The sequence below is a fragment of the Glutamicibacter sp. BW77 genome (genome assembly GCF_002332285.1).
GTDB classification, from domain to species: domain Bacteria; phylum Actinomycetota; class Actinomycetes; order Actinomycetales; family Micrococcaceae; genus Glutamicibacter; species Glutamicibacter bergerei.
This window is the reverse complement of record NZ_NRGT01000088.1, coordinates 57,672-115,342: the sequence shown is the minus strand read 5'-3', so window position 1 is coordinate 115,342 and position 57,671 is coordinate 57,672. Positions and strand designations below refer to the sequence as shown.

The 57,671-nt window shown below is 59.3% G+C and carries 55 protein-coding genes (2 of these 55 cut by a window edge); 45 read left to right on the top strand and 10 right to left on the bottom strand.

From position 1 onward, the window contains the following. Positions 1-2,057: the 3' portion of a DNA polymerase III subunit alpha gene (dnaE, locus tag CIK74_RS18060; protein ID WP_096257810.1), read on the top strand. 1,399 nt of this gene lie to the left of the window's left edge; 2,057 of the gene's 3,456 nt are visible here — the last part of the coding sequence; its start codon lies off the left edge, out of view; the stop codon is at positions 2,055-2,057. Here dnaE and CIK74_RS18055 read toward each other — a convergent pair whose 3' ends face one another. Together CIK74_RS18055 and CIK74_RS18050 are read right to left on the bottom strand one after the other, a co-directional pair. Further along, the gene (locus CIK74_RS18055) at positions 2,058-2,498 is read right to left on the bottom strand and encodes a VOC family protein (protein ID WP_096257809.1); all 441 of its coding nucleotides are present in this window, start codon (positions 2,496-2,498) and stop codon (positions 2,058-2,060) included. It abuts the gene before it with no gap. 237 nt (positions 2,499-2,735) lie between these two features. Continuing rightward, positions 2,736-4,097: an MFS transporter gene (locus CIK74_RS18050; protein ID WP_096257808.1), complete on the bottom strand. Its 1,362-nt coding sequence runs from the start codon at positions 4,095-4,097 to the stop codon at positions 2,736-2,738. An 80-nt stretch (positions 4,098-4,177) separates the two neighbouring features. Between CIK74_RS18050 and CIK74_RS18045 the strand changes: the two genes are divergently transcribed. The 8 genes from CIK74_RS18045 (at position 4,178) to CIK74_RS18005 (ending at position 11,973) form a co-directional block, all read left to right on the top strand. Next, on the top strand, positions 4,178-4,813 hold the full coding sequence (locus CIK74_RS18045; RefSeq protein ID WP_096257807.1) for a helix-turn-helix domain-containing protein: 636 nt from the start codon (positions 4,178-4,180) through the stop codon (positions 4,811-4,813). A 120-nt stretch (positions 4,814-4,933) separates the two neighbouring features. Then, a complete protein-coding gene (gene thrS, locus CIK74_RS18040) occupies positions 4,934-6,946 on the top strand; it encodes a threonine--tRNA ligase (protein ID WP_096257806.1) in 2,013 nt (670 codons plus the stop codon). 28 nt (positions 6,947-6,974) lie between these two features. Continuing rightward, complete coding sequence (locus tag CIK74_RS18035) at positions 6,975-7,541, top strand: HIT domain-containing protein (RefSeq protein WP_096257805.1); 567 nt, start codon at positions 6,975-6,977, stop codon at positions 7,539-7,541. A gap of 444 nt (positions 7,542-7,985) precedes the next feature. Beyond that, a complete protein-coding gene (locus CIK74_RS18030; RefSeq protein WP_205738306.1) occupies positions 7,986-8,387 on the top strand; it encodes an LppP/LprE family lipoprotein in 402 nt (133 codons plus the stop codon). Next, positions 8,384-8,980 (top strand): hypothetical protein, encoded by a 597-nt coding sequence (locus CIK74_RS18025; RefSeq protein ID WP_096257803.1) that lies wholly within the window; start codon positions 8,384-8,386, stop codon positions 8,978-8,980. The genes CIK74_RS18030 and CIK74_RS18025 overlap by 4 nt, the downstream gene beginning before the upstream one ends. Positions 8,981-9,146: 166 nt before the next feature. Next, positions 9,147-10,055 (top strand): pyridoxal 5'-phosphate synthase lyase subunit PdxS, encoded by a 909-nt coding sequence (gene pdxS, locus CIK74_RS18020; RefSeq protein ID WP_096257802.1) that lies wholly within the window; start codon positions 9,147-9,149, stop codon positions 10,053-10,055. A gap of 173 nt (positions 10,056-10,228) precedes the next feature. Continuing rightward, positions 10,229-11,110 carry a class II glutamine amidotransferase gene (locus tag CIK74_RS18015; protein WP_096257801.1) on the top strand — a complete coding sequence of 294 codons (882 nt, stop codon included), beginning with the start codon at positions 10,229-10,231 and terminating at the stop codon, positions 11,108-11,110. A 302-nt stretch (positions 11,111-11,412) separates the two neighbouring features. Continuing rightward, positions 11,413-11,973, top strand: a complete 561-nt coding sequence (locus CIK74_RS18005; protein ID WP_096257799.1) for a dihydrofolate reductase family protein — start codon at positions 11,413-11,415, stop codon at positions 11,971-11,973. 76 nt (positions 11,974-12,049) lie between these two features. Here the strand turns inward: CIK74_RS18005 and CIK74_RS18000 are convergent, their stop codons facing one another. Then, a complete protein-coding gene (locus CIK74_RS18000; RefSeq protein WP_096257798.1) occupies positions 12,050-12,814 on the bottom strand; it encodes a GNAT family N-acetyltransferase in 765 nt (254 codons plus the stop codon). Further along, on the bottom strand, positions 12,814-14,826 hold the full coding sequence (locus CIK74_RS17995) for a M3 family metallopeptidase (protein ID WP_096257797.1): 2,013 nt from the start codon (positions 14,824-14,826) through the stop codon (positions 12,814-12,816). The genes CIK74_RS18000 and CIK74_RS17995 overlap by 1 nt, the downstream gene beginning before the upstream one ends. 72 nt (positions 14,827-14,898) lie before the next feature. Between CIK74_RS17995 and CIK74_RS17990 the strand changes: the two genes are divergently transcribed. Beyond that, a complete protein-coding gene (locus CIK74_RS17990; RefSeq protein ID WP_096257796.1) occupies positions 14,899-16,047 on the top strand; it encodes a CapA family protein in 1,149 nt (382 codons plus the stop codon). On the opposite strand, the gene CIK74_RS17985 is transcribed toward CIK74_RS17990, so the two are convergent. Both CIK74_RS17985 and CIK74_RS17980 read right to left on the bottom strand, forming a co-directional pair. Beyond that, positions 16,044-16,691: a DUF6226 family protein gene (locus CIK74_RS17985; protein ID WP_096257795.1), complete on the bottom strand. Its 648-nt coding sequence runs from the start codon at positions 16,689-16,691 to the stop codon at positions 16,044-16,046. The genes CIK74_RS17990 and CIK74_RS17985 overlap by 4 nt on opposite strands. 35 nt (positions 16,692-16,726) lie before the next feature. Continuing rightward, positions 16,727-17,560 carry an aldo/keto reductase gene (locus CIK74_RS17980; RefSeq protein WP_096257794.1) on the bottom strand — a complete coding sequence of 278 codons (834 nt, stop codon included), beginning with the start codon at positions 17,558-17,560 and terminating at the stop codon, positions 16,727-16,729. A gap of 133 nt (positions 17,561-17,693) precedes the next feature. Between CIK74_RS17980 and pdxT the strand changes: the two genes are divergently transcribed. From pdxT to CIK74_RS17935, 9 genes are all read left to right on the top strand, one after another. Continuing rightward, entirely contained in the window at positions 17,694-18,305 is a 612-nt protein-coding gene (pdxT, locus tag CIK74_RS17975; protein WP_096257793.1) for a pyridoxal 5'-phosphate synthase glutaminase subunit PdxT, read from the top strand. Between the two features lie 3 nt (positions 18,306-18,308). Further along, the gene (locus CIK74_RS17970) at positions 18,309-19,067 is read left to right on the top strand and encodes a YebC/PmpR family DNA-binding transcriptional regulator (RefSeq protein ID WP_096257792.1); all 759 of its coding nucleotides are present in this window, start codon (positions 18,309-18,311) and stop codon (positions 19,065-19,067) included. 3 nt (positions 19,068-19,070) lie between these two features. After that, on the top strand, positions 19,071-19,673 hold the full coding sequence (gene ruvC / locus CIK74_RS17965) for a crossover junction endodeoxyribonuclease RuvC (protein WP_096257791.1): 603 nt from the start codon (positions 19,071-19,073) through the stop codon (positions 19,671-19,673). 61 nt (positions 19,674-19,734) lie between these two features. Further along, positions 19,735-20,352 (top strand): Holliday junction branch migration protein RuvA, encoded by a 618-nt coding sequence (ruvA, locus tag CIK74_RS17960; protein ID WP_096257790.1) that lies wholly within the window; start codon positions 19,735-19,737, stop codon positions 20,350-20,352. A gap of 9 nt (positions 20,353-20,361) precedes the next feature. Further along, positions 20,362-21,411, top strand: coding sequence for a Holliday junction branch migration DNA helicase RuvB (ruvB, locus tag CIK74_RS17955; RefSeq protein WP_096257789.1), 1,050 nt, complete (start codon positions 20,362-20,364; stop codon positions 21,409-21,411). Positions 21,412-21,551: 140 nt separating this feature from the next. Next, complete coding sequence (yajC, locus tag CIK74_RS17950) at positions 21,552-21,959, top strand: preprotein translocase subunit YajC (RefSeq protein ID WP_096257788.1); 408 nt, start codon at positions 21,552-21,554, stop codon at positions 21,957-21,959. Between the two features lie 57 nt (positions 21,960-22,016). Then, on the top strand, positions 22,017-23,714 hold the full coding sequence (gene secD, locus CIK74_RS17945) for a protein translocase subunit SecD (protein WP_096257787.1): 1,698 nt from the start codon (positions 22,017-22,019) through the stop codon (positions 23,712-23,714). Beyond that, the gene (gene secF, locus CIK74_RS17940; RefSeq protein ID WP_096257786.1) at positions 23,707-24,681 is read left to right on the top strand and encodes a protein translocase subunit SecF; all 975 of its coding nucleotides are present in this window, start codon (positions 23,707-23,709) and stop codon (positions 24,679-24,681) included. The genes secD and secF overlap by 8 nt, the downstream gene beginning before the upstream one ends. Positions 24,682-24,890: 209 nt before the next feature. Beyond that, positions 24,891-27,158 (top strand): bifunctional (p)ppGpp synthetase/guanosine-3',5'-bis(diphosphate) 3'-pyrophosphohydrolase, encoded by a 2,268-nt coding sequence (locus tag CIK74_RS17935; RefSeq protein WP_096257785.1) that lies wholly within the window; start codon positions 24,891-24,893, stop codon positions 27,156-27,158. A gap of 18 nt (positions 27,159-27,176) precedes the next feature. Here CIK74_RS17935 and CIK74_RS17930 read toward each other — a convergent pair whose 3' ends face one another. Beyond that, positions 27,177-27,782, bottom strand: a complete 606-nt coding sequence (locus CIK74_RS17930) for a hypothetical protein (protein WP_096257783.1) — start codon at positions 27,780-27,782, stop codon at positions 27,177-27,179. 58 nt (positions 27,783-27,840) lie between these two features. After that, positions 27,841-29,199, bottom strand: a complete 1,359-nt coding sequence (locus tag CIK74_RS17925; protein ID WP_096257779.1) for a DUF349 domain-containing protein — start codon at positions 29,197-29,199, stop codon at positions 27,841-27,843. A gap of 143 nt (positions 29,200-29,342) precedes the next feature. Between CIK74_RS17925 and hisS the strand changes: the two genes are divergently transcribed. From hisS to CIK74_RS17905, 4 genes are all read left to right on the top strand, one after another. Continuing rightward, a complete protein-coding gene (gene hisS / locus CIK74_RS17920; RefSeq protein ID WP_096257777.1) occupies positions 29,343-30,668 on the top strand; it encodes a histidine--tRNA ligase in 1,326 nt (441 codons plus the stop codon). 72 nt (positions 30,669-30,740) lie between these two features. Continuing rightward, on the top strand, positions 30,741-32,534 hold the full coding sequence (aspS, locus tag CIK74_RS17915; RefSeq protein ID WP_096257776.1) for an aspartate--tRNA ligase: 1,794 nt from the start codon (positions 30,741-30,743) through the stop codon (positions 32,532-32,534). A 149-nt stretch (positions 32,535-32,683) separates the two neighbouring features. Further along, positions 32,684-33,802 carry a hypothetical protein gene (locus CIK74_RS17910; RefSeq protein WP_096257775.1) on the top strand — a complete coding sequence of 373 codons (1,119 nt, stop codon included), beginning with the start codon at positions 32,684-32,686 and terminating at the stop codon, positions 33,800-33,802. Next, entirely contained in the window at positions 33,795-34,124 is a 330-nt protein-coding gene (locus CIK74_RS17905; protein WP_096257774.1) for a PadR family transcriptional regulator, read from the top strand. The genes CIK74_RS17910 and CIK74_RS17905 overlap by 8 nt, the downstream gene beginning before the upstream one ends. On the opposite strand, the gene dtd is transcribed toward CIK74_RS17905, so the two are convergent. Then, complete coding sequence (gene dtd, locus CIK74_RS17900; RefSeq protein ID WP_096257773.1) at positions 34,121-34,558, bottom strand: D-aminoacyl-tRNA deacylase; 438 nt, start codon at positions 34,556-34,558, stop codon at positions 34,121-34,123. The two genes, CIK74_RS17905 and dtd, sit on opposite strands and share 4 nt — an antisense overlap. Before the next feature lie 90 nt (positions 34,559-34,648). Between dtd and CIK74_RS17895 the strand changes: the two genes are divergently transcribed. The 14 genes from CIK74_RS17895 to nusB all read left to right on the top strand — a co-directional run bounded on the left by CIK74_RS17895 (position 34,649) and on the right by nusB (position 47,404). Beyond that, the gene (locus tag CIK74_RS17895; RefSeq protein WP_240520585.1) at positions 34,649-36,022 is read left to right on the top strand and encodes a replication-associated recombination protein A; all 1,374 of its coding nucleotides are present in this window, start codon (positions 34,649-34,651) and stop codon (positions 36,020-36,022) included. A 190-nt stretch (positions 36,023-36,212) separates the two neighbouring features. Next, entirely contained in the window at positions 36,213-36,836 is a 624-nt protein-coding gene (rpsD, locus tag CIK74_RS17890; protein WP_096257772.1) for a 30S ribosomal protein S4, read from the top strand. Between the two features lie 124 nt (positions 36,837-36,960). Next, on the top strand, positions 36,961-37,332 hold the full coding sequence (locus CIK74_RS17885; protein ID WP_096257771.1) for a DUF948 domain-containing protein: 372 nt from the start codon (positions 36,961-36,963) through the stop codon (positions 37,330-37,332). 11 nt (positions 37,333-37,343) lie between these two features. After that, positions 37,344-37,553: a hypothetical protein gene (locus CIK74_RS17880; RefSeq protein WP_096257770.1), complete on the top strand. Its 210-nt coding sequence runs from the start codon at positions 37,344-37,346 to the stop codon at positions 37,551-37,553. A gap of 19 nt (positions 37,554-37,572) precedes the next feature. After that, positions 37,573-40,263 carry an alanine--tRNA ligase gene (alaS, locus tag CIK74_RS17875; RefSeq protein WP_096257769.1) on the top strand — a complete coding sequence of 897 codons (2,691 nt, stop codon included), beginning with the start codon at positions 37,573-37,575 and terminating at the stop codon, positions 40,261-40,263. Then, the gene (ruvX, locus tag CIK74_RS17870) at positions 40,256-40,729 is read left to right on the top strand and encodes a Holliday junction resolvase RuvX (protein ID WP_096257768.1); all 474 of its coding nucleotides are present in this window, start codon (positions 40,256-40,258) and stop codon (positions 40,727-40,729) included. Before alaS ends, ruvX begins: the two co-directional genes overlap by 8 nt. A gap of 33 nt (positions 40,730-40,762) precedes the next feature. Then, positions 40,763-42,112, top strand: coding sequence for an endolytic transglycosylase MltG (gene mltG, locus CIK74_RS17865; protein ID WP_096257767.1), 1,350 nt, complete (start codon positions 40,763-40,765; stop codon positions 42,110-42,112). Then, positions 42,109-42,939, top strand: coding sequence for a shikimate dehydrogenase (locus CIK74_RS17860; RefSeq protein ID WP_240520584.1), 831 nt, complete (start codon positions 42,109-42,111; stop codon positions 42,937-42,939). Before mltG ends, CIK74_RS17860 begins: the two co-directional genes overlap by 4 nt. Positions 42,940-42,968: 29 nt before the next feature. Further along, entirely contained in the window at positions 42,969-44,168 is a 1,200-nt protein-coding gene (aroC, locus tag CIK74_RS17855) for a chorismate synthase (RefSeq protein ID WP_096257765.1), read from the top strand. Then, positions 44,169-44,663 (top strand): shikimate kinase, encoded by a 495-nt coding sequence (locus tag CIK74_RS17850; protein WP_096257764.1) that lies wholly within the window; start codon positions 44,169-44,171, stop codon positions 44,661-44,663. It abuts the gene before it with no gap. A 62-nt stretch (positions 44,664-44,725) separates the two neighbouring features. Then, complete coding sequence (gene aroB, locus CIK74_RS17845; RefSeq protein ID WP_096257763.1) at positions 44,726-45,817, top strand: 3-dehydroquinate synthase; 1,092 nt, start codon at positions 44,726-44,728, stop codon at positions 45,815-45,817. Positions 45,818-45,819: 2 nt separating this feature from the next. After that, on the top strand, positions 45,820-46,350 hold the full coding sequence (locus CIK74_RS17840) for a tetratricopeptide repeat protein (protein WP_096257762.1): 531 nt from the start codon (positions 45,820-45,822) through the stop codon (positions 46,348-46,350). Positions 46,351-46,433: 83 nt separating this feature from the next. Continuing rightward, positions 46,434-46,994 (top strand): elongation factor P, encoded by a 561-nt coding sequence (gene efp, locus CIK74_RS17835; protein WP_096257761.1) that lies wholly within the window; start codon positions 46,434-46,436, stop codon positions 46,992-46,994. Further along, positions 46,994-47,404, top strand: coding sequence for a transcription antitermination factor NusB (nusB, locus tag CIK74_RS17830; protein ID WP_096257760.1), 411 nt, complete (start codon positions 46,994-46,996; stop codon positions 47,402-47,404). Before efp ends, nusB begins: the two co-directional genes overlap by 1 nt. A 67-nt stretch (positions 47,405-47,471) precedes the next feature. On the opposite strand, the gene CIK74_RS17825 is transcribed toward nusB, so the two are convergent. After that, on the bottom strand, positions 47,472-48,167 hold the full coding sequence (locus CIK74_RS17825) for a class I SAM-dependent methyltransferase (protein WP_096257826.1): 696 nt from the start codon (positions 48,165-48,167) through the stop codon (positions 47,472-47,474). Between the two features lie 433 nt (positions 48,168-48,600). Between CIK74_RS17825 and pyrR the strand changes: the two genes are divergently transcribed. The 8 genes from pyrR to mihF form a co-directional block, all read left to right on the top strand. After that, positions 48,601-49,170, top strand: coding sequence for a bifunctional pyr operon transcriptional regulator/uracil phosphoribosyltransferase PyrR (gene pyrR / locus CIK74_RS17820; protein WP_096257759.1), 570 nt, complete (start codon positions 48,601-48,603; stop codon positions 49,168-49,170). Continuing rightward, the gene (locus tag CIK74_RS17815) at positions 49,167-50,129 is read left to right on the top strand and encodes an aspartate carbamoyltransferase catalytic subunit (protein WP_096257758.1); all 963 of its coding nucleotides are present in this window, start codon (positions 49,167-49,169) and stop codon (positions 50,127-50,129) included. Before pyrR ends, CIK74_RS17815 begins: the two co-directional genes overlap by 4 nt. A 10-nt stretch (positions 50,130-50,139) precedes the next feature. Beyond that, positions 50,140-51,441 carry a dihydroorotase gene (locus CIK74_RS17810; protein ID WP_096257757.1) on the top strand — a complete coding sequence of 434 codons (1,302 nt, stop codon included), beginning with the start codon at positions 50,140-50,142 and terminating at the stop codon, positions 51,439-51,441. Beyond that, positions 51,434-51,943, top strand: a complete 510-nt coding sequence (locus CIK74_RS17805) for a hypothetical protein (protein ID WP_096257756.1) — start codon at positions 51,434-51,436, stop codon at positions 51,941-51,943. Before CIK74_RS17810 ends, CIK74_RS17805 begins: the two co-directional genes overlap by 8 nt. Beyond that, positions 51,944-53,113 carry a glutamine-hydrolyzing carbamoyl-phosphate synthase small subunit gene (carA, locus tag CIK74_RS17800; RefSeq protein WP_096257755.1) on the top strand — a complete coding sequence of 390 codons (1,170 nt, stop codon included), beginning with the start codon at positions 51,944-51,946 and terminating at the stop codon, positions 53,111-53,113. It abuts the gene before it with no gap. Next, a complete protein-coding gene (carB, locus tag CIK74_RS17795; RefSeq protein WP_096257754.1) occupies positions 53,113-56,391 on the top strand; it encodes a carbamoyl-phosphate synthase large subunit in 3,279 nt (1,092 codons plus the stop codon). The genes carA and carB overlap by 1 nt, the downstream gene beginning before the upstream one ends. Next, positions 56,384-57,217, top strand: a complete 834-nt coding sequence (gene pyrF / locus CIK74_RS17790) for an orotidine-5'-phosphate decarboxylase (protein ID WP_096257753.1) — start codon at positions 56,384-56,386, stop codon at positions 57,215-57,217. The genes carB and pyrF overlap by 8 nt, the downstream gene beginning before the upstream one ends. A gap of 134 nt (positions 57,218-57,351) precedes the next feature. Continuing rightward, positions 57,352-57,671 carry the 5' portion of an integration host factor, actinobacterial type gene (gene mihF, locus CIK74_RS17785; RefSeq protein WP_096257752.1) on the top strand. 16 nt of this gene lie beyond the right edge of the window, so 320 of the gene's 336 nt are visible here — the first part of the coding sequence; the start codon lies at positions 57,352-57,354; its stop codon lies off the right edge, out of view.

Genomic DNA, 57,671 nt, shown 5'->3' with positions numbered 1-57,671 from the left:
AACAACTCTGGCGTTTCTCCGCCTCATCCTTCCGCGAAGCTTTAGAGCAGAAACCAGAACTCGCACCCTTAGCCAAACGCATTACCCAAGACGGGCAGTTAGACGTACTCATTGACGCTACCGAGCGCCTAGACCGGTTGCCCCGGCACATTTCTATGCACCCGTGTGGGGTGATCCTCTCCGACGGGAGCCTGCTGGACCGCACTCCGGTTCAGCCTTCCGGCATGGGATTGCAGATGAGCCAGTACGACAAACACGACATGGATGTCATGGGGCTCATCAAGCTCGACGTGCTGGGGGTACGCATGCAATCGGCGATCGCCTACACGCTAGAGGAAATCAAGCGCCTGCACCCTACCGCTCAAGGCGTTGCACGAGCCGGCGGACACCAGAACACGAAATACATCGAAGAAGACGGACATATCGATTTTTCCAAGGTGCCGCTAGACGATGCGATCACCTATGAGCTGATCCGCTCCACCCACACCCTGGGCTGCTTCCAAATCGAATCTCCAGGACAACGCGAACTGGTCGGCAAACTCGCACCACGCGAATTTAACGACCTTATTATTGACATCTCACTCTTCCGCCCAGGACCCATGCAATCCAATATGGTCAAGCCCTACCTAGAGCACCGCCACGGCTTCGCCCCCGAACAATATCTGCACCCAGACCTGAAACCTGCGCTCGCCGAAACCCACGGGGTTACCGTCTTCCACGAGCAGGTACTACGCATGCTCAACGTGATGACAGGCTGCAGCCTTGGCATGGCAGACGTATACCGCCGCCACCTAGGAAACCCAGAGAAAGAAGCAGCCCTTGCCAGCTTCTTCCGTACCAGCGCGACCGCCCGCGGTTATAGCCAAGAAACTATCGACAGGGTTTGGGAAGTGCTCTCCGGCTTCGGCTCCTTCGGCTTCTGCAAAGCCCACGGGGCAGCCTTTGCCGTACCCACCTATCATTCGGCATGGCTCAAAGCCCATCACCCGGAAGCATTCCTTGCAGGCATCTGGGAGCATGACCCGGGAATGTATCCCAAGCGCTTACTGGTCTCCGAAGCCAGGCGCATGAACATTCCTATCCTTGGCTTAGACATCAACCGCTCCACGGGTCACTACCGAGTAGAACGCGTATTCGAATCAGCTGTACGCCCAGCGCCGGTGATTCCACGCGCCGCCGGAACTATTCGCCCCGGCCAATACGGCATCCGCCTCGCTTTCCGCGACATTCACCAGCTGAGCGAACGCGAAGTTAACCGTCTAGTCGCCGGACAGCCCTATGAATCCCTCGCGGATGTCCGCCAACGCGCTGGCCTGTCCAGACGCAGCTACCAAAACCTCGCGGCCCTAGGAGTCTTCGACTCACTGCTGACCGGAACCTCTAGAGCAGACACCATCGCCCATACCCAATCTATGGCGCATACCCACTTGCCAGCCAAATACCGCCCCGGTCCTGGACAACTCGCCCTACCCCTAGGAGAGGTCGAACCGATCAAGGTCACCGGAGCACAGCTAAGCACCGAAGAAGTAGTACGCACAGAACTAGACCTACTGCACCTAGACGTTAGCGAACACCTGATCACCTCATACCGTCAACGGCTGGCACATCTACCCATCACCCAAGCGGCCGAACTGCTCCACCTACGCAACGGCACCGAGGTCCTTGTCGCGGGGGTACGTATTGCTACACAAACCCCGCCCATGCGCGGAGGTAAACGTGTCGTGTTCATTTCACTAGATGACGGCAGCGGCTGCATCGACGCCACCTTCTTTGACGACACCCAGCAACGCACCGGGCCGCTACTGTTCTCCACCCGCATGTTGCTCATTCACGGGGTAACCCGACGCACCGGACCACGCGGTATCTCGTTACAAGCGCTACATGCTTGGGACCTGCACCAACCAGAGACGCTGCCGACCGCCGGATACCTGGACTACACAAACCGACCACAACCCACCTATAGACCCAAACTTGGCCAAGCAGTCCCTGGGGGAGAAAGCGTCGCAGACCTCGCCAAGCGCATGAACGCCGAAGGACTAGATCAGCGTGGAGCCTAGCTACACCGAGGAGACTCGACCATCGGCTTCAATCACAAACGTCGGGTTATGCACAAAATCCCAACGAAACCCGTCAGGATCAGCCACACACGCACTCATCCCGCCCCAGGACTGCCTCGTCGGTTCATTGACCGAACTAGCACCGGCATCCAGCGCTCGCCGGTAGTAGATTTCAACTTCCTCATCGCTTCGCACATTGTGTCCGAGCGAGATCGGGGGATCGAGCCTCGAATGGCCAACTTCGCCATATTCACTGGGCATCTGGGCTACATCCCAGAGTGCGAGCATCAGCCCGTGTCCAGCGCGGACAAAAGCGATCTCGGGATGTGCCGGTTGCACCAGCTCGAATCCGATGCCCTCGGTATAGAACTTGAGCGAAACGCCGACATCACGCACGCCGAGGGTGATTGCGTTCAATGCTGGTGGGGCTGGCTTACTCATGGCTCTAGCATAGAAGTCCCTGAGCGGGAAAGCTACAGGTAAATCCATTGCCCGTTGTTCAGCGTAGAGCGTTGGGTTTCGATGGTTCTGCGACTGCCTTCAGCGCTATTGAAAGTGGAACGGAAATAGCGAGCTTTACTGCTGAAAACTTGGCGTAATAGCAAAGGTTTGTTTAGCGACGGGCGGCTCTGTTCTGGTGTCGATTTCATTTCTGGTTCTCCTTATTAACTTGGTCAACTAACGCGCTGGACTCTGAGTCTCGGGAGGTTTTTGAATCGGAAATTCACTCTTGGCGGGTTCTTCAAGCCAATGATCGGGATGCGGAATGCCGCGAACCTGCGGTGATAGCCAAGCTGACAGCATGGCCAATACGACCAATGATCCAAAGAACATCAGCGTCGGGCCCATGCCGAACCATTCCAGCCCGAAGCCGGTGGCTAATGGTGCCAATGGCATGGCCGCCAACGCCATAAACGTGATCAGTGAGTTGGCCCGGCCAGCCATTTCCTGCGGGACGATAGCCATGAAGTAGCCGCCGATAGCCGCGTTAAGCGCAGGGACGCTAAGGAAACTGATCAAAAGCATGACACCCATCCAGAGCAGGTGCGTGTTCAAACCGATGAGAATCATTGCGCCGCCCAGCACGCTCAGGCAAATGCAGGCCAGTAGGCCGGTGCGGAATTTATCGATCAGTGACGTTGCCACCAGTGAACCGATCAGCATTCCTGCGCCCATGAATGTTGAAACCAATCCAATGACCCAGGCATCTTCTCCGCGCTGCTGCAATCCGTAAATCAAGGTTGTCATCAATCCGCTAACTCCAATGTTGACGGCCATGATCAAGAGCAGCAGTGCGCGTAGTCGTGGTCGCGAAAAACACCAACGCATGCCGGCAAGAATTCCATGGTCCACCGTCTGGCCTGCACTGGAAGGATCCTCGCGGCGTTTCTGGGTGGTTTCTTCGGCCGCACGCAAGGGTTTGCGTAATGCAAAACCGGTAAATGAGGCAACAAGATTCAAGATGCTTACCACCAGCAGGGCAACCCCGCCACCCAAGCCAAGTAATAATCCGCCCAAGGGAGCGGAGCCGAGCATCAGCACGGAATCACGGCCTTGGTTCGCAGCGAGCGCTCGCCCCAACTGCTTCGGATGAACGATGTCTTTCAGGGCAGCATTTGTTGTGGAGCCAAAATATCCTCCGCGCAGTTCCATCAAGATATGTGCGACGCAAAGAACTGTGGCGGAAAGTGAACCCGTATTGCTACCCAGTGCTAAAGCTGCGGTGAAGAGTGCTCCGCAAAGCCCGCCGATGAGCATCATTCGAGCTCTGTCGGATCGATCGGCCATTGCGCCACCTGCCAAGGTGACACCAGCTCGGGCGGCTAATCCTAAGGCTGCCAAGGTCCCGGCCAGGACTGGAGAATTGGTCGTTGCCAGCAAAATGAGGGGGAGGACGAACCCGTAGATACCGCCGGCGAGCAACGCCGAGGAATCTGCCAGCCACCAAATCCGGTAGTTGCGTTGGGCGTGAAGCGCCGGCAACTGCGTGACTGAATTGGTGCCGGAGGCTGGCGAGCCTTTGGGCTGGGTGGTGTTCATGAGAACAACTGTAAACCCGCAACTAAAATTGCGCAATAGAATTTGCGCAATTAAAACTGTGGGATTGTTATGCTGAGCTTATGACCCAAGCGAAGCCACAAGTCACATTCACCTCGCCGATGCTCAAAGCTATAGCTAATCCGTTGCGTAGGCAGATTTTTGATGCACTCGGGGCCATGGGAACGGGTCGTGCAGCTGATCTGGGGGAGTTGCTGGGGATTGCACCTAATAAGGTGAGTTTCCACCTGCGTGAGCTTGCCAAGGCAGAGTTGATTGAAGAAGCTCCCGAATTGGCCCGCGACAAACGTGACCGGGTCTGGAAACCTACGGCCGGCGGATTCACTACTGGAGAACCCAGTGAGCGTGCTGGGGATGAATCGCCCAGTGCCATTAATGCCTATCTGGCTCAGGCCGTCCACGAGGAGCAACTGCGACTCTCGGCGATGCTTGCGCATGCTCAGTACTGGTACGCGAAGGGTGAAGACCCTAATAACTTAGCTTCGCTGAGCACCAGTAATTTACTGCTCACCGATGATGAGCAAGCGGAGTTACTACGCCGTTTCGCGCAGGTCGTCCCGGAATTCAGGGAGGATCAAAAGAACGGAAAAATCGAATCTTCACAACCGGCCTCCGAGCGGAAGCTGTGGCACTACGCCGGATTACTCTCAGCCGAAGAGCTGTTGAATTTGCCACACCCGGGCGATGAATCTTCGTAAAACCAGTAGTAGACAACGACTTGCACGCCTCGCTGAACTAAACTGGACTCTGGCTGGCTGTGGCCAAGGTATGCCACAAGCTATGAAGCCATCACAGATTGAAAGGCAGAACCCGATCTTATGAGCGAGCAGCGCACTCTCACCATCGACGGCGAGCAGGTCCAGGTCGACGCGGGAACCACCGGTTTGCAGTTTTACGCCAAGGATAAAGACGTGGTTGTTATGCACGTCGACGGCGTACTTCGCGACTTGGCCCGTGAACTTGAAGAAGGCACCACCGTCACCCGTGTAACCATCAGCGATCCGGAAGGTCTGGAGGTGCTGCGCCACTCAACAGCCCACGTGATGGCTCAGGCTGTGCAACAGTTACGCCCGGATTCTAAGCTTGGAATCGGCCCATACATCACCGACGGTTTCTACTTCGACTTCGATGTTGAAGAACCGTTCACTCCGGAAGACCTCAAGCAGCTGGAAAAGATGATGCAGAAAATCATCAACCAGAATCAGCTCTTTGCCCGTCGCGAAGTAACCCCAGATGAGGCCAAGGCCGAAATGGCCGACGAGCCATACAAATGTGAGCTACTAGCCAAGGCTGACTCCGATGACACCTCAGGCGAGGGAGTCAATGTTGAGGTCGCCGCCGGCGAAACCACCATCTATGACAACGTTGATCGCAAGAGTGGCGACACCGTCTGGAAGGACCTGTGCCGCGGCCCGCACCTGCCAAACACCAAGCTGATCAAGAACGCCTTCGCGTTGACCCGTTCGGCCGCCGCCTACTGGTTGGGCAGTGAGAAGAACAAGCAGCTGCAGCGTATCTACGGCACCGCATGGCCAACCAAAGAAGACCTCAAGGCCTACCAGGAGCGTTTGGCCGAGGCTGAGCGTCGCGACCACCGCAAGCTCGGTGCCGAACTTGACCTCTTCTCCTTCCCGGACGAGTTGGGCTCCGGTCTGCCTGTGTTCCACCCTAAGGGCGGCATCATCAAGCGTGAGATGGAAGACTACGTGCGCGACCGTCACGTCGAAGAGGGCTTCCAGTATGTAGGTACCCCGCACATCTCCAAGGACGGGCTCTTCCACACTTCAGGTCACCTGCCGTACTACGCGGACACCATGTTCCCGGCGCTACACATCGATGAAGAGCGCGACGAAGACGGCAACATCACCAAGCAGGGCCAGGAATACCGGCTGAAGGCAATGAACTGCCCGATGCACAACCTGATCTTCCGCGGTCGTGGGCGCTCTTACCGCGAACTGCCATTGCGCCTCTTCGAATTCGGTCACGTATACCGCTATGAGAAGTCCGGCGTGGTTCACGGTCTGACTCGTGTACGCGGGTTCGCCCAGGATGACTCGCACTCCTACGTCACCAAGGAACAGGCACCAGCCGAAGTTGAGCACCTGCTGAACTTCATGCTTTCCCTGCTCAAGGACTTCGGTATGGATGACTTCTACTTGGAGCTGTCTACTCGCGATGAGTCTGACAAGTTCATCGGTTCGAACGAACAGTGGGACGGGGCCACCGCGGTACTCGAGCGCGTAGCTACTGAATCCGGTGTTGAGCTTGTCGCCGATCCGGGTGGCGCAGCCTTCTATGGCCCGAAGATCTCCGTTCAGGCCAAGGATGCTATCGGCCGTACCTGGCAGATGGGCACCGTGCAGTACGACTTCAACCAGCCTGCCCGCTTCGGTCTGGAGTACCAGGCAGCCGACGGAACCCGTCAGGAGCCGGTGATGATTCACGCGGCCAAATTCGGTTCCATCGAACGCTTCTTGGGCGTGCTTACTGAGCACTATGCCGGCGCTTTCCCAGCGTGGTTGTCCCCAGTTCAGGTTCGTGCAATTCCAGTGGCCGAGGCCTTCAACGATTACCTCGCCGAGGTCGTCGCGAAGCTCAAGGCACAGGGCGTACGCGTAGAACTAGATGACTCCTCGGACCGTTTCCCGAAGAAGATCCGCAACGCGTCCAAGGATAAGATCCCGTTCACCCTCATCGCCGGTGGTGAAGATGCCGACGCAAATGCGGTCTCCTTCCGCTTCCGCGATGGTAGCCAGGAAAATCAGGTTCCGGTTGACGACGCGGTAGCCCGCATCGTTGAAGCTATCAAGAGCCGCAACAACAACAACTAGGTCCGCCGGAAAATAGGAGTCCACCAACATGCAATATTCGCAGGACGAAAACGTCACCGACGACTTTGAACTCGCCGGTGTGCCCGATTCGTTCCAACGTTTGTGGACCCCTTACCGGATGGCCTACATCAAGGGCGGTCAGACGCAGGTGACGGACGAGGCAAGTTGCCCCTTCTGCGCCGGGCCTAACCGCACCGATGAAGAGGCTCTGCTGGTACATCGCGGTAAAACTTGCTACGTGATCCTGAACTTGTTCCCATACAACCCAGGCCACCTGCTTGTTTGCCCGTACCGGCACGTGCCGAACTACACGGATATTACGGTGGAGGAAACCGCAGAGATGGCTGCGCTCGCGCAGCAATCGATGCGGGTACTGCGCAAGGTATCTAACGCCGCCGGCTTCAACTTGGGCATGAACCAGGGCGAAGCCGGGGGAGCGGGTATTGCCGCGCACCTTCATCAGCACATTGTGCCGCGCTGGAACGGGGATGGAAACTTCTTCCCCATCATCGCGCAGACTAAGGCGATCCCGCAGACCCTCTCAGAGGTGCGTCAATCGATCGCCGAGGCGTGGGATAGCGAGAATCCGAGATAGATTCATCAATGCTTATGTCAGGGTGGTAGGAACATTTAGTTGTTCTACCACCCTGACTGCTTTAACCCGAACTATCTCTAAATCTCATATAGTGATTTTCTGGCTCAAATTCTTATGTGACATGGCTAGACTAAGGCTAAATATCTAATACTTACACGATTCTACGGAGGAACCGTGACAGGAAGCGTTGGTTATGGCTTCAAGGCCCTTTCCTTGTCTGCTGCTTTGACGTTACTGCTTGGTGCGTGCTCAGCACCCGGGACTTCGCAAGCGCAACCCACTCACTCTGAGGTAGCGGCAAGCTCCTCGGTGGCGGTCAGCCCCAGCGCCACGCCAACTCCTGAGGAAACAAAAAGCGTGGCACCCACCAAGCCAACTCCCACCGTGACAAAATCTAGCAAACCTGCCCAGCCATCCTGTGGACCAAAGTTAACGTCTGGTGCATTGACTCAACTTGCGACCAAGCTGCCGGCACCAAAGATTTCCACCGGAGAGATCATGGATTGGAAATGGGACGCTGAATACGCAGATCCGTCTACTTATGATGAATGTGCCGCATTATCGTGGGTTACCTTTCCCATTGAGGGCGCCACCGGCTCATCGCCCTACATCATTGCCCTCTTCCACAAGGGGAAGTACCTCGGCGTCGCCACACGGACCACGTTCGGTTTCTTCCCACAGGTTGTACGCGTTGACGATGCGCAACTGAAGGTGACTTATACCTATGCCAAAGATGGGGATTCCAACGCGGGAGCCTCAGGCCGAGCGGTCTCCACTTACTCTTGGGACTTGAATACTCAGTCCGTCAAGCATCATGGCGCATTCCCACCGGGCTACGCACAGTGAATCCGATCGGAACCCTGGACGAAATCCGCGACTGGATTATCAGCGGAACCGAGCACGAAATCCGTTTCGCTATTGAGGGTGCGGCACGATATTCGATTGGCATGATCAATCAGATGCTCGAAGAGCTGAGCTACGAGCACGATGAGAACTGTGATGTGTTCCTGCGCGGTTGGCTGGGTAGCCTTAGCCCGCTGGAACGTCTTGCCGCGGCCGAAGCCACAGAATCCCACTATCAATTGGGCCTGGTGGGAAGGCCGCAGGCCGAGGACAGGGCGCTGCTACAGGTGATGGAGTCGGTCAAGCCCGCCATCGAGCTGGTGGCGGAAATCTTCGAGTTTACCCATGGTCGCGCCAACGATCCGGATCCTTCCTATACCAAGCGCTTCACCCCACGGCTGTTGGCATATGCCGAGCAGCTGCGTTCGGTGGCCGAAGACATCAGTAATGACGTGCCATTGGTGCAGTTCATGTCCGCTGAGGTGAAGCGCATCGAGGCTGATAACCCCGAAGGTTACGGCCAGCCGGCAAAATATCAAGTGGCGGACGCTTTAACGCAGAACCTTAAGTTCCCAGCTAAAAAGTCGGATGACTAGTGAATTCATTGAGATTGACTATGTTACGCACTAACCCTTGACTGAGGGATAAATCCACTATCGGTCGATTGTGACGCAACACCGGAGGTAATAAAGTAAAGCGCTCCTACGATTACTGGCAGAGCACCACTGTGCTTGCCAGTGTTTGAAAGGAATAATACCCAACATGTCTTCTGCAGATCAGCGTCAGGACAACGTCGTCGGCTCCGAGCGCGTTAAGCGCGGTATGGCCGAAATGCTCAAGGGCGGCGTCATCATGGACGTTGTCACTCCGGAACAAGCCCGCATCGCTGAAGATGCCGGCGCCGTAGCCGTCATGGCTCTCGAGCGCGTACCAGCCGATATTCGTGCCCAGGGCGGCGTCTCGCGCATGAGCGATCCGGACATGATTGATAGCATCATCGCCGAAGTCTCCATCCCAGTGATGGCCAAGGCTCGCATCGGTCACTTCGTCGAGGCGCAGATCCTGCAGTCACTCGGTGTGGACTACATCGACGAGTCCGAGGTACTTTCCCCAGCAGACTACGAGAACCACATCGATAAGTGGCCATTCACCGTGCCATTCGTTTGCGGTGCCACCAACCTAGGTGAGGCGCTACGCCGCATCAACGAAGGTGCAGCGATGATCCGTTCCAAGGGTGAAGCAGGAACCGGTGACGTTTCCAACGCGACCGGACACATGCGTAAGATCCGTGCCGAAATCGCCAAGTTGGCTGCGCTTCCAAAGGACGAGCTGTACGTGGCTGCCAAGGAACTTCAGGCTCCATACGAGCTGGTCAAGGAGATCGCTGCGACCGGTAAGCTTCCGGTCGTGCTGTTCACCGCCGGTGGCATTGCCACCCCGGCAGATGCCGCGATGATGATGCAGCTGGGCGCCGACGGCGTATTCGTCGGCTCGGGCATCTTCAAGTCCGGCAACCCGGTTCAGCGTGCCGAAGCCATCGTGAAGGCCACCACCTTCTTCGACAACCCGGATGAATTGGCTAAGATCTCCCGCGGTTTGGGTGAAGCAATGGTTGGCATCAACGTCAACGAGTTGCCAGAACCGCACCGCCTCTCCGAGCGCGGCTGGTAAATATTTTTGCAATGTCCCCGGTGCCGAAGTCTGGCACTGGGGATGTTTTTATGGGTTACGGCGTGATCCTTTTGCCTTCGCGTCCTTCCCCAGAGGCAAGCTACTTGTTTGCTCATACGCAGCAGGTCTACCGTGGGGATTACCGGTGCCTTTGCCGTGGGGAATGAGGAACCATGTGTCGTTGGCTTGCCTATCTAGGCTCACCGGTAGAGATCGCAGATATTCTGGTGCGACCAAATCATTCGCTGATCGATCAAAGCCTGCACGCCGGAGAACTGTTTCTGCCAAATGACCCGCTTGCCGCGCAATTCGCGCACCACGCATTTCCAACCAATGGAGATGGCTTTGGCATGGCGTGGGCAGGACGAGCCGGCACCTTGGGGCAATACCGGCAACTTGGAACAGCCTGGGATAGCCAAAACCTCAAGCACCTGGCGCAACAACTTGAATCAGGCTGTTTCCTTGCCCATGTGCGTGCCGCGCCGGGCGGCACGATCGCGGAACAGAACTGTCATCCTTTTGTGGATCACGGCTGGATGTTTCAGCACAACGGGTCGATACCCAACTTTCGTGAAATCAAACGCGAGCTGACCTTCGATGTGGACCCACAGCTCTACCCGGGTATTCTCGGCAACTCGGATACCGAGCTCTGCTTCTATCTGGCCTTGACCTACGGGCTTGAACACGATCCGGTGACGGCGCTTTCCCGCATGGTCGCCCGGGTCGAACGTGCCCGGCACGAGCAGCAGATTCAAGCTCCCTTTCGAGCGACCGTGTGCGCCTCGGACGGCAAGCATCTGGTGGTGCTGCGATGGGTCAGCCCTCAAGGATCAAACGAGCTGGCGCCGAGTTTGTATCACGCGGCGGGATCAACAATCTTGCACGGTATTGAGGGTGAAAAACTCTCCCTGCCAACCGATGCCCAGTTAGTCGTCTCCGAGCCGCTTTCCCTGCACTGGAGCAGGCATACATGGGTCGAGATCCCGCCCGGAACCATTAGTGTCTTTGAACAAGGCCGGCCACCACATATTGAACCGGTAAATTTGGGGTTGTGAAAGGGGAATTTGGCTACGAGAAAGCGACTAATGAGAATTCTGGGAGGAAGCATTCCGCGCGCTCAGATGCACCATCGCCGCCTGCGGTTGGTTTGTGGAAGATGATGCGCGCGCTGCCATGGCGAGGTCCTGCGCGCAAGATTCTCGAACATCTGGCCGGAGAGCCAGCATCCAAGTAATACTTGACGATCGCTCCGCGGCTTTGAGGCTCATAAATCACGGGCAATCGGAAGCCCAGCAAATTTGAGACTACGCGCATCAACCGGTGGAACTTGTCGCCGCCTCGATGGCAAACTTGAGCCATGAGTGAAATCATCTTCGACGCGGCAGTGACGCTAAATGGCTTTCTGGCCGATGAGAACCATAGCCTGCAATGGCTTTTTGACGTACCAGGCGCCGAAAAACCGGACCCGGAACTGCTGCCGAAGAACATCGGGGTACACGTTGAAGGAGCAAACACCTACCAGTGGATGCTGGAGCATGAAAACCTCATCGACGAACCGGAAAAGTGGCAACAGTTCTACCCGAACATCACCACCTTTGTCTTCACCCATCGCAACCTGCCGGTACCGGAAGGCGCCGACGTACGCTTCGTTTCCGGTGCGCTGCGCGATCATCTGCCAACGATCCGTGAAGTCGCCGGAGACAAGAATATCTGGGTGCTCGGAGGTGGGGAGCTGCTTGGCCAATTCCTCGACATCAATGCACTAGACAGGCTCGCGTTGACCATCGCCCCGGCCGCCTTGGCCAGCGGAGCGCCACTATTGCCGCGCACCCTAGGCAGCGAGAGACTGGAACTTATCGAAGCACGCCAAGCGGGGCCCTTTGCCCGTCTGGTCTACCAGGTTTTGACCGCGCACTAGCGTTAATAGTGGTTAAACATTGGTGGCGGGAGCCGCCGACATGCATCGGGGTCCCGCCACCATCGTTGGGTGAAGCCTAGCTCCAGGAACGCAGAATCATATGCCGCCCGCGTCCGAGCAACCGCAGCCCATTGGCGCTGAAGAAGTCCGCACTGCTCGGCGGGGACGCCGCGAGCAGTTCCTGGGTTGCATCCTCATCCGGTGGATCCAGTGGATTAATCAGTGACCGGGACAGCCCGTGCAGCAACGCGGTGCCGACACCCTGACGGCGGTGACCTTTACCCACCGCCAGCGAGTGCACCATCGCCTGGCCATTCAGGCCCTGCTGCACAAAACCACGACCGACGATGTCGCCTTCCTCGGTGCGTGCCAGTGCATGCTCTACCCGGCGCAATGCCGGGTGACCGCTGGAAAGCTGCGAAGAAGGATCACGCCACAGATTTGTCACCTTCAGTTCGGCGGCATCCGCTCCGGTGGCTTCTGGAACATTGTTGCCCAGACGGATCTTTCCCTCCCAACGTTCCATCGGGATCGCAAGTCGTCCTGCATGCCAGGCGATCTGCGCATTGTCGGTAAAGCCTGCGTCTTTGAGTCCTGCGGCATCGGATCCCGAATTCACCCAGGCTTCCACACGGCGCGCGCCCAAGCGCATACCCTCGGCAAACGCCGGGCGTAGGCCCGCGGAATCTGCATGCTCCGGAAAGAGCAGGATCAGGCGCTTACGTACCGGCTGCCAAGCCCAGGAGCATCCGTGGGTGGTAAAGATCTTGCCACCTGTAGCTACCGCGAGGGCCTGCTGCCAATGGCTAAGAGCTTCTTGCGCGGAGGCAATTGTCGTCATTATTCTGCGTTCACCAATCCTCGACGGCGCAGCAACGGTTCAACCCGTGCGCTGCGTCCGCGGAACATTTCGTAAGACTCTAGTGGATCGCGCGTATTTCCGCGCGAGAGCAGTTCCTGACGGAACCGCATTCCATTTTCTCGCATTAAGCCGCCATTTTCCTCGAACCACTGCACAGTGTCGGCATCTAGCACCTCACTCCAGATGTAGGAGTAGTAGCCGGCAGAGTAGCCATTGGCGAAAATATGCTGGAAGTACGCGGTTCGGTACCGTGGAGGGATCAGCTCGGGGGTGAAGCCAAAGTTGGTTAAGGTCTCACGTTCAAATGATTCCGGGTCCTCGATGCTGGTTCCCGGCTCGATGGTATGCCAGGCCCAATCCAGCACACTGGCCGCCAAATATTCGGTGGTCGCAAAGCCCTGACCCCACAGCTCCGCCGCACGGATCTTCTCGATGGTTTCCTCGGGGAGCGTCTGCCCGGTTTCATAGTGTTTGGCATAACCGCCAACCACATCCGGGTGCAATACCCACATTTCGTTGACCTGCGAAGGGAACTCGACAAAGTCTCGTGGTACCGACGTTCCCGAGAGGGTCGCATATTTTCCGTTGGACAGTAGCCCGTGCAACGCATGGCCAAACTCGTGGAACAACGTGTTCGTCTCATCTAAGGTCAGTAAGATCGGTTGCCCCTCACCCGGAGCCGCGATATTTAGCGTATTTGTCACGATGGGACGTTCATCTAGATCAGCGGCTGAATCGCGCATGGACGTCATCCAGGCGCCGCCCTTTTTCGTTTCGCGCGCCAAAAAATCGCCACTGTATAGACCCATGGCCGAGCCATCCGCGTCAAAAACTTCCCACACACGCACCGCTGGGTGGTACGTCGGAAGGTCAAAACGTTCGGTGAAGCTGAGGCCATAAAGGGTCTGTGCGGTGGCAAAAACACCGTCGTGCAGCACCGAATCCAGCTCAAAGTAGGGGCGCAGTGCTGCGGAGTCCACAGCAAAACGCTCGCGCAACACCTGGTTGGAGTAGTAAGACCAATCCCAAGCATTTAGCTCACCGCCGGCCAACTCGCGCAGTGTGTCCGCCTCAGCATGTGCGTTACGAACCGCGGCTTCGGTCAGTTCCTTCAACCGGGTGGCTACCGCTTCGGTTGAAGGAGCTGTCGCGTCGGCTAAAACAGTTTCGGCGTGGTTCGCAAATCCAAGCAATGCCGCCCGATCCGCACGCAGTGCCGCCATCTGCGCGGCTAACGGTAGTGTGGAATTCTCGCTGGACCCACGACTCAACGAAGCTTCAAAAACCTTGCGCCGCGACGCGGAACGCGTCAAGGAGGCGAGTACCGGTTGCCCGGTAGGGGAGACCAGCGGAAGCAGGTAGCAGGTGTTGTGCCCGGCGGTTTGGGCGGCCGCCCGTGCCGAAGCAATGCGTGCCTCGTCTAGGCCTTCGAGCTGAGCTTCGTCAGTAAAAAGCACCGCGTGTGCATTCTGATTTTCTAAGGCTTTGGTGGAGAACTGCGTGGACAGCTCGGAAAGCTGTGCGTTCAGCGCCTTCAGCTTCTTTTTAGCGCCTGCATCCAAGCGGGCGCCGGCAAGCTCAAAAGTTTTTAGTGTCTCGCTAGCTAGCCGGGCGTCTTCGCCTGCTAACTTACTCAGATCCACCTCGCGCAGCCGTGCATAAAGCTCCGGATTTAGCCGAATCTCGTCACTCTGCGCGGTCAGGATACCGCTGAGCTCGGACTGGATCTCACGCAATTGATCGGTGCCGTGTGCGGACAGCACGCTGAAATAGGCCATCAGCGTGCGGCGCAACAGTTGACCACTGCGTTCGAGCGCGAGAAAGGTGTTCGCAAAAGTCGCCGGCGTTGCATCGGCCACGATGGTGGCGATCTGCGCAAGATGCTCCTGCGCGCCCGTACGGGCTGCCTGCAGGTAATCATCGGCGGTGATGCGGGCGAAATCTGGCCACTGGTAGGGCAGTTCGCTGGGTTTCAGAAGCGGGTTTGGCATAGTGCCAGATAACCACAGGACACGTGATTTTGCTTGCATTAACACGAGGTATCAGCCGATAGGGTAGAACCCATGAAGTCACGTGCGCTGCCCGCGGTCCTTGCATTGCTACTGCTCACGGGATGTTCTGCGGCCCCGCATCAGGTTACGGAGGACCATGCGCCCAGCCCGGTGCAGACCCGGCAAGCCTCGCCAAGTCCCAGCCCTGCACCGAGCGAGAAGCCGGCGCCAAAAGAATTCTCCTTGATGGCCACCGGCGATGTGCTGCTGCACCCGCAGCTGCTCACGGAAGCGAAAACCTCCAAGGGCTACGATTTCCAGCCGTTGCTCGATGGGCTTGAACCCTATGTGCAGGACGCCGACGTGGCATTGTGCAATTTGGAAACACCGATCGGCACCCCACCGTACTCCGGATACCCAACCTTCAGCGTGCCGGCCCAGATTGTCGCGGACCTGGCCAGCATCGGCTACGACGGCTGCACCACCGCCACCAACCACACCGTGGATATTGGCACTGCCGGGGTCAAGCGCACGCTGGACACGCTGGAAAAATACAATCTCTTCGCCACCGGCTCCTACCGCACCCAGGGCGAATCACAGGCCCCGCCGCTGCTGGAGGCCGCCGGCATCAAACTCGGTGTCATCGCCAGCACCTACTCTCTCAACGGGATGAGCGCCGATACCGACTGGCGGGTAGATACCGGGGTGGACGCGAAAAAACTGATCAACCGTGCCAAGGCCGCACAAAAATCTGGCGCGGAAATAGTGGTCGCTGCCATCCACGACGGCACCGAATACAGCACCCGTCCCAGCGACGCACAGCGCAAGCTCGGCCAAACCCTGGCCGCATCCGGCGCCTTCGATTTCATCTACATGCATCACACCCACTCGGTACTGCCCATTGAAAAGCATGAAGGCACCTGGATCGTCTACGGTCTGGGCAACTCGGTAGCCAAGCACGCCACACCGACGATCCTGAACCGTGAGGGAATCAGTATCAAGGCCACCTTCACCCGCACCGGAAAAGATCAGTGGAAGGTGGGGGAGCTGGTCTGGGTTCCACATCAGTTGAGCTCCTCACCGGTCAGGTGGTGTCAGGTATTCACCGCCGATGCCTGCCTGCCTGCGGCCGATGCCAAAGCCTCGCTGGCACGCACCAGCAAAACCGTCAACGCCTATGGTGCCTTCGACGATGGGCTGAAACCTTGGGAACTGGACTAGGCCCCGCGCAATGGCCACGGCGCCCACGCACCATCGGCCGGAAGCATGGCTCGCGCCCTGACCAAACGCTCCGGTGAAATCTCCTCCACGCCATCGGAGATTTCGCGACCTGCTATTCCGTCCGAATCAAAACGGTGCGTCAGCAGGCCGGCTCCGGATTCATCAAGTATTTCGGTGAAGTGCCCGTTCACGACCGTTGTGATCTGTTCCTCTAAATCGTCCAAAAGTTCGTCGACAGAATCGTCGCAAGCATCACAACCGCAGATCGGAAAGTGCCACTGGTATAGCGCACCAACCGATAAGAGAACCCCGGGAAAATCAGTGAACACTAAACCCAATGGCGCACAGGCACGATCAACCGGAATTAGCCGTACCGACTCAACCACCGGCTGCATTGCATAACCCAGCTCGGCGGCTAAGCCCGAGTCTTGAAGACACCGCACATTGAAGCGTGCAAGCAACCAATCCACTAGCGCCTGCGACACGACATGCAATGGTGCAAAACGCTGCGGGTGGATAGTCACCGAATAGCTTTCCTCCGCAGGCTCCCCGGGCCACCGCTGACCATAGGAGATGAGTGCAGCTTGGTCATCAAAGTAATCTTGCCCGGCGATGACGGGGCGCCGGTAACCTTCTAACTGCATGCGATGTTCCTTCCATCCGCCGGGATAACCGCCGGCTAGTGCCCGAACTCGTCCGAGTCGGTAAATGGTCCGGCGCCGGTATCCAGAGACTCGATTTGCGCCATCTGCGCCGTACTGATCTCGAAGTCGAAGATATCTAGGTTCTCGGCCTGCCGCAGGGGGTTTGCCGATTTCGGCGCGGCCGCCCGCCCGGACTGTACATGCCAACGCAAGGTCACCTGCGCAGGCGTCTTAGCGTGCGCCGCGGCAATCTGCACGAGTGTCGGATGCTGTAAAAATTCAGATTTCCCCCGCCCCAATGGTGAATAGGCTTCGGTGAGCACCCCGTGTTCGGTGTTAAACGCCTGCCACGGTGCACTGCGTCGCTCGGGGTCCAGCTGAATCTGATTAACCGCCGGGGTGAGTCCCGCATCAAGCAAAACCTGTAATTGTGCGGGCTTAAAGTTTGAGACGCCCGCTGCGCGAATCACCCCTTCGTCCACAAGCTTTTGCATCTCGGTGAAGGCTTGAACAAAGGTGCCCTGCTCCGGGTTGGGCCAGTGAATAAGGAATAGGTCCAGGTAGTCCAGGCCTAAACGATTCAGGGAATTTTGCAACGCTTGGCGCACCCCGGTGGCCGAATGCCACTGCTTGTTGAACTTTGTGGTCACAAAAACTTCGTCGCGCGGCACCCCACTATTTCGAAGTCCCAGACCCACCGCTTGCTCGTTTTGATAGTTTTCTGCCGTGTCGATCCGGCGGTAACCAATGTTGAGGGCCGAGGTGACCGCGTCACTGGCTTCGGACTCGCGCATCGGCCAGGTTCCTAAGCCGATCGCGGGCATCAAGAAATCACCGGGCAATTTAAAGGACGAAATATCTGCACTCATAGGCCTGAACCTATCAAGTCCGGCAAACTTCTGGCGACACACCGAGAAATAAAACGGTGCAGTGTGGCCTGCCGGCATTAACGTTATTTCGGCGCTTCCTGCGCCAACTACCCACAAACTGTGAAGGCTCAACATGAGCGAATTTGGTGTGCTCGCATTACAGGGCGACTTCCGTGAGCACCTTGCCGCGCTCGACGGCTTGGGAGTCAAGGCTCGCATGGTGCGCACGCTCGATGAGCTGAAAGCCGTGGATGCGCTGGTCATTCCCGGTGGGGAGTCTTCTGTGATCGACCGGCTCACCCGCAACTACGGTCTGGCGCAACCGATCAAGGAGCGCATCGCGGCTGGCATGCCCACTTATGGGTCCTGTGCCGGAATGATCATGTTGGCGGACCGGCTAGAAAACCCTGCGGTCACCAGTACCGGGGAGCAACAGCAAACGCTGGGCGGAATCGATATGTTGGTACGCCGCAATGCCTTCGGGAGACAGGTCGATTCCTTCGAGCACACGCTCAAATTTGCCGACCACGACCTCACCGCGGTGTTCATTCGAGCTCCCGAAGCAGTTCAAGTAGGCCCCGACGTGGCTGTGCTCAGTACGGTGCCTGCGCCCGATAGCCGTGCACAAGGTAGAATCGTTGCAGTACGTCAGGGAAATTTGTTGGCCACTAGCTTTCATCCGGAAGTTACCGGAAGCAGGGCCATCCACGAATTTTTTGTTAATCTCACGCGAGGAGACGCTTAAAGCATGTCAGGCCACTCCAAATGGGCAACCACCAAGCATAAGAAGGCAGCCATTGACGCCAAGCGCGCCAAGGCCTTCGCTAAATACATCAAGGGCATCGAAGTTGCCGCTCGCGCCGGCGGCGCCGACCTGGCCGGTAACCCGGCACTGGAACTCGCCGTCAGCAAGGCGAAGAAGAACTCCGTGCCCATCAACAACATCGATCGTGCGGTTAAGCGCGGCGCCGGACTTGACGGCGAAGTTGTTGACTACACCGAGATTATCTATGAGGCCCGCGGCCCGCAGGGTTCGGCACTGCTCATCGAGTGCCTGACCGATAACAAGAACCGCGCAGCTTCCGAGGTCCGCGTGGGCATCACCCGCAACGGTGGCACCGTCGCCGATCCGGGCTCCGTGTCCTACCTCTTCGCCCGCCAGGGTGTTGTACGTCTGCCCAAGGGCGAGCTGACCGAGGATGACCTGTTGATGGTTGTGCTCGATGCCGGCGCCGATGAAATCGTCGACGAAGGCGAAACCTTCGCTATTGTCTGCGATCCGTCGGATCTGCGTGCTGTAGCTGCCGCGCTGGATGAAGCGGAAATCGCCTACGAAACCGATGAAATGGAATTCATTCCGTCGATGAAGGTTGATTTGGACGTTGAGGGTGCACGTAAGTTCTTGCACTTGTACGACGCGCTGGAAGAACTCGACGATGTGCAGGGCATTTACACCAACGCCGATCTGTCCGACGAGGTCCGTGCGGCCCTCGACGATGAGCAGTAGGACTTGGCCCTACGTGTCGTAGGCGTCGACCCCGGACTGACCCGCTGTGGTTTGTCCGTGGTCGACGTCGCAGCCAACCGCAAGGTTGAGCTGATTGATGTCACCGTCGCGGGCACCCCGCCGGGCACCCCGCTAGACGCGCGGCTGCTCACCATCGCCGACGCAATCGATGCCTGGCTTGATAAACATCAGCCCGACGTACTCGCCCTAGAGCGGGTTTTCGCCTCGGCCAACGTTTCTACCGTCATCGGTACCGCCCAGGTCACCGGCGTCATTATTCTTGCAGCCGCCCGGCGCAATATTCCGGTGGCGCTACATACCCCCACCGAGGTCAAAGCCGCGGTGACCGGCAGTGGACAGGCTACCAAGGCAGCCATCGGCAAGATGGTCGCCAAGATTTGCCGGCTCGATGAGCCACCTAAACCCGCAGATGCCGCCGATGCGGTGGCCCTGGCCATCGCCCACGGGTGGCGTGGTGCGGCCGTTGGCTCCAACGCTTCGGCCTCAGCATCCGCCGCACGCACCGGTTCCCAACAGCTGACCGCCGCGCAGCGGGCATGGATTGCCGCCGAAGCTTCCTCAAAACATCGTGCGGCTCGTCGTTAATCGCCATTCGTAACTATCTTCGATAAGCTAGAATTGTTCGAACATACTTTTGAGGAGTGGCATGATCAGCTCACTGACCGGCACGGTCCAGGCGGTAACCCTAAACACCGCGGTTATCAACGTCAACGGCTTCGGCATGCTTATCCAAGCTACCCCCGGCACGCTATCCACCTTGCACGTAGGCCGTGAAGCTACCGTGCATACCTCGATGGTGGTGCGCGAAGATTCGATGACGCTGTTTGGCTTCGCTACCCCCGACGAACGTGAGGTGTTCGAAGTAGTTATCGGCGTCTCGGGTGTTGGCCCCCGCACGGGTCTGGCGATCTTGGCGGTACACACCCCCGAAGAGGTCCGCATTGCGGCGAACACCAAAGACACCGCCGCCTTCACCAAGGTCTCCGGCATCGGCCCTAAGGGTGCCAGCCGGATCGTGCTGGAGCTCAACGGCAAGCTGATCCCCACCGGCGTAGACACCGCTACAGCACGTCCGGGCACCGGCTCGGTCTGGGAGCCACAGGTCATCGAGGCGCTAACCGGTCTAGGTTGGACCGAAAAGGACGCGCAATCAACGCTGAAGGCACTAGGCAAGGCGAACCCTGAAGTTGTCGAAACCGGCAACGTCTCCGAAATTCTGCGTGCGGCGCTACGTAGCATGTCCACCGGCACCCGTGCCCGATAGGATAACCCTGTGAATGATTCCTCGCAGCTGACCAACGCCGGCAGTGAACCCGAAGAGCGGGTGATTGAAGCAGCCCTGCGTCCACGCAACCTGGACGACTTTGTCGGTCAGGGCCGGGTGCGCCAACAGCTCTCACTCATGCTTGAGGCAGCGAAGATCCGCGAGCGCACCGCCGACCACGTACTGCTCTCGGGACCTCCCGGATTGGGAAAAACGACACTCTCGATGATTATCGCCGCGGAAATGAACGCCCCGCTACGCATCTCCTCGGGCCCTGCCATCCAGCACGCGGGAGACTTGGCCGCCATTCTCTCCTCGCTCACCGAGGGTGAAGTGCTCTTTTTGGATGAGATTCACCGGATGTCCCGGCCAGCGGAAGAAATGCTCTACATGGCCATGGAAGATTTCCGCGTCGACATTATTGTCGGTAAGGGCGCAGGGGCCACCGCCATACCGTTGGAACTTCCGCCATTTACTTTGGTGGGGGCGACCACCCGTGCCGGGCTGCTTCCGGGTCCGTTACGCGACCGCTTTGGGTTCACCGGACATCTAGAATTTTATGCAGTTGAAGAACTCGAACTGGTACTTCGCCGTTCGGCGATGATGCTTGATTTACGCGTGACTTCCTCGGCCTTCAGTGAAATCGCCGGACGCTCGCGTGGCACCCCACGTATCGCGAACCGCTTGCTTCGTCGCGTGCGGGACTGGGCGCTGGTGAACAAACTTGAAGAGATCGATCACGGCGCTGCCGCTGCAGCACTTGAGATGTACGAGGTTGACCCCAAGGGATTAGACCGTCTGGATCGCTCGGTACTAGAGGCGCTGTGTCTTAAATTTGGTGGGGGACCGGTAGGACTATCGACCCTGGCCATCGCGGTGGGCGAAGAAAGCGAAACCGTGGAAACCGTCGCCGAACCCTTCTTAGTTCGTGAGGGACTCATGGGACGCACCCCGCGCGGACGTATCGCGATGCCAGCTGCTTGGGAGCATTTGGGCCTCGCGGTGCCTAAGGATGCGATCTTTGCCGGAACCCAAAGCTATGAATCCGATGAGGATTAGATGAATACCTCTACTCTGCCCGCGTAAATGGCTTGGTGCTTTGCTTCTAGCCATTAGACTGGAGACGCCCGACACACGCCCTGACTTTGACGTGCCCGGGCGTCTTCGCTCTTTAAACGAATCGTTAGCAGGTATTACAAGTGAATTCCCTCGTCCTTGCACAGGGAGCCGGTGGCGGCTTCAATCCATCCATGATTCTGATGGTCGCACTCTTCGCAGTGCTGATCATCATGATGATCCGTGGCCGCAAAAAGGTTTCCAAGCAGCAAGAAGCACTGAAGACCAAGTCGGTTCCAGGCGCCAAGGTGATGACCAACTCGGGCATCTTCGGTACCATCATTTCCATCGATGAGCAGGATCGTGTGCTTGTCGAGGTCGCCAACGGCGTTGTGCTCACCTTGCACCGCCAGGCTATCTCCACCTTCTTGGACCCAGCAGTAACCGAGGCTCCGGCCGAAGAAGCCGCTGACACTCCTGCCGTCGCCGAATCCCCAGAAGAGAGCCTTCGTCGTTTGAACGACCAGGGCAAGGACGACCGCAACGCCTAAGGCAGGCACCATCGTGGTGGCTGTCTAGCGCGCCACCAGTTCAAGAAAGCACAATAGATGTCATCAATTGGACCTGTAAAACAGGCACGCAAGGCGTTGCTGTGGTTACTGGTCGTCGTCATCATTGCAACCGGTGTTCTGGTTGCTGGTGTGTCGACGGGCAAGACCGGCGCGGCGCCAAAGCTGGCGCTCGACCTCGAAGGCGGCACCCAGATGATCCTGGCGCCTCGGGTTAAAGGCAATGAGACGATCAGCCAGGAACAGCTTGATCAAGCGGTGGAGATCATTCGCCAGCGTGTAGCCGGTTCCGGTGTTTCGGAAACCGAAATCACCACCCAGTCTGGACGTAACGTCGTCGTGTCGATGCCCGGTACCCCGGACGCTGAAACTCGCCAGCTGATCCAAGCCTCGGCGAATATGGAATTCCGTCCGGTGCTCATTACCGGTTCCTACGAGGCAACTCCAAAGGAACAGCGCACAGCTGACAAGGACATTCCAGCGCCAACGGCTAAGCCGGAGAATCCTTCGGATACCAGCTGGATCACCAAAAAGCTTTATAAAGAGTTCGAGGCCTACGACTGCCCCATCGAGCTCGAGAAGCGTGAAACCACCGATCACGATCCAAAGACCGCGATGATCTCCTGCGACCCTCGCCAAGGAGTGAAGTACATCCTCGGCCCGCAGGAAATTCCAGGTGACCAAATTTCTGATGCCTATGCCAACTTGGCACGCGGTGTGCAGGGTGCGGTTACCGGCGAGTGGGTCGTGGTGATCGAGTTCAACAAGCAGGGCGCCGCAACCTTTGCGGAAACGACTCAGCGCCTCATCGCGTTGCAGGGTTCGCAGAACCAGTTCGCCATCGTGCTTGACGGAACCGTCATCTCAGCTCCAACCACCAATGCGGTGATCTCCGATGGGCGCCCACAGATTTCTGGTGGCTTCACCGAGGAATCCGCTCAGGCGCTGGCCCAACAGCTCAAATACGGCGCACTGCCGATCAGCTTTGAGATTCAGTCTGAACAGCAGGTTTCGGCGACCTTGGGTGGTGACCAGCTTGAAGCCGGTCTCATTGCCGGCGTCATCGGCCTGATCTTGGTGTTCATCTATTCGCTCTTCCAGTACCGCGCGCTGGGTCTCGTCACGATTGCTTCATTGCTAGCATCCGGTGTACTGACCTACCTCGCGATCGTCTTACTTGGCTGGGCGATGAATTATCGCCTATCCCTGGCAGGTGTGGCAGGTCTGATCGTGGCCATCGGTTTGATCGCTGACTCCTTCATCGTTTACTTCGAACGTGTCCGCGATGAGTTGCGCGATGGCCGGTCATTGGCCAGCGCCGTCGATGTAGGTTGGTCACGCGCTAAGCGCACCATTCTTGCTTCGAAGGCAGTGAACGTGCTGGCCGCTATCGTGCTCTATCTGGTAGCAGTGGGCAACGTGCGAGGGTTCGCCTTCACGCTGGGCTTGACCGCAATCATCGACCTCATCGTCGTGTACGGTCTGACCCACCCAACATTGATGCTGCTGGCACGCACGAAGTTCTTCGCCGACGGACACCGCCTCTCCGGTCTGGATCCATCGCTGCTTGGCGCGGTGCCGCTATACCGCGGTGCCGGCAAGGTGCGCAGCTTTAATGAAAATGCGCAGGAGAACCGCGGCAAGAAGAACTCTAAGGCGAGCGGTGAGGCTGCCAAGCGGCTGACCATCGCCGAACGTCGTCGCGCCGAAGCAAACCGGGAGGAGAACAATGAATAAGCTCGCAGAGTGGGGCAATCAGCTCTACACCGGGAAGCGCTCCTACCCGTTCACGCAAAAGCACCGCTTGTGGTTCCTGATCGCAGGGATCCTGATGATCGCCGCGATCCTGGTCCCAGTGGCTAAGGGTGGGTTCAACCTCGGAATCGATTTCCGTGGCGGTTCGGAATTTATGGTCTCTGGTGTCCAGAACACCCAGGTCAGCGTCGGCGAAGACGTAGTCAAGAACGCCGCAGACGGCGCCGAAGCCACAGTCACGAATATCGCTCCGGGCACCATGCGCGTGCAGACCGATCGACTCAGCGATGATCAGACGATCAGCGTTGCCGGGGAACTGGCCCAAGCCTACGAGGTGGAAGCTAGCGAGGTGACCAGTAACTTCATTGGTCCAACCTGGGGACAGGACGTTTCGCGCCAGGCGCTGTTAGGCCTCTTGGTCTTCATCGTGCTGGTGGGTCTGCTGATGGCAGCGTACTTCCGCACCTGGAAGATGTCCGCCGCAGCCATCATTGGTCTACTGGTAGTGATCATCATTACCGCCGGAATTTATTCACTGTCCGGTTTTGAGATCACGCCCAGTGCGATTATCGGCTTCCTAACGATTCTCAGTTACTGTCTGTACGACACCGTGGTGGTCTTCGACAAGGTTCGAGAGAACACCAAGAACTTTGATCAACAGACCAAGCGAACTTTCCAGCAGCAGGTGAACCTCGCGGTGAACCAGACGTTGGTGCGTTCGATCAACACCTCGGTGGTTGCAGTGCTGCCAGTGGCTTCGATCTTGTTCATCGGTTCCTACCTGCTCGGTGCCGGTACGCTCAAGGACCTGTCGCTGGCGTTGTTCGTCGGTATTATCGTCTCGGCACTATCGACCCTCTTCGTTCAAGCGCCGCTGTATTACCAGCTGCGTCACGGCGATGAGGACGTGCAAAAGCACAATAAGAAGATGGAAGCGCTGGACGCCTAAGCACTAAAAACCTTCTTGGCATCAAGCCACGAGCGAAGTGCCCCGGATCAACCGATCCGGGGCACTTTTTTATAGTAGTGTCGAACAGGTAATTAGTTGTCATTGCGCGAATGTGCTATAACGAATGAACTAAAACATTGCACGGCGCCGGCATCGCTAGCTTGGCACCTAGCACCGTTAGGACCGGCAACGGTGGGAAGGAGCGAGGCATGGCTAACACGCCGACCCCGAACAATTCGAAGCGACGCTCTATCTCACGTCTAGTACGCTTTGCGGGCCGAGGAAGCACCCCCAGCACCTCGCCAACTTTGGAACCGCTGCTGCGCACGGTCAAATCCAAACACCCCAAGGCTGATCTGGATCTGCTGATCCACGCCTACGAGGTGGCAGAAAAGTACCACGAGGGTCAAAAACGCAAAAGTGGCGACCCCTACATCACCCACCCGGTGGCCGTAGCGACGATCCTTGCAGAAATGGGTATGACAGGTTCGATCCTGGCTGCCGCGTTGTTGCATGACACCGTGGAAGACACCGACTACTCGCTGGAATCGGTCACCAAGGAATTTTCCGAAGAGATCGCGATGCTCGTCGATGGGGTGACCAAACTCGACAAGGTCACCTACGGGGATGCCGCCCCGGCGGAAACCGTGCGCAAAATGGTCGTCGCGATGTCCCGCGATATCCGCGTGCTGCTCATCAAATTGGCTGACCGTCTACACAACGCGCGCACCTGGCGCTATGTCTCCCCGGAGTCCAGCTCGCGCAAGGCGAAGGAGACCTTAGAGATCTTCGCTCCGCTGGCGCACCGGCTGGGTATGAATGCGGTTAAATGGGAACTGGAAGACCTTTCCTTCGCAGCCCTGCACCCACTGGTGTACCAAGAGATTGTCCGCATGGTGGGGGACCGCACCCCGGAACGCGAAAAATACCTCGCCGGCATCCGCGAACAGCTGAACAATAAACTTAACGAACTCAACGTCCATGCCCAAGTCTCCGGCCGACCGAAGCACTACTACTCGATCTACCAGAAGATGATCGTGCGCGGTAAAGACTTCGACGACATTCACGACCTGATGGGCGTGCGGATCACCGTGGACTCGGTGAAGGATTGTTATGGCGCACTGGGTGTAGTGCACTCCGAATGGAATCCGCTGCCCGGACGTTTCAAAGACTACATCGCCCTGCCTAAGCTAAACCTTTATCAGTCTTTGCACACCACCGTGATGGGCCCAGAGGGCAAGCCGGTGGAAATTCAGATCCGCACCCATGAGATGCACCTGCACGCCGAAAACGGGGTGGCAGCACACTTCCAGTACAAGCACGGCGACCGGTCAGATGCGATGCTCTCACCGGAGAAGAACATGGAGTGGCTACGCTCCTTAATGGAGTGGCAGGAAGACACCACCGACTCCGAGGAATTCCTCGACGGGCTGCGCTACACCATCAACTCCGCCGAAGTTTACGTGTTCACCCCCAAAGGTGACATCATGTCGCTGCCGGTGGGTGCTACGCCGATCGACTTCGCCTACTCCATCCACACCGACGTCGGCCACCGCACTATCGGCTCCCGGGTGAATGGCAAGCTCGTTCCGCTGCATACCGAGCTGAAGCAGGGCGACGTGGTGGAGGTCTTCACCTCCAAGGCAGAAGACGCCGGCCCCTCGCAGGACTGGCAGAACTTCGTCAAATCCCCGCGGGCCAAGGCTAAAATTCGCGCGTACTTCTCTAAGGAACGCCGCGAGGAAGCGATTGAAAAGGGCAAGGAGCTGCTCACCAAGGAGCTGCGCCGCAATCAGCTGCCACTGCAGCGATTGATGACCCATGAGTTGCTGACCACCGTGGCCACCAACCTGCACCACGTGGATATTTCAGCGCTCTACCAGTCGGTGGGTGATGGGCACACCAGTGCACAGAACGTTATCGAACATCTGGTCTCGCTCACCGGCCCTCCGGCGGGCGAACAGGTTGATGAAGAAGCCGTCGTCAGTACGAGCCTGTCCAAGCCCACCACGGGCAACGACGCCGGCGTCATCGTTCAGGGTGTCGGCGACGTGCTGGTCAAGCTCGCTCGTTGCTGTACTCCGGTCCCACCGGATGAGATCCAGGGCTTCGTCACCCGCGGCGCCGGAGTATCGGTGCACCGCACCGACTGCCTCAACCTCGCACAGCTTGCCCAACAACCTGAGCGGCTGGTTCAGGTATCTTGGGCGGAAAAGCACCACGGGGTGTTCCTGGTGGAAATCCAAGTGGAGGCGTTGGACCGCAAGTCACTGCTTTCCGATGTCACCCGGATCTTGTCCGAAAGCCACCTGAACATTCTCTCGGCCAGCGTGCAAACCAGCCGCGAACGAGTGGCGATCTCACGGTTCTCCTTCGAAATGGGCGATCCAAAGTTCCTGAGCCATGTGCTCAACCAGGTCCGCCGCATCGACGGGGTCTACGACGTCTACCGCACCACCGCAGGAAGCCGGCGCTAAACGCTAAACCCTGCCGGTTTAGGCAGCACGCGCCTCATAGGACTGCACCAACCGTAGTGCGCGCGCCACCGGGGCACTAGCCTCCAGTTGGGCCAGGCTTTCGCCCACGGCATCCAGATTCAAAAACGGATCACCGAGGCGTTGCACTTGATTAAACACCGAGGTGGCGATCGGCAACGGGTCATAACAGGCCACATCGCATACCGTGCGCAATGAACTGCTCAGCCTGACCCGCTTGCGATTGACCACATCCTCATCGTCAATCGGCAGCTGCACAAATTCAAAGTTCAGCCCGTTGCCCGGCCGGTAAGGCCGGTGATAGAGGTCCGATGAAATACAGACGGTGTTCACATGTGGCAGTAAGCCGTGAATCCACGCGGCGGTCTGCTGGCAGAAAATATCAGTTCTGCCAAAGTGCCGACCGGCAAGAAACGCGGCTATTTGCGCCCGCGCGGTCGAGTCATAACGAAACCTGCTCTCCACAAAACACCCGCCAATGGATTCGCGCAGCAACCCATGGGTAGCCATGGCGCCGAGCTCATTGCGGGTAAAAGGTTCGCCGACGATAAACAGGTCTTCGGGGATACGCAACGCGGCGACGCGCTGTCCGGTAACTTTTTCCATAAAGCTACTGAACCAGCAAGCGCCGCCGCGTAGGGGGTGTTTGTGCGATCTGTGGATTCTAGTCGAGATCCGCCGCAGACTTCTCCAGGGTGTTCAACCACATCTGGCGAGCCTCCAGGGCCTCCTGAGCCTTCGCGATCCGCTTGGCATTACCCTGCTTTTTCGCTGCTTCAAGATCGTCTTCCAAAGCTGCAATGGTGTCCTGCAACTGCGAAAGCATCGAGTTCGACCGAGCCTTGGTCTCCGGATTTGACCGGCGCCACTGCTCTTCTTCGGCACCCTTGACGGCCTCTTCAACCTGACGCAATGCCGATTCCACTCGCTGGAGGTCCGCGCGTGGCACCTTGCCAGCTACTTCCCAACGGCTACGAATTGAATCGAGTTTCTGCTTGGTGATGGAAAGATCCTTCACCGGTACCAGGGCACGAGCCTCTTCAAGCAGCGCCTCCTTGACGATCAGGTTTTCACCGTATTCGGCGTCGACCTTCGCATTTTCCGCGGCGCGAGCCTGGAAGAATACGTCCTGCGAGGCACGGAAGCGGCTCCACAGTGCGTCGTCATCCTTACGCGAAGCACGGCGGGATTTTTTCCACTCGTCCATCAGTTTGCGGTACTCGGCGGCGGTGCCTGCCCAGTCGGTGGAGCTTTGCAACGCCTCGGCGCGGCTGATCAGCTCCTCTTTGGCAGACTTCGCCTGCGCGTTGGTGGCATCGAGCTGTGAGAAGTATGCCCGGCGGTGCCGGTCAAAGGTGGTGCGCGCGGCACGGAAACGTTTCCAGAGCGCATCTTCGGTGGCACGCGGCAAGCGTACGGCCGAACGCTGAGTTCCCTTCCACGTTTCGAACAGTTCGTTCATTGCGGTGGAAGCGGTCTTCCACTGGATCTGCTCGGGGCGCTTCTCAGCCAATGCTTCGGCTTGCTCCACTAAGGCTTCGCGGACCTTGAGCTGTTCGGCGCGGGCGGCCTCGGTGACCTGACGCTGTTCGCCAGCCAGAGCACTCACCGCGGTACGTGCAGCGGCGATCCGTGCTTCGAGCTTAGGAATATCGCCGACCAGATGACGTTCGGCCACGGTGGCGGCCAAGGTATCCAAGGTCTTCGGCATATCGCCGCTTGGTGCCTTGGCACTCACGCGCTGTTCGAGCAGCATCAACTGGGACAGGACATCGTCGTACTTGCGCACAAAGTAGGCCAAAGCCTCATCCTTTGTGGCATCCGGGTACTGTCCGACCGGGTGCTCGGCGCCGTCAATGATGACAAATACATGCCCATCGTCGGTGACGCGGGCAAATTTTGCCGCTTCTTCAAGGGGGGTACTGTGGTCGACGGGCTGAGCCACAACCTGCTTTGCCACTGGCTTATGCGCCTGTGGCAAGGGGATGTTCGGGCTGTCGTCGGATTTCTGACTGGTGGTCACCGCTGAAACTCTTTCGCTTTACTGTTCGCTTGCTTTGGCTAACTCTACCTGTGAGCTGCACTTCTTAGTAAGCCGACGTGCACAGTATTGCTAGCTGTTGCGTCGTAAGATGGATAGGCAACCATTTTGTATGAAGGAGTTTCATGGCACGCAAGGCCTCATTATCAGGTTTCCCCGAATGGCTTCCCGCCGAGCGGGTCGTCGAACAACATGTGTTGGACACCTTGCGTCGCACCTTTGAACTGCATGGTTTTGCCAACATTGAAACGCGCGCGGTAGAAACCCGCGGGCAGCTACTGCGCAAGGGCGAGATCGACAAGGAAGTTTACGGCCTCTCCCGGCTGGCGGCTGAAAATGAAGATAAGCACGATCCCAACGCACTAGCCCTGCACTTTGATCTGACGGTGCCTTTCGCCCGCTACGTGGTAGAAAATGCCGGACACTTGGCTTTCCCCTTCCGCCGCTACCAGATGCAGAAGGTGTGGCGCGGCGAGCGTCCGCAAGACGGCCGCTTCCGCGAATTCACCCAAGCAGATATCGACGTCGTTGGCGAGGGCACCCTCGCCTTTAGCTACGACGTGGAGCTGGCACTAACCATTGCCGATGCGCTGTCCGCACTGCCGATCGGCGACTTCCGTTTGCGCGTGAACAACCGCAAGCTGGCCGAAGGCTTCTACCGTGGTCTGGGCCTAGATGATCCGGACGCGGTGTTGCGCGCCATCGACAAGCTGGAAAAGATCGGCAACGAGGCGGTCGCTACGATCCTCATCGACGAGGTCGGCGCCACCCGTGAACAGGCCGACGCCGCGCTGGCCCTGGCTGCCATCCGCACCCTGGATACCAGCTTCGTGGAGCAGGTGCGCGCGCTCGGCGTAGAACACGAACTCTTAGACACCGGGCTCGATGAACTCTTCCAGGTCATCGACGCCGCCTCCAAGCGCGCCCCGGGCAAGGTGATGGCGGACCTGTCCATCGCCCGCGGCCTCGATTATTACACCGGCACCGTGTACGAGACCGTGCTGGTGGGTCACGAATCCTTGGGTTCGATCTGCTCCGGCGGACGCTACGAATCGTTGGCTTCCAAGGGGAAGAAAAATTATCCGGGCGTGGGCCTGTCCATTGGAGTCACTCGTTTGGTCTCGCGGATCCTTGCCGAAGAGCTGGTGAGCGCCGCGCGCACCGTGCCGTCGGTGGTATATGTCACCTTGGCTGATGACGATTCCTGGCACCAAGCCCAAGACGTTGCAGCTTCGCTGCGTGGCCGGGGGATCGCCTGCGAGGTCGCCTCGAGCGCCGAAAAGTTCGGTAAGCAGATCAAGTTCGCAGACCGACGCGGGATTCCGTTCGTTTGGTTCACCCAGGAAGACGGCACCCACGAGGTGAAAGATATCCGCACCGGTGAGCAAATCACCGCCGATCCAAGCAGCTGGACCCCACCGGCAGAAGATCTGTACAACACCGTCAACTAGTTGCGGTGCACTAAACTCGTCAACGAGAAGAACTGAAGAGATTTCTAGTCTCAACCGACCGAAAGGATCGTAGTGCTACGCACTCATCAGCTGGGCGAACTTCGCGCCGAGCACATTTCACAGCAGGTCACCCTCACCGGTTGGGTTGCGCGTCGCCGCGACCACGGTGGCGTGGCGTTCCTCGATCTGCGCGATGCCTCTGGGTTCGCCCAGGTAGTCGTACGTGATGAAGAGGACTTCCACCCGCTGCGCAATGAATTCGTGTTGCAGATCAAGGGCACCGTTGAGCGTCGCCCGGCGGGCAACGAAAACCCGAACCTGCCGACCGGCGAGATCGAGGTGATCGCCGATGAGGTGATCGTGCTGAACACCGCAGCCCCGCTTCCTTTCCAGATCGATGAGCACGTTGAGGTCGGCGAGGAGGCGCGTCTGCGTCACCGCTACCTTGACCTGCGCCGTCCGACCCCGACCCGCAACCTGCGTTTGCGCTCCGAGGTCAACCGTGCCGCGCGTAACCTGCTGCACGATGAGGGCTTCGTCGAAATCGAAACCCCAACGCTGACCCGTTCCACCCCGGAAGGCGCCCGCGACTTCGTCGTGCCGGCACGCCTTTCCCCGGGCTCCTGGTACGCCTTGCCACAGTCCCCACAGCTGTTCAAGCAGCTGTTGCAGGTCGGTGGCTTTGAAAAGTACTACCAGATCGCTCGTTGCTACCGCGATGAGGACTTCCGCGCGGACCGCCAGCCAGAATTCACCCAGCTGGATATCGAAGCCTCGTTTGTTGAGGAAGACGACATCATCGAGCTCGGTGAGAAGCTGGTCAAGGAAATCTGGTCGTTGATCGACGTGCAGGTCCCCACCCCGATCCGCCGCATGGCGTACTCCGAGGCGATGGCCAAATACGGCAGCGACAAGCCAGATCTGCGCTTCGGTCTGGAATTGACCGAAATGACCGAATACTTCTCGAACACTTCCTTCAAGGTGTTCCAGTCCGCGTATGTCGGTTCCGTGGTCATGCCAGGTGGCGCATCCCAGCCACGACGCACCCTAGATGCTTGGCAGGAATTTGCTAAGCAGCGCGGTGCCAAGGGTCTTGCCTACGTCCTACTCAAGGAAGATGGCGAGCTGGCTGGTCCAGTGGCGAAGAACCTGTCCGACGAGGAGAAGGCCGGCTTGGCCGAGGCGACCGGCGCGAAGCCCGGCGACTGCATCTTCTTCTCCGCGGGAGACAAAACCGAATCGCGTGCACTGCTTGGCGCGGTCCGCGTGGAAATCGGTCACCGCACCGGTCTGATCAAGGACGGCGACTGGGCTTTCGTCTGGATCGTTGACGCACCAATGTTCGAGCCAGCTTCCGCCGCCGTAGCCTCCGGCGACGTGGCAGTGGGTGCCGGCGCATGGACCGCCGTGCACCACGCGTTCACCAGCCCGAAGCCCGAGTTCATGGACACCTTCGACACCGATCCGGGTTCGGCCCTGTCCTACGCGTATGACATCGTCTGCAACGGTAATGAAATCGGTGGCGGTTCGATCCGTATCCACCAGCGTGACGTACAGGAACGTGTCTTCAAGCTGATGGGCGTGTCCGACGAGCAGGCGCAGACCCAGTTCGGCTTCCTGCTGGAGGGCTTCAAGTTCGGCGCCCCTCCACACGGCGGCATTGCCCTGGGCTGGGACCGCGTACTGCAGTTGCTTACCGGTTCCGAGTCGATCCGCGACGTCATCGCCTTCCCGAAGACCGGCGGCGGTTTTGATCCGCTGACCGCTGCTCCTGCGCCGATCACCCCGGCACAGCGCAAGGAAGCCGGCATCGACTTCAAGCCAGAGAAGAAGGTCGAAGAGACCGTCAAGGCCGAAGCTAAGTAGCCTTCGGTCGCTTCAAGAAGCCGGATGGAACGCACTTTCGCGTTCCATCCGGCTTCTTTTTTGCATCAAAGTCGGTCAAGAGATGGATTAATGAAGATTTTAATACTAGGTTATTTTTCAACCTAGATATTTCGATCCAAGGAGACCGTTTGGCCTCGGCAGAACCGGACGGCATCATCGAGCGATACCCGGAAAGCGACCGCGCATGGGCGCAGGACTTCGGCCTGGCCATGTGGCTGAATGACCTGACTGATTCGCAGAGCGATCAAGAACTGGAAAATGCGTTGGCTGCCATCCGAGATAGCGGCCAAGGTGCAGAAGATCTCTTTGGCGATCCAAGCGAATACGGCGAAGTCCGGTCCTACGCGCGATTGACGCCGCAACAGCTCGCGGATTCGGAGATGTCGATCAACAGCAGTGTGTTGCTACTGGCTGGTTTTGGCCTTGTGGTTGGCCTACTGTGCGCCGGTTTTGGAACTTGGGTCGGATTCCGTGATGGATGGGCTTCGAATTCGTGGCACTATTGGCAGCTTGCCGCCTTGAGCGCAGGCACAGGAATCGCATTATCCGGGCACCTGTGGTGGCTCTACCGGTTGAAAGGCAGGTTCGCCCGATCATGGACGCTGGGTTTGGCAGGAATAGTGGTTTCCATCGCAGCGGCTGCGATCATCGCAGTACTCGGCGGTGAAGAAGCCATGCAACTGCCCAACTGGCTAGCGCCGATCCTCGGGATCGTACTGGCCGTCGGTGTCTTTTGGCTACCATTCAATAAAGAACCTGCAGCACCGCGTAACTGCGCCTCAGCTTTCACCGATCCAGAGACCTGGTTTGCCGAATCCACACGTTTGTTGCGCGGACGCTACGGAATGCGGGGTAAAGAAGCGGCATCTGCATTGGAGCCTGCCCGCGAGCACTGGTCGAATATGAGCGTGGAAGGCGGTGAGGCAACAATTGTCGAAGAATTCGGTACGCCGGGCGAATTCACCATAGGACTCGGAGTCAACACCGCAAATGCGCTGAAGCGACGCTGGTTGATGCGCCGCTTGCTGCCACTGGCATTAGTAGTTTTATACGGCACAAGCCTCCTGCCGGAGGTGCTTGCCCCGGACCGCAGTGGCTGGGATATTTTCTTCGGAGTTTGCATTCTGATTTATGCAGTAATTACGCTCTACGAGTTACGCTCCGCAAATCGCGCGGAATACGTGCAATCGAAACTTGCCGAAAGGCGCGCCCACGCCCGCGGTCTGGAAGAAGGCCGCGATGAGTAAGGATTCACCATTTCCCGGCAGCTGGCAACGAGCCATGCTACCGATGCTTTTGTTGGCTGAATTATCTACGGGGCGCGCCCACGGTTACGCCCTGTCCAAATCCCTGCAGGACCGCGGTTTTGGGCCGATCAAGGGCGCAACGCTCTATCCCGCATTAGCGAAGTTGGAAGCATCGGGACTCGTGGAAACCCGATGGGAAGAAGGGCAAGGCGGGCCGGGGCGGAAGGTCTACGAACTCTCGGATTCCGGCTATGCCGAGCTAGAAAGCCATCGCGCAAACTTCGATATGCTCGCGCAGCTGGTGAGAACTACCGGACGCTAAGCCAGCTCCGCCGAATCAACGATCACGGTGAACGGGCCGGTGTTTGTCAGCGACACGTTCATCATCGCGCCAAATTTTCCGGTCGCAACCGTGGCTCCCAACTCACGCAGGTAGCGCACGAAGTACTCGTAGAGCGGCTCGCTGATCGGACCGGGTGCCGCATTTGACCATGAGGGCCGCCGCCCCTTGCGCACCGAACCGTAGAGCGTGAATTGGCTGATCACCAGCAACGGTGCATCAGTTCCGGCCGCCGAGGTTTCATCTTCTAAAATGCGCAACTGCCAGATTTTCTCCGCAACCTTGCGCGCGGTGTCCTGGTCATCGTCGTGCGTCACGCCCAAAAGAATAACCAGCCCCGGGGCATCTAATTTGCCGACAACTTCCCCTTCGACCTCGACGTGGGCGTTGCTGGCAACCTGGATGACGGCGCGCATAGGGCAGGGTCCTTTCAAAAGGTGGTGGGTGGTGGCGGTGAAGTGTTGAGCTGCACCGCGCAACTATCAGAATATCGGTAGGCTGGGTCTGTGAACGATTTGCTGGATGCCCTGGATGACGGTTCGATCAAGCGGCCGCGCCCACCCCTTGCGGTACGTATGCGCCCCAAGACGCTAGATGAACTGGTCGGCCAAGGCCACCTGCTGGGCCCCGGCTCGCCGTTGCGGCAACTCGCCGAACATCCCGAAACCGGTTTGGCCGGGCCTGCCAGTGTGATCTTGTACGGCCCGCCAGGTATCGGCAAGACCACCATCGCCCACGTGATTGCGCGCGCCACGGACCGTAAATTTGTGGAGCTTTCGGCAATTACCGCCGGGGTGAAAGATGTCCGCCGAGTGATCGAGCAGGCCAAGGATGACCGCGATCTACGCGGGGTGACCACGGTGCTTTTTCTCGATGAGATTCACCGCTTTAACAAGGCCCAGCAGGACGCATTGCTTCCCGGGGTCGAAAATCGGGTGGTGGTGCTGGTCGCTGCCACCACCGAAAACCCCTCCTTTTCGGTGATTTCTCCGCTACTCTCGCGCTCCTTACTGCTGACTCTGCGACCGCTGACCGATGCGGATCTCGCACAGCTCCTTGACCGTGCGGTGGCGGACGAGCGAGGTTTTGACGCGCAGGTAATCCTTCCCGAAACGCAGCGAGACGCGATCGTTCGGCTGGCCCAAGGCGACGCCCGGCGTTCCTTGACGGTGCTGGAAGCCGCCGGGGCGGTGGCCTGGAACGCGTCCGGGACAAAGCCGGAACCGCCGATCGAAATCCAAGACGAACACGTCCAGCTCGCCATGGATCAGGCTGTGCAACGTTATGACAAGGACGGGGACCAGCACTACGACATCATCTCCGCGTTCATCAAATCCATTCGCGGCTCCGACGTAGATGCGGCCCTGCACTATTTGGCGCGCATGCTCTCTGCGGGGGAGGACCCGCGGTTTATCGCCCGCCGGCTGATGATCAGTGCCAGCGAGGACATCGGCATGGCCGACTCCAGCGCCCTGCCGCTGGCCGTAGCCGCCGCCCAATCGGTAGCGCTGATCGGCATGCCCGAGGCGCGGCTGATCCTTGGACACGCCACCGTGCATCTGGCCACCGCGCCGAAATCAAACGCCACCTACACCGCGATCAACGAGGCCATCGCCGACGTGAACGCAGGCAAGGGCTCGCTGGTCCCGGACCACCTGCGCGACGCCCACTATCCGGGAGCTAAGCAGTTGGGCCACGGGGTCGGCTACATTTATTCGCACGATGCCCCGCATTCGATCGCCAGCCAGCAGTATCTGCCCGACGATCTGCTCGGCACCAACTACTACCGTCCCACGGCCAACGGCACCGAACGCACGTTGAGTGATCGACTGGCAAAGCTACGGGAGATCATTCGCCGTAAAGACAAGAAGAAACGATAGCGAGCTACGTTACAACGGGCCTAGCTGGCCCCTGCATTCGTGTAGACTTGATCTTTGGCTGGCAAGCTAAGTTGCGCCCGCGAGTAATCGCAGGGGTAACAAGGTTGCAGTGGTTCAGGGGCGCGACGCCCCAACACTCTCCGTCCCGGAGGCCAGTAGATCCCGTCGCTAAAACGAAAAGGACACACTTATGGCTAACGCCCGTGCCCGCCGTACCGTGCGCCTCTCGCGCGCACTCGGCCTTGCCCTGACTCCAAAAGCTGAAAAGTACATGGAGCGTCGTCCCTACGGTCCCGGCCAGCATGGTCGCGCCCGCAAGAAGCAGGACAGCGATTACGCGGTACGTCTGCGCGAAAAGCAGCGTCTTCGTGCCCAGTACGGCATCCGCGAAGTTCAGATGCTTAACGCTTTCAAGGAAGCAAAGCGCCTCGGCGGCCAGACCGGTGACAACCTGTTGGCACTGCTCGAGTCCCGTCTAGACGCTCTGGTTCTGCGTGCAGGCTTCGCCCGCACCATCCAGCAGGCTCGTCAGCTAGTTGTGCACCGCCACATCCTAGTTAACGGCCAGCGCGTGGACCGCCCATCGTTCAAGGTGCAGCCGGGTCAGCTGATCCACGTGCACGAAAAGAGCGAGAAGATGGTTCCTTTCCAGATGGCAGCAGCCGGAGAGCACGCTACCGTGCTTCCAGCAGCTCCTGCTTACCTGGACGTGAAGCTGGAAGCCTTGCAGGCTACCTACCTGCGCGCTCCTGAGCGTGCAGAGATCCCAGTGACCTGCGAAGAGAACCTCGTGGTCGAGTACTACGCACGCTAAACTTAGTGTGTGTTTGGTGGCCCGCAACCGACTCGGTTGCGGGCCACTGGCTTAACTACCTTTAATCGCCTCCGGTTCGATAAGGTGGACTGGCAGCAAGCACCCAAAGCAGAAGAGGAAGCACATGTCGGGTTCGGATATTGCAGGGCTCATCGCGGCCGGCGTCTTTGCCATCTTGGTGGCACTGTTGGCCGTACCAATTATCAAGTTGGGCAAGGTGTTTGATGAGCTTCGCAACTCGATCAAGGACCTCTCCGACGGGACCACTCCGCTGATCGGCGAGGTTGTTAACACGGTGGCCACGACCAATGACCAGCTCAAGAAGGTCGACGCGATCACCTCAAACGTCTCCGATGCGAGCGCCAACGTCTCCGCGCTGTCCTCCTTGGTGGCAGCCATGGTGGGCAAGCCACTGATCAAGGTCGCAGCTTTCACCTCGGGTGTGAAGGCAGCGATGAACGCGAATGCCAGCGGCAAGGGCCGCCGTAGCCGTTAGGGGAGACTAGAATGAAGAAGCTTTTGTGGGTTGTTATTGGCGTGGGCGTCGGAGTCCTCGCCACCAAAAAATACACCGAAGTATCCTCCGGGGCGGCGCTAAACCGTCAGGTCGGTAAGTATGCCGATCGCATCTCGGAGGTAGTGGGAGCATTCCGTGAGGGAATGAACTCCCGCGAAGTAGAACTACGTTCCGCCTTAGGCGTGGACACCGCTAAGTGAAGGGACCATCCGTAACACGATGAAAACGCAGGAAATTGCACGCCGCTGGGTAGACTTCTTCGTCTCCAAGGGGCACACGGCGGTACCCAGCGCGTCGCTGGTCTCATCTGACCCTTCGCTGCTCTTTACGGTGGCCGGCATGGTCCCGTTCATCCCTTACCTCACCGCGCAGGAAGAGCCGCCCTACACGCGCGCTACCTCGGTGCAGAAGTGCATTCGCACCGGTGACATCGAAGAGGTCGGTAAGACCTCACGTCACGGCACCTTCTTCCAGATGTGCGGCAACTTCTCCTTCGGCGATTACTTCAAGCGCGAAGCGATCCACTTCGCCTGGGAACTGCTCACCGGTTCGATCGAAGACGGTGGCTACGGGCTAGATAAGGCTCGTCTCTGGGTCACCGTCTACGAGGACGGCGACGAAAAAGACACCGAAGCTCGCAGCATCTGGGAAGACGAGATCGGCATGCCTTCCGAACGCGTAGTCGGCACCGGCAAGGAAGATAACTACTGGAACACCGGCCAGCCCGGCCCCGGTGGCCCCTGCTCGGAAATCTACTACGACCGCGGCCCGGAATACGGTGTGGATGGTGGCCCGGCCGTCGACGAAACCCGTTTTGTCGAAATCTGGAACCTCGTCTTCATGCAGTACCGGCTTTCCGCGGTACGCTCCAAAACCGACTTTGATGTTGCCGGCGAACTGCCCAAGCGCAATATCGATACCGGTCTGGGTCTGGAACGTCTGGCAATGATCTTGCAGGGCGTGGAGAACATGTACGAGACCGATCAGCTGCGTCCGGTGCTCGACAAGGCCGCGGAACTCGCCGGCATCGTATACACCTCCACCGAGGACCCGGCAGACCCGAACCACGCCAACGACGTGCGCCTGCGCATGATCGCTGACCACACTCGCTCCTCGCTGATGCTCATCTCCGATGGTGTCACCCCGGGTAACGAAGGCCGCGGCTACGTACTGCGCCGACTGATCCGCCGTGCCGTGCGCGCGCTGCGCCTGATGGGCGTGGACACCGCGGTTCTGCCAGAGCTGCTGCCGGTCTCGCGCGACGCGATGAAGGGTGTCTACCCAATCGTCGCCGAAGACTTCGAACGTATCGCACGCATCGCCTACGCAGAGGAGCGCGCCTTTAGCCGCACCATCGCCTCGGGCACCATCCGACTGGACGACGCGCTGAAATCCGCTCAGGCCGAAGGACACAACCTCTCCGGAGATGACGCCTTCACCCTGCATGACACCTTCGGATTCCCGATCGACCTGACCTTGGAAATCGCTTCCGAGGCGGGGCTTGCGGTAGATGAGAAGCGCTTCCGCGAACTGATGACCGAACAGCGCACCCGCGCCCAGAAGGACGCCAAGTCCAAAAAGGGTGGGCACGCTGATCTGAGCGTATTTAACCAGTTGGCGCAGGCCGGCAAGGTCAACTTCACCGGTTATGACACGCTCGTGGGTGAATCAAAGATCCGCGGTATCGTTTCCAACGGTGCGGTGGTGAACTACGCCGAGCAGGGTCAAGAAATTGAACTGGTGCTCGACGAGACCCCGTTCTACGCCGAATCTGGCGGCCAAGCCGGCGATATCGGCTTGATCACCGGCGACGGCTTTGTCCTTGAGGTCACCGACGTGCAGGCTCCGGTGAAGGGGCTGAACGTGCACAAGGTGATCGTGCGCGAGGGTGAACTTCCCGCCGACGCGCTGGTGCGCACCCAGGTAGATGCAATCCGTCGCCACTCCGGTGAGCAGGCCCACTCGGCCACCCACCTGGTGCATGCCGCGTTGCGTCAGTTACTTGGCGACACCGCCACCCAGGCCGGTTCTTTCAACAAGGCTGGCTACCTGCGCTTTGACTTCTCCTGGACCGAGGCACTCTCGGCCCAGGCACGTACCGAGGTTGAGGAGGTCGTGAACCTCGCGATCGCCGCCAACCACCAGGTGGTCACCAACGAGATGGCTTTGGCCGAAGCGCAGCAGCTGGGCGCGATGAGCCTGTTCGGTGAAAAGTACGGCAGCGCGGTGCGCGTCGTTGAGATGAACGGCGCCTGGTCCCGCGAGCTCTGCGGTGGCACGCACGTGCCAACCACCTCACGCATCGGCCAGCTCACCTTGCTCTCCGAAGCCTCGGTCGGTTCGGGCAACCGCCGCGTCGAAGCACTGGTAGGCATGGAGGCGTTCCGTCACGGAGCGGCCGAACGTGCCCTAGTTTCCGAGCTGTCAGGCCTCTTCCGGGTGCCTTCAAATCAGGTTTCCGAGCGGGTCAATGACACCGTGGCGAAGTTGAAGGCAGCGGAGAAGCAGATCGCCGAGCTGAAGAGCCAGGCGATGCTCGCACAGTCGGCAAAGCTGTTGGAGAAGGTCGAAACCATCGGCCAAACCCGGCTCTTGGCGCACAATGCCGGGACCATCGATTCGGCCGATGCGCTACGCACCATGGCGTTGGATCTGCGTGGCAAACTTGGTAGCGAAGCGGCTGTCATCGTGCTGATCGGCGAGTCAAGCTCCCGTCCGCTGGTGCTCGCAGTGACTAACGATGAGGCCCGCAGCAACGGCTTTAAGGCCGGCGCGCTGGTTCGCACCGCAACCGGGGTACTCGGAGGAGGCGGCGGCGGCAAGGACGATATGGCTCAGGGCGGCGGCCAGGACGTGTCAAAGATCGATGACGCGCTGACAGCAATTCGGGCGGCACTTGCCAATGGCTAATATTGCGTTCGGCGTCGACGTGGGCCTGGCCCGCGTCGGCGTCGCCGTGTCCGATCCCTCCGGAATCCTCGCCACCCCGGTGATGACACTGCGCAGGGACCTGAAGAAAAACTCTGATCGACGCATGTTATTACGCATGATCGTTGACCGGGGCGTGTCCGAGGTATTCATCGGCGAACCGAAATCATTGGCCGGAAATTCAACCGAATCCACAAAAATGGCTCGTGACTACGCGATTGCCTTGGCGGAAGAGGCAAATGAGGCTAAAATCGAGGTTGGAATTTTTTTGGTCGATGAGCGTTTGAGCACGGTCAGTGCCCATCGTTCATTGCATGCCTCAGGTCGCCGCATGCAAGATCACCGCCAGGTCGTTGACCAGGTGGCAGCCGTCGAAATCCTGCAACAGGTGCTTGAAATGCGTCGCAACTCCGTGCGTGTGCAAGCCAGCCGTATCGTGTTGAAATAACGGCGCGACGCGAGAAACCACTTGGGAGAATTAATGCGAGATGAAGCCCGCCGCAAACGGCAGCGTGAAACCCACTCCGAGCTTTACGCACGTTTTGCTGCCGGGCAACGCTCGGTTTTACCCGAGGCTTCGAGCCCGGAACTGACCGGCGGAGGAGTGTATCTTGACGCCGACGCTGGCGCGCCAGAGCACTCTGCACCGGAATCCGCGCCGGTCGCACAGGATTTCTCGCAGCCCGAACCCGAGTACCACGACGAGCCCGGCACACAACAGGCGTTGCGTGCCGGCTCGGCCGGCCACGGTGGCAAGGCGCGCAAAAAGCGTAGCAAACGCCGCCGTAACTTGGTGATGCTGGCAACTTTCCTGATCTTTGCCGTGGTTGTCGCCGGATCTTTCTACTTCATTCGCTCGCTGTACAAGCAGTTTAACCCCGATGATTACCCGGGTCCTGGCGGCCAAGCGGTGGAATTCACCGTGGAAGACGGCTGGGGTCCGGCCCTCATTTCGCGCAAGCTTGATGACCTAGACGTCGTGGCCAGTGACAAGCTGTTCATGTCGGCCATCGACAATTCGGATGCCAAAAGCAAACTCATCCACCCCGGCACCTACCTGCTCAAGACGCAGATGCCCGCCGCGGCTGCCGCGGACGAGCTGATCGACAAGCGACCGGATAAGGTCTTTTACGTCGGGCTGAAGGCAAATATGCGCCTGAGCGCTACGTTGGAAGAGATTGCCAAGGGTTCGGGCCTGAAGCTTGAAACCCTTCGTAAACTGGCTGATCAGCCAGAAAAATTCGGGCTACCCAGCGAATCAACAAACCTTGAAGGCTGGCTGCACCCCGGAGAATACCGCTTCCCGTTGGACACCAAGGCCGACGAGGTACTGACAACCATGGTTGACTCCACCAAAAAAGCGTTGACCGATGCCGGCGTCAGTGACCTGAGCGAAGGCTACCAGGCGCTAAAGATCGCCTCTATTTTGCAGGCCGAAGCCACCCCGAAGGATTACGAGGTCGTTTCCGGAGCCATCCAGAACCGGCTGGACCCAAATAATAACGAAACTCATGGGCTGCTGCAGACCGACTCCACCGTGATTTATGGGCTGAACCGCTATTCGCTGCAGTTCACCAAAGCGGAGAAGAAGGACGCTAGCAACAAGTACAACACCTACGTACACACCGGCCTGCCGCCGACTCCGATCGGATCCCCGGCCACCTCGGCGATCAACGCCGCGGTGAACCCACAGGATAACGGCTTCTACTATTGGGTCACCGTGAACACCCAAACCGGTGAGACGAAATTTGCCTCCACCTATGCGGAACATCAGGTGAACCACGCACAGTTCAGCGCCTGGTGCGACGCAAACCCTGAGGTATGCAAATGATGCGAGCGGCGGTGCTCGGCCAGCCGATTAGCCATTCCAAATCGCCGATCCTGCACCGGGCCGCCTATGCGTTGCTCGGCGCAGACATTAACTACGAGGCGATCGAGCTGACTCCCGCCGACGCTGGAGAATTCGCGCAACAGCTGCGTGCCAACCAGTGGGCCGGCTGTTCGGTGACGATGCCGCTCAAAGATGTCTTCGTGCCACTGATGGACGAGGTGTCGGACCGCGTGGCCCGGCTCGGTGCGTTGAACACCATTGTGGTATGCCGCGATGGAAGACTCTACGGAGAAAATACGGATGTTGATGGGATCGTGTTGGCCTTGGCCGACGCGGGCGTGCGGCACAGTAGCCAGGCCACCATACTTGGCGCGGGAAATACCGCGCTGGCAGCTATTGAGGCGGCCGCCGAACTGGGCACTACCGAGCTGAAACTTGTGGTTCGTGACCCGGCCCGCGCTAGCCTCGCCATCTCCTTGGCCCAAGAGCTTGGAATGCGCGTTGAGCTCGTCGAAGTTAATTCGCTTGACGAGCTCGGAATTATCGCCGATCCACTGGTCATCAGCACCTTGCCGCCGCGTGCGGCGGACAGTTGGGTGGCGCCATTAGGCGCCGGGCGAGGCATCCTGCTGGACGTCGCTTATGACCCTTGGCCCAGCGAGCTGGCGCAGAACTGGGCTGGAACGGTGATTTCCGGGCTTCATATGCTGGTGCATCAAGCGGTGGAACAAGCCCGTTATTTCAGCGCTTTACCCTTTGATGAGCTAACCCGTGAACGCGTCACAAATGCGATGTATCACTCACTTGGGCTTCATCGACGCGGTTAAAGAAGCCATGTCATGGCAAAATAGAATCCATGTTGCGTTGGTTGACGGCGGGCGAATCACACGGCCCGGCACTCGTTGGAATTCTTGAAGGTCTACCCGCCGGAGTCTCGGTGGACAGTGAAGTGGTGCGCGATGCGCTCGCTCGGCGACGTCTTGGCTACGGCCGAGGCGCGCGAATGAAATTTGAAAAGGATCAGGTCAGCTTCCTCGGTGGCGTGCGCCATGGCAAAACCCAGGGCGGCCCGATCGCCATTGAAATCGGGAATACCGAATGGCCCAAGTGGGAGCGCGTGATGAACGCGGACCCGGTAGACCTCGACGAACTGGCCTCGATGGCGCGCAACGCCCCATTAACCCGGCCACGTCCGGGCCATGCCGATTTCACCGGAATGCAAAAGTACGGGTTCGACGATGCACGTCCGGTCCTCGAGCGTGCTAGCGCGCGAGAGACCGCTGCCCGCGTCGCCCTCGGCTCGGTAGCCCAAGCCTTCCTGGCCGGCCTTGGCATCGAACTTGTTTCACACACCACCGCTATTGGTGCGGTCGCCGCTCCGGTTGATGCGCCGCTGCCAACCTTGGCCGACGTGGACGCACTGGACGCCGATCCACTGCGTTGCTTCCATGGCGAAACCAGCGCGGCAATGGTTCTTGAGGTCGATGACGCGCATAAGGCAGGGGAGACCCTCGGCGGTGTGGTTGAGGTGCTCGCCTACAACCTGCCTCCGGGCATCGGCTCCTACGTGCACTGGGATCGCCGCTTAGACTCGCGTCTGGCCGGAGCCCTGATGGGTATTCAGGCCATCAAGGGTGTTGAGGTCGGCGACGGTTTCCTTACCGCAGCGCGACGCGGTTCGGCCGCGCACGATGCAATTATCCCCGCCGAATCCGGCGGAATTAAGCGTGAAACCAATCGTGCCGGCGGCATCGAAGGCGGCATGAGCATCGGCGAGGTACTGCGTGTACGCGCCGCCATGAAGCCGATCGCCACAGTGCCCCGCGCGCTAGCCACCATCGACACCGCCACCGGTGAAGAAACCACCGCGCACCATCAGCGTTCGGACGTCTGTGCGGTTCCGGCCGCCGGAGTGGTCGCCGAGGCGATGGTCGCACTGGTACTGGCGCAGTCGTTGCTAGAAAAGTTCGGCGGCGACTCGCTGAATGAAACTAAGCGCAATATCGACAGCTACCTGGCGAATATTCCTGCCTCGCTGGGCTCGACCGGGGTCTAAATGATTTACCTGATTGGTCCGATGGCCAGCGGCAAGTCCACCGTGGGCAGGTCGCTGGCTAAGGCCTTGGGCACTAGTTTTGCCGATTCCGACGTGCATATTGTCGCCCAGCATGGGTCGATCGCACAGATTTTTGCCGAGCACGATGAGGCCTACTTCCGTGACCTTGAGGTGGCGGCTCTGGCGCAATTACGTGCCGGGGTGATCGCCACCGGTGGAGGCGCGGTATTGCGCGAAGAGAATCAACAAGTGTTACGCGGCGGCACGGTCATCTACTTAGCGATGACTTTAGAGACCGCTAAGCGTCGCCTCGCGGGGGATACGCACCGCCCACTGCTCGCTGGTGACCAAACCCTCACCACCTGGTCCCGGCTCTACGAGACCCGCCAAGAAATTTACGAAAACCTTGCTGATCTGACCTTACAGGTTGATAATTTGAGTCTCGCGCAGCTCGTTGAGGCGATCGAGTCGCATGTGATTCACGCCACGAGATAGCAAAACCTACAGCGCTCCCGCGTACGCTGGATAGATCAGCACCATCAGGAGGAACGTCAAGGATGCCACTCGCACCAACCACACTTCAGGTCACCGGAACCACCCCAGCGGAGTCATATCCGGTCATGGTCGGTAACGGCTTACTGGGAGAATTGCCCGAACTTTTGGGTCCGGCAGTTAAGAAGGTTCTGGTCATCCATCCTCGCGCCCTGCGCGCTACCGGTGACGTCGTTCGCGACGACCTGGAAAAAGCCGGGCTTACCTCGCTGACCGCTGAAATTCCCGATGCCGAAGAGGGCAAGCACATTCAAGTTGCCTCCTTCTGTTGGGAAGTACTGGGCAAGAACGACTTCACCCGCAGCGACGCAATTGTCGCCGTGGGCGGCGGAGCGGTCACCGACCTCGCAGGCTTTGTGGCCGCCACCTGGCTGCGTGGGGTGAAGGTGATCCACGTGCCAACCTCGCTGTTGGGTATGGTCGACGCCGCCGTGGGCGGCAAAACCGGTATCAACACCGCCGAGGGTAAAAACCTCGTCGGTTCCTTCCACCCGCCGGCGGGTGTGCTGGCGGATCTTGATGCGCTAGCCACGCTGCCTAAGCACGAACTGGTCACCGGCCTCGCCGAAGCAGTGAAGTGCGGGTTCATCGCCGATGAGCGCATCTTGGAACTGATCGAAGAAGATCCCGAAGATGCGATCCGCGCCGACAGCGACCGGTTACGCGAAATTATCGAACGCACCATCGCGGTGAAGGTCGAGGTGGTTTCACGCGACCTGAAGGAAGCGGGGGACCGCGAGTTCCTGAACTACGGCCACACCCTGGCCCACGCGATCGAATTGTCCGAGCGTTACAACATCCGCCACGGCGCGGCAGTGTCCATCGGGCTGTGCTTCGCCGCAGAGCTGGGCCGTTCGGTGGGGCACACCCCCGACGCGGTCACCGAACGGCACTTCAGCATCCTGAAGTCCTTGGGCTTGCCTACCAGCTACCGCAACGACAAGTGGATGGCGCTGCTAGACGGCATGAAGCGCGATAAGAAGACCCGTGGTGATCAACTACGTTTTGTAGTGCTCGACGCCATCGGCAAACCACGTATTTACGAGGTGCCGGATAACTCGCTGTTATTCGCCGCCTACCAGGAAATCGGAGAGTAAGCATGAGCGAATTCACCGCATACGCCATTGACGTCGCATCGGTAAACCACGAAGGCGTGGGCACCTCCATCGACGGAGTATTGATTGACCCGAACACTCTGCGTCCCTTCATCAACGATGAACAGGCCGCCGATCGTTCGATGGCCAACGGCACGCCTACCGACCAAGTGGTGATCCACATGGCTCGTGGCGAGCTCGCGCTGGCCGGTAATCTGATTGCCGAATCACGTTTTGAAGACCCAACCAATGCGCACTTACGCGTGTTGGACACCGAGCTGACCCGCTTGCAAGGTGATTTCGATCGCGCTATCAACCGCTTGCGCAAGCTGGTGGATGAATTTTCGGGCACCTACTACGAGCCGCTGATGCAGCACCACCTGGGCATGTCATTCTTCGCAAAGGGTGACTACAAGGCAGCGGTAACCCGGTTCCGCACCGCATTGGAGCAGCGCCAGCAGATGGGTTCTTCGCAGCATTTGCTCAACGCGTCGGCCGGTTGTTTACGACTGGCCGAGGAACGTGCACAAAATTAGTCATTAGCGCAGTTTGCTATAGTGATAAATGGATTTTTGATAATGCCGGTGTATGCCGGCAAAAAATAGAGGATTGAGGACCCGTGGCGGATACAACTGACATCAAAAATGGTCAGGTCATCAAGATTGACGGCCAGCTTTTTACCATCATCGACTTCCAGCACGTTAAGCCAGGCAAGGGCGGCGCTTTCGTCCGTACCAAGATGCGCAACGTGATGTCCGGAAAGGTCTTGGATAAGACCTACAACGCCGGCACCAAAATTGAGCTGGCCACCGTTGACCGCCGCGATTACCAGTACCTCTACCAGGATGGCGAAGACTACGTCTTCATGAACCTGGAAGACTACGACCAGATCACCGTTTCCGGAGTCACCGTGGGAGACGCAGCAGGCTACCTGCTGGAGAACCAGGAGCTGACCATCGCAATGTACGACGGCAGCCCACTGTACCTGGAACTGCCAGCATCCGTCGTTCTGGAAATCACCTACACCGAGCCGGGCCTGCAGGGCGACCGCTCGTCGGCTGGTACCAAAAACGCAACCCTGGAGACCGGTCTGGAAATCCAGGTTCCATTGTTTGTTGAGCAGAACACCAAGGTGAAGGTTGATACCCGCACCGGCGATTACCTGGGACGTGTCTCCTAGTGAGGGCCCGCGCTAAGGCGCGACGTCGTGCACTTGAGTTTCTTTTTGAAGCCGAGGCCCGCGACGTTGATGCGCTTAGTGTAGCGATCGGCCGCCGCGACAATTCTGACATCGTGCTTAACGAGTACTCGCTGACAATCCTTGAGGGCGTTATGGCCCACCTGGACCGCATCGACGAGGTGCTTGAAAGCTACGTTAAGGGCTGGACCATCGAGCGTATGCCGGGCGTTGACCGCATGGCGCTGCGCATCGGTGTCTGGGAAATCCTGTACAACGACGACGTTCCGGACGCGGTTGCCGTGGCCGAAGCGGTCGTGAACGTACGTGAACTATCCACCGACGAATCTCCGGAATTTGTCAACGGTGTGCTCGGACGCATTCAGAGCGTCAAGGACACCCTGATCGACTAATCCTCGACTTCATAATCTACCGAGAGCCGGAACCTGCTGGGTTCCGGCTCTCGGTATTTAAATACGCTTAACGCAGCACGAAGAAGATGAAACTCACAAAGGCATCACGGTCCTTTAAATTCTCCGGAACCAGTTCATCCGGTGCCTCCTTGGAGTAGGGCGGCTCGCTGATCAGCTCGATGCTGAATCCGGCCCTCGCAAAGGCGTCGGACATTGCATGCAGCGGACGGTGCCAGTAGGTCAGGCTGCCTTGCTGACCGTCAAATTCGAGCTCATCGGTGTACCTGGTGGTCTTAAAGTACTGGACACCCTGATGAGTCAGCGGGTACAGCAATGGGTGGTTCACCGACATTAATAAGCGTCCGCCAGGTTTGAGCACACGCCGCAGCTCGGCCAGTGGAGCGCTCCAGTCTTGCAGATAGTGCAAGACCAAGGAGGCGCAGGCATCGTCAAAACTATTCTCGGCGTAGGGCAGTGGCTCGCTTAGGTCCGCGCACTTCAGCTGGGCCTGCGCGCCGAGCCTGCGTCGGGCGATATCGAGCATGGCTTGACTGGCATCAAACCCGTGGACCGTGGCCCCACGTCGGAGCAATTCTTCGCTGAGCACCCCGCCGCCGCAGCCGACATCAAGAATCGTTTTACCTTGCACTTGCCCGGCGAGCTTGAGCATCGCCGGGCGCTCATAGTAGGCGTTGAGCAGGCTGGTTTCATTTTCGGCGTTATACGCCTCGGCGAAGGTGTCGTAGTTGGTGTCTTGACTCATGTGGGCAAACCGATCCATTTCCTCGCAGGTCGCTGATTCTCCGAGGCTAACAGCCATGCCGGTGCGTGAGCTTCGAAAATCTTGCCGGTCAGCTGGTAGTTCTCACGTAGTTCTGGTTTTGTTACGTGAGTGTGTGTCCGGCGTGAGCGGGAAACCTTGAGGAGCTACATCACACTATGGCGTACCTGCTTACCCCTGCCAGTGTGCTCAAATCGACAGGTAGATGGTCATCGAGCGTGACAAAGAGCGCGAATTAGCGCACTTTGCGGGGGATTGTGAGAGCGCACGGATCGTCCTGTGAAAGAAGTCATAGGTCATTCACGGGTATGCATAGGTTTCCGCTAGGGAATGATGGCCGGATCATGATAATTTGAACTAGCAATATTCCTTTAAATCCCGTCCCGTGAGGCGGAGAAGGGAGAGGTGCACACCGATGAATGAAAATTCACAGCACGATGTGGCTCGCACGGTTTTGACCGGCGAAGACATCGAACGTGTACTGACCCGTGTGGCCTTCGAAATTATCGAAGCCAACAAGGGCACCGAAGATCTGGTGCTGCTAGGCATTCCGAGCCGCGGTTATCCGCTGGCCCAACGCCTAGCACAACGCATCGCCGCTTCGACGCCGAACCAGCTGGACCCCGCGTCGCTGGTCGGACAGCTGGACATCACCATGTACCGTGACGATCTGCGTCACTCCACCACCCGCACCCCGGCGCCTACGCGCCTGCCTGCCGGTGGCATCGACGGCAAGGTCGTCGTACTGGTGGACGATGTACTCTATTCCGGACGCACCATTCGCGCCGCGCTGGACGCGCTCTCGGACTGGGGACGGCCGCGCATTGTGCGACTGGCTGTGCTCATTGACCGCGGGCACCGCGAGTTGCCGATTCGTGCGGACCACGTAGGCAAAAACCTGCCCACAGCAAAAAGCGAAAAGGTGCGCGTGCACCTGGCCGAAATCGACGGAAGCAACGAAGTCATCATCGAGGCCAGCGCATGAAACACCTGCTATCCACCGCGGACTTGAGCCGCGAAGAAGCCATCGCGATCCTGGACATCGCCGAAGAAATGCGCGAAACCGGCACCCGACAGGTCAAAAAACTTCCGGCGTTACGCGGACGCACCGTGGTGAACCTGTTTTTTGAGGACTCCACCCGCACCCGCATCTCCTTCGAAGCTGCCGCCAAGCGCTTGAGCGCGGATGTGATCAACTTTTCGGCCAAGGGCTCCAGCGTGTCCAAGGGCGAATCGTTGAAGGACACCGCACAGACGCTGCTGGCCATCGGCGCGGACGCGGTAGTGATCCGCCACCCTGACTCCGGGGCTCCGGCACGCCTGGCGGCCACCGACTGGATCGGACTGCCGATCGTCAACGCCGGGGATGGTACCCACGAACACCCCACCCAGGCGTTGCTCGACGCGTTTACGCTGCGCCGCCAGCTGGCGCTGCGCGAGGGCGTCTCTCCGCTAGGCCGGGGACTGGACGGGCTGAAGATCGCGATCGTCGGTGACATCCTGCACAGCCGGGTGGCCCGCTCAAATTTGTGGCTGCTGAACACGCTCGGCGCATCGGTGACCATGGTCGCCCCGCCGACGCTGCTGCCGGTCGGCGCGAGCGCTTGGCCGTGCAAAATTAGTTACTCGCTGAACGCGGTGATCGAATCCGGGGTGGATGCGGTGATGATGCTGCGTGTGCAAGGCGAGCGGATGCGGGCAGCGTTCTTCCCGAACCCACGCGAATACTCGCGCTACTGGGGGCTGGATGACACCCGGCTCAAAGCGCTTGAAGCCAAGGGGCAGGACACGCTGATCTTGCACCCTGGCCCGATGAACCGCGGTCTTGAAATATCCTCGGCTGCCGCCGATTCGCCAGCGTCGATGGTCCTGGAACAGGTCACCAACGGCGTTGCGGTCCGCATGGCAAGCCTCTACATGCTGCTTTCCGGCGACCTGATCTAAGGAACCTAAGATGAAGTATTTGATTCGACAGGCCGCCGTTCTCGGCGGTCAAGCTACCGACGTGCTAATCATTGACGGCAAGATCGCACAGCTCGGTGAACTCAGCGACGCCGAGGCTACGGTGATCGAAGCCGCCGGGCTGGTATTGCTGCCGGGGCTCGTTGACCCGCATACGCACCTGCGCGAACCGGGCCGTGAAGATGCCGAAACCGTGGAAACCGGTTCCCAGGCCGCGGCTCGCGGCGGTTACACCGCGGTGCACGCGATGGCCAATTCCACCCCGGTGGCAGATAACGCCGGCGTCGTCGAGCAGGTTTACGAGCTGGGCCGCAAGGCTGGCTGGGTGGATGTTCGCCCGGTCGGTGCGGTGACCGTAGGACTGGGCGGGCAGCAGCTCTCCGAGATCGGCGCGATGGCAGATTCCCGCGCGAAAGTGCGGATGTTCTCAGATGACGGGATCTGTGTCTCCGATCCGCTGCTGATGCGCCGTGCGCTGGAATATGTGAAGGCCTTCGACGGGGTGATCGCCCAGCACGCCCAAGAACCACGGCTCACCGAGGGCGCCCAAATGAACGAGGGCGAGGTGTCCGCGGTGCTCGGCATGACCGGCTGGCCGGCAGTCGCCGAAGAATCGATCATCGCCCGCGACGTGCTGCTGGCAGAACATGTCGGCGCACGCTTGCACGTGTGCCACGTGTCAACCGCTGGATCGGTGGAGATTATCCGCTGGGCCAAGGCGCGCGGCATCGCCGTCACCGCCGAGGTCACCCCACACCACCTGTTGCTGACCGACGAAAAGGTGAAAACCTTTGATCCGGTGTACAAGGTCAACCCGCCGCTGCGCCGCGAAGAAGATGTGCTGGCGCTGCGCGCGGGCGTCGCCGATGGCACCATCGACGTGATCGGCACCGACCACGCCCCGCACCCGAGCGAAGCGAAGGACTGCGAATGGGGTGTCGCGGCCATGGGCATGACCGGGTTGGAAACCGCGCTGTCCATCGTGCAGCACACGCTGGTTCAGACCGGGCTGCTTTCCTGGGCCGACGTGGCGCGGATTACCTCGTTCACCCCGGCGAAGATCGGCAGCCTAGCAGATCAGGGCCGCCCGATCGCCGTAGGTGAACCGGCCAACCTGACCTTAGTGGACCCGGCGGCACGCTGGATCGTGGACCCATTCACGATGGCCACCAAGGGGCGCAACTCACCGTTTGCCGGGATGGAGCTGCCAGGTGCGGTGCGCGCCACTTTCTTCCACGGTCACCCCACCGTGCTCGACGGTGCGCTGGCTACCCCGCGGGTGGCTAATGACTAGCGGGGAGCTCACCAGCGTGCTGGTCACGATCGGGATCGCGGTACTTTTTTGTGCGCTGATCCTGATCGGCTGGCGCAATATGAAACGACGACAGACCGACATTCCGGCGCCTTATGCCGGGTTCGACGACGAGCCTGAACACCAGTTCACCGGCATGTACGTGGCCACCACCCGGTATGAAGACTGGTTGGATCGGATCGCCGTCCATCAGCTCGGAGTGCGTTCAAACGCCACCTTGGAACTGGGTAGCGGCGGGGTGCATCTGCTCCGTCCGGGCACCACCGACCTGCACATTCCGTGGGACGCGTTTGTGAAGGTGGCCCGGTCCGCCGGCATGGTCGGCAAGTTCGTCGAACGTGACGGGCTGATCGTGATCACCTGGACGAAGGATGATTTCACCTTCGATACCGGATTCCGTCCTCGCTACCACGAGGACACCGCAAAGATTTATCAGTTGCTGGCGTCGCACCAAGCCGACGCGGCCGAGCAGGAGACAAACTAAGTGAATTCCCTGAGCAACCTACCAGCAGTGTTGGTACTCGAAGATGGCCGCATCTTCCGTGGACGTAGCTACGGCGCCGTAGGCACAAGCCTTGGCGAAGCAGTGTTCACCACCGGAATGACCGGGTACCAGGAAACATTGACCGACCCTTCCTACGCGCACCAGATCGTCGTGCAGACCTTCCCACACGTGGGAAACACCGGCGTGAACAGCGAAGACCCGGAGTCCACTCGGATGTGGCCGGCCGGCTATGTGGTGCGCGACGCGGCCCGACGCCCCAGCAACTGGCGCAGCGAACGCACCTTGGATGAAGACCTGGTCGAATACGGCATCGTCGGTATCCGCAACGTGGATACCCGCGCGCTGACCCGTCACCTGCGCGACGCCGGGGCAATGAAGTCCGGCATCTTCTCCGGTGAGGCCGCCGCACAGCCCGAGACCGAACTGATCGCCGCCGTCAAGGCGCAGCCAGCCATGGCCGGACGGAACATCTCCGCCGAGGTTTCGGTAGCTACCGCGTATACCGTGGAACCGGCCGATCACGGATTTAGTGGCGCACCACTGCACACCGTGGCCGCCGTGGACCTGGGCATGAAGTCGATGACCCCGCACCGTCTGGCCGAGCGTGGCCTGCGCGTACACGTTTTGCCGTACAACGCGACACTGGAAGAAATTAAGGCCACCGGCGCCACCGGAGTGTTCTTCTCCAACGGCCCCGGTGACCCGGCGGCAGCTACCGCACAGGTGGAACTGGTTCGCGAGGTACTCGACGCCGGCATGCCATACTTCGGCATCTGCTTCGGCAACCAGATCCTGGGCCGCGCACTTGGTTTTGACACCTACAAGCTGCGCTTCGGACACCGTGGAATCAACCAGCCGGTCATGGACAAGTCCACCGGCCGGGTGGAGATCACCAGCCAGAACCACGGCTTCGCCGTCGACGCACCGCTTGAAGGCGCCGTCACCGCACCGGTGGAACGCTTCGGCAAGGTGGAAGTCTCGCACTTCTCGCTGAACGACCACGTGGTGGAGGGCCTGTCCTGCCTGGACATCCCGGCCTTCTCCGTGCAGTACCACCCGGAGGCAGCATCGGGTCCCCACGATGCCGCCTACCTCTTTGACCGTTTCGTTTCCGCGATGGATTCCGCCGCAGATAAGGACAGCAAGTAATGCCTAAGCGCACCGATCTCACCTCAGTACTCGTCATCGGTTCGGGCCCGATCGTCATCGGCCAGGCGGCCGAATTTGATTACTCCGGCACCCAGGCACTGCGGGTGCTCAAGGAGGAGGGCCTGCGGGTCATCCTGGTGAACTCCAACCCCGCCACCATCATGACCGACCCGGAATTCGCCGATGCCACCTACATCGAGCCGATCACCCCGGAGGTCGTGGAGAAGATCATCGCCAAGGAACGCCCCGACGCGATCCTGCCGACCCTGGGCGGGCAGACCGCACTGAACACCGCCATCGCACTGGACAAGGCAGGCGTGCTTGAAAAGTACAACGTCGAGCTGATCGGCGCGAATATCGAGGCCATCGAGCTGGGCGAGGACCGCGAGAAGTTCAAGGGCGTCGTGGAGCGCTGTGGCGCCGAATCGGCGAAGTCACAGATCGTGCACACGCTGGAGGAGGCTTTTGCCGCCGTCGAGATTCTGAACTACCCGGTGGTAGTGCGCCCTTCGTTCACCATGGGTGGACTGGGCTCGGGCATGGCTTATGACGCGCAGGATCTGCGCCGTATCGCCGGAGCAGGCCTGCAGTACTCGCCGACCACCGAGGTGCTCCTGGAGGAGTCCATCCTGGGGTGGAAGGAATACGAGCTGGAAATGATGCGCGACAAGAACGACAACGTCGTCGTCGTTTGTTCGATCGAAAACTTCGACCCGGTCGGCGTGCACACCGGCGACTCGATCACCGTCGCCCCGGCGATGACGCTGACCGACCGCGAATACCAGAACCTGCGTGACATCTCCATCGCGGTCATCCGCGAGGTGGGCGTGGACACCGGCGGCTGTAACATTCAGTTCGCGATCGAACCGGACACCGGACGAGTGGTTGTCATCGAGATGAACCCACGCGTCTCGCGTTCCTCGGCGCTGGCCTCCAAGGCCACCGGCTTTGCGATCGCGAAGATCGCCACCAAGCTCTCGCTGGGTTACACCCTGGACGAGATTCCAAACGACATCACGCAGAAGACCCCGGCCTCCTTCGAACCGGCGCTGGACTATGTGGTCGTCAAGGTCCCACGCTTTGCCTTCGAGAAGTTCCCGGCAGCCGATAAGACGCTGACCACCACCATGAAGTCCGTGGGCGAGGCGATGGCGCTGGGCCGCAACTTCACCGAGGCCCTGCAGAAGGCGTTGCGTTCGCTCGAGCAGAAGGGCTCGGAGCTTTCCTTCGAGCCGATTCCGGAAGAAGAGCATGAGGCGGTGCTGGCCTCGATCGTGAAGGGCTCCACCGAGCGCCTCTCGCTAGTGCAGCGTCTGCTGTTCTCCGGGGTCTCCATCGAAAAGCTCTTTGAAACCACCGCGATCGACCCGTGGTACCTGGATCAGCTGGCCCTGATCAACGAGACCGCACAAATGATTGCGGCGAATAAGGACCTGTCCGAAGAGGTCTTGCGCGAAGCGAAGCGCCACGGTTTCTCCGACGCGCAGATCGCGGCGCTGACCGGTAAGCCTGAAGCGGTCATCCGCGGAATCCGTCACGCGTTGGGTGTGCGCCCGGTCTTCAAGACCGTGGACACCTGCGCGGCCGAGTTCGAGGCGTTCACCCCGTACATGTACTCGACCTACGACGAAGAGACCGAGGTTGTCGCCCACGAGAAGCCCTCGGTAATCATCCTGGGTTCCGGCCCAAACCGGATCGGCCAGGGGATCGAATTTGATTACTCCTGCGTGCACGCGGTGATGGCCTTGCGAGAAGCAGGCCACGACACCGTGATGATCAACTGCAACCCGGAAACCGTGTCTACCGACTATGACATTTCCGATCGTCTCTACTTTGAGCCGCTGACCTTGGAAGACGTGCTGGAAATTATCCACGCGGAAGAAGCGACCGGCGGAGTGCTCGGGGTGTTCGTGCAGCTTGGCGGTCAGACCCCGCTGAAGCTCGCAGCCGAGTTGAAGGCAGCCGGCGTGCCAATCCTGGGTACCTCCCCGGAGGCCATCGACCTCGCCGAGCACCGTGGCGCATTCCAGCAGGTGTTGGATAACGCCGGGCTGATCGCCCCGAAGAACGGCACCGCGGTGTCCTTCGCCGACGCGAAGAAGATCGCCGACTCGATCGGCTACCCGGTCTTGGTGCGCCCTTCCTACGTGCTGGGCGGACGGGGTATGGAGATCGTCTACGACGAGGCGCACCTGGAACGCTACATCGCCAACGCCACCGAAATCACCGTGGACCACCCGGTCCTAGTGGACCGCTTCCTGGAAGACGCCATCGAGATCGACGTGGACGCCCTGTTCGACGGCACCGACCTGTACGTCGGCGGCATCATGGAGCACATCGAGGAGGCCGGCATTCACTCCGGCGACTCGGCCTGCACCTTGCCTCCGATCACCCTGGGCCCAGACGTGCGTGACCGCGTGGCAGCCGCCACGCGCGCCATCGCCGACGGTGTGGGCGTACGCGGTCTGATCAACATCCAGTTCGCGCTCGCCTCAGATATTCTCTACGTGATCGAAGCGAACCCACGCGCCAGCCGTACCGTGCCATTCACCTCGAAGGCTACCGGCGTACAGCTGGCCAAGGTTGCGGCATTGATCGGAGTGGGACACACCATCGCCGAGCTGCGCGGCAGCTCCCTGCCGGCTACCGGAGATGGCACTCACCTGCCAGATTCGGCGCCGATCGCGGTGAAGGAAGCGGTGCTTCCCTTCGCTCGCTTCCGCACCCCGGAGGGCAAGGTCGTCGACTCGCTGCTCGGCCCAGAGATGCGCTCCACCGGCGAGGTCATGGGTATCGACAAGTACTTTGATACCGCCTTCGCCAAGTCCCAGGCGGCGGCGAACAACCCGCTGCCTACCGGCGGCAAGGTATTTGTTTCGGTGACCAACCGTGACAAGCGCTCCATCGTGATCCCGGTCAAGCACCTGGCGGACAACGGATTTGAGATCCTGTCCACCGGTGGTACCGCCGAGGTACTGCGCCGCAACGGCATCCCGACCCAGGTGGTCGGCAAGGTCCATGAGGGCGGCGAGTCCATCGTTGATCTGATCAACGCCGGGCAGATCGGCCTGATCTTGAACACCCCAACCGGCTCCGAGGCACGCGGGGACGGCTACGAGATCCGCGCCGCCGCGGTGTCGGTGGGCACCCCAATTATCACTACCGTCGCCGAGTTTGGTGCCTGCGTGCAGGCCATCGACGCGCTACGTGAGTACGAGTGGGATGTCACCAGCTTGCAGGTGCACGATCAGAACCTGCGCGGTGCGCGTAATGCCTAACTTCGGAACCCGTCTTCGGGCGGCGATGGAGGCCTCCGGGCCGCTGTGTGTGGGAATTGACCCGCACCCGGCGTTGCTTCAAGCGTGGGGGCTGGAAAACAGCCCCGCTGGGGTGCGATCTTTCTCACTGACCGTGGTGGAAGCCATGGTTGGTGTGGCAGCAATTTTGAAGCCTCAGGTCGCGTTGTATGAGCGCTTCGGGTCCGCAGGATTTGCGGTTTTGGAGGAAACTCTCAGCTTGGCAAAATCTGCGGGAATATTAACCCTCGCAGATGCTAAGCGTGGCGACATTGGTTCGACCATGGCGGCCTATGCCACGGCGTGGTTGGACGATGCTTCACCGCTGGCTTCGGACGCGGTGACGCTCAGTCCGTACCTCGGTTATGAGTCGCTTCGTCCGGCCATTGATCTGGCCGCGCAGACCGGTCGTGGAGTGTTCGTTTTGGGGCTCACCTCGAACCCTGAAGGGCCCTCTGTGCAGCACGTTGGCGGTGAAAAGTCGGTTGCAAAATCGATTATTGACCAAGTCACCGCAGAAAATGCGGGCGCTGAAGATATGGGCCACGTGGGTCTGGTGGTAGGCGCAACCATTGGCGATGCACCGGCGAAACTGGGCATCGATCTGAGTGCAACGAAGGCGCCATTGCTCACCCCTGGGCTCGGTGCCCAAGGGGCCACGGCACGTGATATCGCCGCCGCATTTGCCGGTAGCTATTCACAAGTACTGGGTACCAGCAGCCGGGACATCCTCAAGGTGGGGCCAAGTGTAAACGCCTTGCGGGCGAAAGCAGCGCAAGTTCGTGATGAATTATTGGCCGCGGGCTAAATAACTAGCACAATCGCGTTGTGGCTACTACAGTTTCTGGTAGCCACAACGCGATTACTCTTGCAAAATGCGCGTTTGATCGCTATGTTCACTCTCATAGCCTTAGTCCACTACACATGAAGGATGGCTGAACGATGGTACTGCGAGAACTCTCAGACGAAGACCGTATTCGGGCTCGTGCCAAGGCATTGGCAGCTCGCACACGCCGTGCAGAACTTAAAGCCCAGTTCAGTACCGGCAAGATCTCCATCACGGAGGTACTAGACTTGGTATACGAAGACGAGGCTGTGGGACGCATGCGTGTCATGGACCTTCTGGAATCGGTGCCGGGTGTTGGCGAAGTTCGTGCAGCAAACCTGCTGGAACGTCTTGGCATTTCCCCTTCGCGTCGCTTGCGCGGTTTAGGCCGCAAGCAGCGCACGGCGATCACCGAACACTTCAAGCAATCGCCACC

Excerpts from the sequence above, each read along its gene's own strand:
- CIK74_RS18055 (WP_096257809.1), bottom strand. The coding sequence starts at position 2,498 with ATGAGTAAGCCAGCCCCACCAGCATTGAACGCAATCACCCTCGGCGTG.
- CIK74_RS18050 (WP_096257808.1), bottom strand. The coding sequence starts at position 4,097 with ATGAACACCACCCAGCCCAAAGGCTCGCCAGCCTCCGGCACCAATTCA.
- CIK74_RS18045 (WP_096257807.1), top strand. The coding sequence starts at position 4,178 with ATGACCCAAGCGAAGCCACAAGTCACATTCACCTCGCCGATGCTCAAA.
- thrS (WP_096257806.1), top strand. The coding sequence starts at position 4,934 with ATGAGCGAGCAGCGCACTCTCACCATCGACGGCGAGCAGGTCCAGGTC.
- CIK74_RS18035 (WP_096257805.1), top strand. The coding sequence starts at position 6,975 with ATGCAATATTCGCAGGACGAAAACGTCACCGACGACTTTGAACTCGCC.
- pdxS (WP_096257802.1), top strand. The coding sequence starts at position 9,147 with ATGTCTTCTGCAGATCAGCGTCAGGACAACGTCGTCGGCTCCGAGCGC.
- CIK74_RS18015 (WP_096257801.1), top strand. The coding sequence starts at position 10,229 with ATGTGTCGTTGGCTTGCCTATCTAGGCTCACCGGTAGAGATCGCAGAT.
- CIK74_RS18005 (WP_096257799.1), top strand. The coding sequence starts at position 11,413 with ATGAGTGAAATCATCTTCGACGCGGCAGTGACGCTAAATGGCTTTCTG.
- CIK74_RS18000 (WP_096257798.1), bottom strand. The coding sequence starts at position 12,814 with ATGACGACAATTGCCTCCGCGCAAGAAGCTCTTAGCCATTGGCAGCAG.
- CIK74_RS17995 (WP_096257797.1), bottom strand. The coding sequence starts at position 14,826 with ATGCCAAACCCGCTTCTGAAACCCAGCGAACTGCCCTACCAGTGGCCA.
- CIK74_RS17990 (WP_096257796.1), top strand. The coding sequence starts at position 14,899 with ATGAAGTCACGTGCGCTGCCCGCGGTCCTTGCATTGCTACTGCTCACG.
- CIK74_RS17985 (WP_096257795.1), bottom strand. The coding sequence starts at position 16,691 with ATGCAGTTAGAAGGTTACCGGCGCCCCGTCATCGCCGGGCAAGATTAC.
- CIK74_RS17980 (WP_096257794.1), bottom strand. The coding sequence starts at position 17,560 with ATGAGTGCAGATATTTCGTCCTTTAAATTGCCCGGTGATTTCTTGATG.
- pdxT (WP_096257793.1), top strand. The coding sequence starts at position 17,694 with ATGAGCGAATTTGGTGTGCTCGCATTACAGGGCGACTTCCGTGAGCAC.
- CIK74_RS17970 (WP_096257792.1), top strand. The coding sequence starts at position 18,309 with ATGTCAGGCCACTCCAAATGGGCAACCACCAAGCATAAGAAGGCAGCC.
- ruvA (WP_096257790.1), top strand. The coding sequence starts at position 19,735 with ATGATCAGCTCACTGACCGGCACGGTCCAGGCGGTAACCCTAAACACC.
- secD (WP_096257787.1), top strand. The coding sequence starts at position 22,017 with ATGTCATCAATTGGACCTGTAAAACAGGCACGCAAGGCGTTGCTGTGG.
- secF (WP_096257786.1), top strand. The coding sequence starts at position 23,707 with ATGAATAAGCTCGCAGAGTGGGGCAATCAGCTCTACACCGGGAAGCGC.
- CIK74_RS17935 (WP_096257785.1), top strand. The coding sequence starts at position 24,891 with ATGGCTAACACGCCGACCCCGAACAATTCGAAGCGACGCTCTATCTCA.
- CIK74_RS17930 (WP_096257783.1), bottom strand. The coding sequence starts at position 27,782 with ATGGAAAAAGTTACCGGACAGCGCGTCGCCGCGTTGCGTATCCCCGAA.
- hisS (WP_096257777.1), top strand. The coding sequence starts at position 29,343 with ATGGCACGCAAGGCCTCATTATCAGGTTTCCCCGAATGGCTTCCCGCC.
- CIK74_RS17905 (WP_096257774.1), top strand. The coding sequence starts at position 33,795 with ATGAGTAAGGATTCACCATTTCCCGGCAGCTGGCAACGAGCCATGCTA.
- dtd (WP_096257773.1), bottom strand. The coding sequence starts at position 34,558 with ATGCGCGCCGTCATCCAGGTTGCCAGCAACGCCCACGTCGAGGTCGAA.
- rpsD (WP_096257772.1), top strand. The coding sequence starts at position 36,213 with ATGGCTAACGCCCGTGCCCGCCGTACCGTGCGCCTCTCGCGCGCACTC.
- CIK74_RS17885 (WP_096257771.1), top strand. The coding sequence starts at position 36,961 with ATGTCGGGTTCGGATATTGCAGGGCTCATCGCGGCCGGCGTCTTTGCC.
- CIK74_RS17880 (WP_096257770.1), top strand. The coding sequence starts at position 37,344 with ATGAAGAAGCTTTTGTGGGTTGTTATTGGCGTGGGCGTCGGAGTCCTC.
- alaS (WP_096257769.1), top strand. The coding sequence starts at position 37,573 with ATGAAAACGCAGGAAATTGCACGCCGCTGGGTAGACTTCTTCGTCTCC.
- ruvX (WP_096257768.1), top strand. The coding sequence starts at position 40,256 with ATGGCTAATATTGCGTTCGGCGTCGACGTGGGCCTGGCCCGCGTCGGC.
- mltG (WP_096257767.1), top strand. The coding sequence starts at position 40,763 with ATGCGAGATGAAGCCCGCCGCAAACGGCAGCGTGAAACCCACTCCGAG.
- CIK74_RS17860 (WP_240520584.1), top strand. The coding sequence starts at position 42,109 with ATGATGCGAGCGGCGGTGCTCGGCCAGCCGATTAGCCATTCCAAATCG.
- aroC (WP_096257765.1), top strand. The coding sequence starts at position 42,969 with ATGTTGCGTTGGTTGACGGCGGGCGAATCACACGGCCCGGCACTCGTT.
- CIK74_RS17850 (WP_096257764.1), top strand. The coding sequence starts at position 44,169 with ATGATTTACCTGATTGGTCCGATGGCCAGCGGCAAGTCCACCGTGGGC.
- aroB (WP_096257763.1), top strand. The coding sequence starts at position 44,726 with ATGCCACTCGCACCAACCACACTTCAGGTCACCGGAACCACCCCAGCG.
- CIK74_RS17840 (WP_096257762.1), top strand. The coding sequence starts at position 45,820 with ATGAGCGAATTCACCGCATACGCCATTGACGTCGCATCGGTAAACCAC.
- CIK74_RS17825 (WP_096257826.1), bottom strand. The coding sequence starts at position 48,167 with ATGAGTCAAGACACCAACTACGACACCTTCGCCGAGGCGTATAACGCC.
- pyrR (WP_096257759.1), top strand. The coding sequence starts at position 48,601 with ATGAATGAAAATTCACAGCACGATGTGGCTCGCACGGTTTTGACCGGC.
- CIK74_RS17815 (WP_096257758.1), top strand. The coding sequence starts at position 49,167 with ATGAAACACCTGCTATCCACCGCGGACTTGAGCCGCGAAGAAGCCATC.
- CIK74_RS17810 (WP_096257757.1), top strand. The coding sequence starts at position 50,140 with ATGAAGTATTTGATTCGACAGGCCGCCGTTCTCGGCGGTCAAGCTACC.
- CIK74_RS17805 (WP_096257756.1), top strand. The coding sequence starts at position 51,434 with ATGACTAGCGGGGAGCTCACCAGCGTGCTGGTCACGATCGGGATCGCG.
- carB (WP_096257754.1), top strand. The coding sequence starts at position 53,113 with ATGCCTAAGCGCACCGATCTCACCTCAGTACTCGTCATCGGTTCGGGC.
- pyrF (WP_096257753.1), top strand. The coding sequence starts at position 56,384 with ATGCCTAACTTCGGAACCCGTCTTCGGGCGGCGATGGAGGCCTCCGGG.